Annotated in this window: 56 protein-coding genes (2 of these 56 cut by a window edge); 24 read left to right on the top strand and 32 right to left on the bottom strand. The window is 69.6% G+C overall.

Annotated features, from left to right (window positions below; translation table 11 throughout):
• Positions 1–1,025: the 5' portion of a cytochrome P450 gene (locus tag A2790_RS14670; protein WP_293393091.1), read on the bottom strand. Its footprint begins 223 nt before the window's first position; 1,025 of the gene's 1,248 nt are visible here — the first part of the coding sequence; its start codon is at positions 1,023–1,025; its stop codon lies off the left edge, out of view.
• 117 nt (positions 1,026–1,142) lie between these two features.
• Between A2790_RS14670 and A2790_RS14665 the strand changes: the two genes are divergently transcribed.
• The 4 genes from A2790_RS14665 to A2790_RS14650 all read left to right on the top strand — a co-directional run bounded on the left by A2790_RS14665 (position 1,143) and on the right by A2790_RS14650 (position 4,963).
• A complete protein-coding gene (locus A2790_RS14665) occupies positions 1,143–1,601 on the top strand; it encodes a hypothetical protein (protein WP_293393089.1) in 459 nt (152 codons plus the stop codon).
• A gap of 40 nt (positions 1,602–1,641) precedes the next feature.
• The gene (locus A2790_RS14660; protein WP_293393088.1) at positions 1,642–2,247 is read left to right on the top strand and encodes a CoA pyrophosphatase; all 606 of its coding nucleotides are present in this window, start codon (positions 1,642–1,644) and stop codon (positions 2,245–2,247) included.
• 87 nt (positions 2,248–2,334) lie between these two features.
• Positions 2,335–3,603, top strand: coding sequence for an MFS transporter (locus A2790_RS14655; RefSeq protein ID WP_293393086.1), 1,269 nt, complete (start codon positions 2,335–2,337; stop codon positions 3,601–3,603).
• A 49-nt stretch (positions 3,604–3,652) separates the two neighbouring features.
• On the top strand, positions 3,653–4,963 hold the full coding sequence (locus A2790_RS14650; RefSeq protein ID WP_293393084.1) for an aspartate aminotransferase family protein: 1,311 nt from the start codon (positions 3,653–3,655) through the stop codon (positions 4,961–4,963).
• Here the strand turns inward: A2790_RS14650 and A2790_RS14645 are convergent.
• Together A2790_RS14645 and A2790_RS14640 are read right to left on the bottom strand one after the other, a co-directional pair.
• Entirely contained in the window at positions 4,944–5,723 is a 780-nt protein-coding gene (locus A2790_RS14645; protein WP_293393082.1) for an aminotransferase class IV, read from the bottom strand. The two genes, A2790_RS14650 and A2790_RS14645, sit on opposite strands and share 20 nt — an antisense overlap.
• Positions 5,720–7,078 carry an anthranilate synthase component I family protein gene (locus A2790_RS14640; RefSeq protein WP_363081002.1) on the bottom strand — a complete coding sequence of 453 codons (1,359 nt, stop codon included), beginning with the start codon at positions 7,076–7,078 and terminating at the stop codon, positions 5,720–5,722. Before A2790_RS14640 ends, A2790_RS14645 begins: the two co-directional genes overlap by 4 nt.
• Positions 7,079–7,162: 84 nt before the next feature.
• Between A2790_RS14640 and A2790_RS14635 the strand changes: the two genes are divergently transcribed.
• On the top strand, positions 7,163–8,020 hold the full coding sequence (locus A2790_RS14635; protein WP_293393080.1) for an enoyl-CoA hydratase-related protein: 858 nt from the start codon (positions 7,163–7,165) through the stop codon (positions 8,018–8,020).
• On the opposite strand, the gene A2790_RS14630 is transcribed toward A2790_RS14635, so the two are convergent.
• From A2790_RS14630 to dgcA, 3 genes are all read right to left on the bottom strand, one after another.
• Entirely contained in the window at positions 8,017–10,344 is a 2,328-nt protein-coding gene (locus A2790_RS14630; RefSeq protein WP_293393078.1) for a TonB-dependent receptor, read from the bottom strand. The genes A2790_RS14635 and A2790_RS14630 overlap by 4 nt on opposite strands.
• A 27-nt stretch (positions 10,345–10,371) precedes the next feature.
• A complete protein-coding gene (locus tag A2790_RS14625) occupies positions 10,372–12,189 on the bottom strand; it encodes a tetratricopeptide repeat-containing sulfotransferase family protein (protein WP_293393076.1) in 1,818 nt (605 codons plus the stop codon).
• A 74-nt stretch (positions 12,190–12,263) separates the two neighbouring features.
• Entirely contained in the window at positions 12,264–13,244 is a 981-nt protein-coding gene (gene dgcA, locus A2790_RS14620; RefSeq protein WP_293393074.1) for an N-acetyl-D-Glu racemase DgcA, read from the bottom strand.
• 92 nt (positions 13,245–13,336) lie between these two features.
• Here dgcA and A2790_RS14615 point away from each other — a divergent pair, with 92 nt between their 5' ends.
• The gene (locus A2790_RS14615) at positions 13,337–14,131 is read left to right on the top strand and encodes a YciC family protein (RefSeq protein ID WP_293393072.1); all 795 of its coding nucleotides are present in this window, start codon (positions 13,337–13,339) and stop codon (positions 14,129–14,131) included.
• Here A2790_RS14615 and A2790_RS14610 read toward each other — a convergent pair.
• Genes A2790_RS14610 through A2790_RS14585 form a run of 6 tightly spaced genes read right to left on the bottom strand, consistent with a single transcriptional unit; the run spans position 14,128 to position 20,141 of the window.
• A complete protein-coding gene (locus A2790_RS14610; RefSeq protein ID WP_293393070.1) occupies positions 14,128–15,030 on the bottom strand; it encodes an RDD family protein in 903 nt (300 codons plus the stop codon). The two genes, A2790_RS14615 and A2790_RS14610, sit on opposite strands and share 4 nt — an antisense overlap.
• Positions 15,027–16,025 carry a stage II sporulation protein M gene (locus A2790_RS14605; protein ID WP_293393068.1) on the bottom strand — a complete coding sequence of 333 codons (999 nt, stop codon included), beginning with the start codon at positions 16,023–16,025 and terminating at the stop codon, positions 15,027–15,029. Before A2790_RS14605 ends, A2790_RS14610 begins: the two co-directional genes overlap by 4 nt.
• Positions 16,025–17,338 carry a DUF58 domain-containing protein gene (locus A2790_RS14600; protein ID WP_293393066.1) on the bottom strand — a complete coding sequence of 438 codons (1,314 nt, stop codon included), beginning with the start codon at positions 17,336–17,338 and terminating at the stop codon, positions 16,025–16,027. Before A2790_RS14600 ends, A2790_RS14605 begins: the two co-directional genes overlap by 1 nt.
• 7 nt (positions 17,339–17,345) lie before the next feature.
• Positions 17,346–18,302 (bottom strand): MoxR family ATPase, encoded by a 957-nt coding sequence (locus A2790_RS14595; protein WP_293393065.1) that lies wholly within the window; start codon positions 18,300–18,302, stop codon positions 17,346–17,348.
• A complete protein-coding gene (locus tag A2790_RS14590) occupies positions 18,289–19,509 on the bottom strand; it encodes a hypothetical protein (RefSeq protein WP_293393064.1) in 1,221 nt (406 codons plus the stop codon). Before A2790_RS14590 ends, A2790_RS14595 begins: the two co-directional genes overlap by 14 nt.
• The gene (locus A2790_RS14585; protein ID WP_293393062.1) at positions 19,506–20,141 is read right to left on the bottom strand and encodes a hypothetical protein; all 636 of its coding nucleotides are present in this window, start codon (positions 20,139–20,141) and stop codon (positions 19,506–19,508) included. Before A2790_RS14585 ends, A2790_RS14590 begins: the two co-directional genes overlap by 4 nt.
• A 91-nt stretch (positions 20,142–20,232) precedes the next feature.
• On the opposite strand from A2790_RS14585, the gene A2790_RS14580 reads away from it, so the two are divergent.
• Positions 20,233–21,246, top strand: a complete 1,014-nt coding sequence (locus A2790_RS14580; RefSeq protein ID WP_293393060.1) for an adenosine deaminase — start codon at positions 20,233–20,235, stop codon at positions 21,244–21,246.
• A gap of 110 nt (positions 21,247–21,356) precedes the next feature.
• Here the strand turns inward: A2790_RS14580 and A2790_RS14575 are convergent, their stop codons facing one another.
• A complete protein-coding gene (locus A2790_RS14575; RefSeq protein ID WP_293393058.1) occupies positions 21,357–22,013 on the bottom strand; it encodes a hypothetical protein in 657 nt (218 codons plus the stop codon).
• A 335-nt stretch (positions 22,014–22,348) separates the two neighbouring features.
• Here A2790_RS14575 and A2790_RS14570 point away from each other — a divergent pair, with 335 nt between their 5' ends.
• Complete coding sequence (locus tag A2790_RS14570; protein ID WP_293393056.1) at positions 22,349–23,941, top strand: ATP-binding protein; 1,593 nt, start codon at positions 22,349–22,351, stop codon at positions 23,939–23,941.
• Positions 23,942–24,179: 238 nt separating this feature from the next.
• Here the strand turns inward: A2790_RS14570 and gmk are convergent, their stop codons facing one another.
• From gmk to fabD, 7 genes are all read right to left on the bottom strand, one after another.
• Positions 24,180–24,890, bottom strand: a complete 711-nt coding sequence (gene gmk / locus A2790_RS14565; protein ID WP_293393054.1) for a guanylate kinase — start codon at positions 24,888–24,890, stop codon at positions 24,180–24,182.
• Positions 24,891–25,028: 138 nt separating this feature from the next.
• On the bottom strand, positions 25,029–25,910 hold the full coding sequence (locus A2790_RS14560) for a YicC/YloC family endoribonuclease (RefSeq protein ID WP_293393052.1): 882 nt from the start codon (positions 25,908–25,910) through the stop codon (positions 25,029–25,031).
• A 154-nt stretch (positions 25,911–26,064) separates the two neighbouring features.
• Positions 26,065–27,072 carry an endolytic transglycosylase MltG gene (mltG, locus tag A2790_RS14555; protein ID WP_293393050.1) on the bottom strand — a complete coding sequence of 336 codons (1,008 nt, stop codon included), beginning with the start codon at positions 27,070–27,072 and terminating at the stop codon, positions 26,065–26,067.
• Positions 27,069–28,352, bottom strand: coding sequence for a beta-ketoacyl-ACP synthase II (gene fabF, locus A2790_RS14550; RefSeq protein WP_293393048.1), 1,284 nt, complete (start codon positions 28,350–28,352; stop codon positions 27,069–27,071). Before fabF ends, mltG begins: the two co-directional genes overlap by 4 nt.
• Before the next feature lie 91 nt (positions 28,353–28,443).
• A complete protein-coding gene (locus tag A2790_RS14545) occupies positions 28,444–28,683 on the bottom strand; it encodes an acyl carrier protein (protein ID WP_068877152.1) in 240 nt (79 codons plus the stop codon).
• A 120-nt stretch (positions 28,684–28,803) separates the two neighbouring features.
• Positions 28,804–29,544: a 3-oxoacyl-[acyl-carrier-protein] reductase gene (gene fabG / locus A2790_RS14540; RefSeq protein WP_293393046.1), complete on the bottom strand. Its 741-nt coding sequence runs from the start codon at positions 29,542–29,544 to the stop codon at positions 28,804–28,806.
• Between the two features lie 9 nt (positions 29,545–29,553).
• Positions 29,554–30,498, bottom strand: a complete 945-nt coding sequence (gene fabD / locus A2790_RS14535; protein WP_293393044.1) for an ACP S-malonyltransferase — start codon at positions 30,496–30,498, stop codon at positions 29,554–29,556.
• Positions 30,499–30,585: 87 nt separating this feature from the next.
• Between fabD and A2790_RS14530 the strand changes: the two genes are divergently transcribed.
• Complete coding sequence (locus A2790_RS14530; protein WP_293393042.1) at positions 30,586–31,665, top strand: zinc-binding dehydrogenase; 1,080 nt, start codon at positions 30,586–30,588, stop codon at positions 31,663–31,665.
• Here A2790_RS14530 and A2790_RS14525 read toward each other — a convergent pair.
• The gene (locus tag A2790_RS14525) at positions 31,662–32,936 is read right to left on the bottom strand and encodes a hypothetical protein (protein WP_293393040.1); all 1,275 of its coding nucleotides are present in this window, start codon (positions 32,934–32,936) and stop codon (positions 31,662–31,664) included. The genes A2790_RS14530 and A2790_RS14525 overlap by 4 nt on opposite strands.
• A 206-nt stretch (positions 32,937–33,142) precedes the next feature.
• On the opposite strand from A2790_RS14525, the gene A2790_RS14520 reads away from it, so the two are divergent.
• The 6 genes from A2790_RS14520 (at position 33,143) to A2790_RS14495 (ending at position 39,453) form a co-directional block, all read left to right on the top strand.
• Positions 33,143–33,679: a peroxiredoxin gene (locus A2790_RS14520; protein ID WP_293393039.1), complete on the top strand. Its 537-nt coding sequence runs from the start codon at positions 33,143–33,145 to the stop codon at positions 33,677–33,679.
• A 204-nt stretch (positions 33,680–33,883) separates the two neighbouring features.
• Entirely contained in the window at positions 33,884–34,246 is a 363-nt protein-coding gene (gene rpsF / locus A2790_RS14515) for a 30S ribosomal protein S6 (protein WP_068878991.1), read from the top strand.
• A gap of 18 nt (positions 34,247–34,264) precedes the next feature.
• Positions 34,265–34,546, top strand: coding sequence for a 30S ribosomal protein S18 (gene rpsR / locus A2790_RS14510; RefSeq protein ID WP_068878992.1), 282 nt, complete (start codon positions 34,265–34,267; stop codon positions 34,544–34,546).
• A 13-nt stretch (positions 34,547–34,559) separates the two neighbouring features.
• Complete coding sequence (gene rplI, locus A2790_RS14505; RefSeq protein ID WP_293393036.1) at positions 34,560–35,144, top strand: 50S ribosomal protein L9; 585 nt, start codon at positions 34,560–34,562, stop codon at positions 35,142–35,144.
• A 168-nt stretch (positions 35,145–35,312) separates the two neighbouring features.
• On the top strand, positions 35,313–37,790 hold the full coding sequence (locus A2790_RS14500; protein WP_293393034.1) for a TonB-dependent receptor: 2,478 nt from the start codon (positions 35,313–35,315) through the stop codon (positions 37,788–37,790).
• A 172-nt stretch (positions 37,791–37,962) separates the two neighbouring features.
• Positions 37,963–39,453 (top strand): replicative DNA helicase, encoded by a 1,491-nt coding sequence (locus A2790_RS14495; RefSeq protein ID WP_293393032.1) that lies wholly within the window; start codon positions 37,963–37,965, stop codon positions 39,451–39,453.
• A 12-nt stretch (positions 39,454–39,465) separates the two neighbouring features.
• On the opposite strand, the gene A2790_RS14490 is transcribed toward A2790_RS14495, so the two are convergent.
• The gene (locus tag A2790_RS14490; RefSeq protein ID WP_293393030.1) at positions 39,466–40,089 is read right to left on the bottom strand and encodes a Yip1 family protein; all 624 of its coding nucleotides are present in this window, start codon (positions 40,087–40,089) and stop codon (positions 39,466–39,468) included.
• A gap of 31 nt (positions 40,090–40,120) precedes the next feature.
• The gene (locus A2790_RS14485) at positions 40,121–41,305 is read right to left on the bottom strand and encodes a Yip1 family protein (protein WP_293393028.1); all 1,185 of its coding nucleotides are present in this window, start codon (positions 41,303–41,305) and stop codon (positions 40,121–40,123) included.
• A 139-nt stretch (positions 41,306–41,444) separates the two neighbouring features.
• On the opposite strand from A2790_RS14485, the gene radA reads away from it, so the two are divergent.
• From radA to A2790_RS14460, 5 genes are read left to right on the top strand one after another with little or no spacing between them, the layout of a single operon-like run.
• A complete protein-coding gene (radA, locus tag A2790_RS14480) occupies positions 41,445–42,818 on the top strand; it encodes a DNA repair protein RadA (RefSeq protein WP_293393026.1) in 1,374 nt (457 codons plus the stop codon).
• Entirely contained in the window at positions 42,815–43,420 is a 606-nt protein-coding gene (locus A2790_RS14475) for a CvpA family protein (protein WP_293393024.1), read from the top strand. Before radA ends, A2790_RS14475 begins: the two co-directional genes overlap by 4 nt.
• Positions 43,417–44,904, top strand: coding sequence for an amidophosphoribosyltransferase (gene purF / locus A2790_RS14470; protein ID WP_293393022.1), 1,488 nt, complete (start codon positions 43,417–43,419; stop codon positions 44,902–44,904). Before A2790_RS14475 ends, purF begins: the two co-directional genes overlap by 4 nt.
• Positions 44,901–45,887: a bile acid:sodium symporter family protein gene (locus A2790_RS14465; RefSeq protein ID WP_293393020.1), complete on the top strand. Its 987-nt coding sequence runs from the start codon at positions 44,901–44,903 to the stop codon at positions 45,885–45,887. Before purF ends, A2790_RS14465 begins: the two co-directional genes overlap by 4 nt.
• An 11-nt stretch (positions 45,888–45,898) precedes the next feature.
• On the top strand, positions 45,899–46,645 hold the full coding sequence (locus A2790_RS14460) for an SDR family NAD(P)-dependent oxidoreductase (RefSeq protein ID WP_293393018.1): 747 nt from the start codon (positions 45,899–45,901) through the stop codon (positions 46,643–46,645).
• Here A2790_RS14460 and der read toward each other — a convergent pair.
• The 3 genes from der to A2790_RS14445 are packed head-to-tail and all read right to left on the bottom strand — an operon-like array spanning position 46,593 to position 50,360.
• Positions 46,593–48,176 carry a ribosome biogenesis GTPase Der gene (gene der, locus A2790_RS14455; RefSeq protein ID WP_293393015.1) on the bottom strand — a complete coding sequence of 528 codons (1,584 nt, stop codon included), beginning with the start codon at positions 48,174–48,176 and terminating at the stop codon, positions 46,593–46,595. The genes A2790_RS14460 and der overlap by 53 nt on opposite strands.
• Positions 48,177–48,198: 22 nt before the next feature.
• Positions 48,199–49,587, bottom strand: coding sequence for a PQQ-binding-like beta-propeller repeat protein (locus A2790_RS14450; RefSeq protein WP_293393012.1), 1,389 nt, complete (start codon positions 49,585–49,587; stop codon positions 48,199–48,201).
• Positions 49,584–50,360 (bottom strand): tetratricopeptide repeat protein, encoded by a 777-nt coding sequence (locus A2790_RS14445; protein ID WP_293393009.1) that lies wholly within the window; start codon positions 50,358–50,360, stop codon positions 49,584–49,586. Before A2790_RS14445 ends, A2790_RS14450 begins: the two co-directional genes overlap by 4 nt.
• A gap of 209 nt (positions 50,361–50,569) precedes the next feature.
• On the opposite strand from A2790_RS14445, the gene A2790_RS14440 reads away from it, so the two are divergent.
• Positions 50,570–51,166 carry a hypothetical protein gene (locus A2790_RS14440; RefSeq protein ID WP_293393006.1) on the top strand — a complete coding sequence of 199 codons (597 nt, stop codon included), beginning with the start codon at positions 50,570–50,572 and terminating at the stop codon, positions 51,164–51,166.
• Between the two features lie 21 nt (positions 51,167–51,187).
• Here A2790_RS14440 and panB read toward each other — a convergent pair whose 3' ends face one another.
• From panB to A2790_RS14415, 5 genes are all read right to left on the bottom strand, one after another.
• Entirely contained in the window at positions 51,188–52,015 is an 828-nt protein-coding gene (gene panB / locus A2790_RS14435) for a 3-methyl-2-oxobutanoate hydroxymethyltransferase (RefSeq protein WP_293393003.1), read from the bottom strand.
• A 5-nt stretch (positions 52,016–52,020) separates the two neighbouring features.
• Positions 52,021–52,395 (bottom strand): hypothetical protein, encoded by a 375-nt coding sequence (locus tag A2790_RS14430; RefSeq protein WP_293393000.1) that lies wholly within the window; start codon positions 52,393–52,395, stop codon positions 52,021–52,023.
• A complete protein-coding gene (locus tag A2790_RS14425; protein WP_293392998.1) occupies positions 52,388–52,975 on the bottom strand; it encodes a sigma-70 family RNA polymerase sigma factor in 588 nt (195 codons plus the stop codon). Before A2790_RS14425 ends, A2790_RS14430 begins: the two co-directional genes overlap by 8 nt.
• Before the next feature lie 25 nt (positions 52,976–53,000).
• Entirely contained in the window at positions 53,001–53,381 is a 381-nt protein-coding gene (locus A2790_RS14420; RefSeq protein WP_293392995.1) for a DUF6249 domain-containing protein, read from the bottom strand.
• A 172-nt stretch (positions 53,382–53,553) separates the two neighbouring features.
• Complete coding sequence (locus A2790_RS14415; protein WP_293393295.1) at positions 53,554–53,901, bottom strand: ArsC family reductase; 348 nt, start codon at positions 53,899–53,901, stop codon at positions 53,554–53,556.
• Positions 53,902–53,914: 13 nt separating this feature from the next.
• Between A2790_RS14415 and A2790_RS14410 the strand changes: the two genes are divergently transcribed.
• On the top strand, positions 53,915–54,169 hold the full coding sequence (locus A2790_RS14410; protein ID WP_293392993.1) for a DUF2164 domain-containing protein: 255 nt from the start codon (positions 53,915–53,917) through the stop codon (positions 54,167–54,169).
• Here A2790_RS14410 and A2790_RS14405 read toward each other — a convergent pair.
• On the bottom strand, positions 54,159–54,704 hold the full coding sequence (locus A2790_RS14405) for a 2'-5' RNA ligase family protein (protein ID WP_293392990.1): 546 nt from the start codon (positions 54,702–54,704) through the stop codon (positions 54,159–54,161). The two genes, A2790_RS14410 and A2790_RS14405, sit on opposite strands and share 11 nt — an antisense overlap.
• 95 nt (positions 54,705–54,799) lie before the next feature.
• On the opposite strand from A2790_RS14405, the gene A2790_RS14400 reads away from it, so the two are divergent.
• Both A2790_RS14400 and msrA read left to right on the top strand, forming a co-directional pair.
• Complete coding sequence (locus A2790_RS14400; protein WP_293392987.1) at positions 54,800–55,180, top strand: DUF3597 family protein; 381 nt, start codon at positions 54,800–54,802, stop codon at positions 55,178–55,180.
• Between the two features lie 50 nt (positions 55,181–55,230).
• Positions 55,231–55,331: the 5' portion of a peptide-methionine (S)-S-oxide reductase MsrA gene (msrA, locus tag A2790_RS14395; protein ID WP_293392984.1), read on the top strand. The gene runs 412 nt beyond the window's last position; 101 of the gene's 513 nt are visible here — the first part of the coding sequence; it begins with the start codon at positions 55,231–55,233; the stop codon falls past the right edge of the window.

Below are 55,331 nucleotides of genomic sequence, written 5' to 3'. Positions count from 1 at the left end.
GGATTCTCGATGGCCGTCTCGTCGCGATTGCCGCTGACGTACCACATGATCACCTTGTCGCCCTTGCGGATCGGCTGCCCGGCGATCTCGGTGTCCTGCAGCGCCGTGCGGCGCATGTGCGCGAGCGGGGTCTGGTAGCGGATGATCTCGGGCACCATGCTGGCGATCAGCTCGGGATTGGCGCGCAGCTTGTCGTATTCTTCGGGGAACTGGTTCAGGGCAAAGAGACCGCCGCTGATCGAGTTCCGGGTGGTGTCGTTGCCGCCGACGATCAGCAGGATGATGTTCCCCAGGTACTCGTCCGGGGTCATGTTCCGCGTCGCCTCGCCGTGGGCCATCATCGACACCAGGTCGCCCCTGGGCGGCGCGTTCACCCGCTCGTTCCAGAGGCGGGTGAAGTAGGCCAGGCAGTCCATCAGCTCGGCCTGGCGCTGGTCCTCGGTCTCGACGATCCCGCCCGGCACGGGCAAGGCCGTGGCCACGTCGGACCAGCGCGTCAGCTTGCGCCGCTCCTCGAATGGGAAGTCGAACAGCGTCGCCAACATCTGAGTGGTCAGCTCGATCGAGACGCGGTCAACCCAGTCGAATGTCTCGCCCACCGGCAATTCGTCCAGGATCTTCGCCGCCCGCTCGCGAATGATCGGCTCCATCAGCGCCAGGTTCTGCGGCGCCACGATGGGGCTCACGGTCTTGCGCTGCACGTCGTGGCGCGGCGGATCCATGGCGATGAAGCTGGGCCGGCGCAGGTCGGGCCGGGCATCGCGGATGGTGATGCCCCCCAGCGCCGCCTCCGACGAGAAGACCGCGTGGTTGGTGTCCACGGCCATGATGTCCTGGTAGCGCGTCACCGACCAGTAGGGCCCGAACTCGCTGTCCTTGCACCAGTGCACCGGCTGTTCCCGCCGCAGCCGCTCGAAGTAGGGCCAGAAGGCGTCGTGCAGGAAGAGGTCCGGATCGCCCGGATTGAGATCCTCGAGCGGCGTGGAATACGCCAGGTCACGCAGGTTGGCCGCGCCGTCCGCCATGATGGTTCCTCCTCCGGGGCCTCGCGTCTTTGCGCAGATCCTCCGTCCGGCCGAAGCATGACTCCAATCGCGCCCGAACGCCAAACGTCATAGGCTCGGCCATCGGAAGGGCCCACGATGCTGAAAGTCCTGCTGGCCGGCCTGGCGCTCCTGGCGACCGCCGCCGCCCCGGCTCGCGCGGTCCAAGTCTGCGCCTGGATCGACGAGACCGTCGGCGAGGACGACTATCACGAGCTGGCCCTCTGGCTGGAAGCCGACGGCGACGCCGATTTCTTCTACCGGATCAAGGGCGAGGGCCTGAGCGGCGAGGGCATGAAGGCCCACTCGCCCAGCAGCGGCACCTACGTCCTGCATGCCCGGGAGCCGGGAAGGCCGTGGAACTTCGGCGCGACCCTTACGCCGCCGGGCGCCATCGACGTGGTGATCGCACTGCGCGCCATGCCCAAGGACATCTTCTCGGACGAGGAGACCCCGCTGCTCGCCGCCTTCACGTTCAAGCGCAATGTCCCCGCGGGCGAGACCGCGCCGCCGAAGGATCTGTCGGCCCGGCAGTGCGCGACGTTGAAAGCCCCGTAGGACTGGCCCTGACGCTAGGGCGCCGCGCTACAGTCACCGCATGCACGCGCTGCGCACCCGGATCGAGGGCCACCTGGCGGGGTTCGAGCGGATCGCCATCGAAGCCGAGGGCCGCCGTCGCGCGGCCGTGGCGATCGTGTTGTCTCCGACGCCGGCCGGACCAGCCTTTCTGCTGACCCGACGCGCGCTCCACATGCGCCGCGGGGCCGGCAACTATGCCCTGCCAGGCGGCAACGTCGACCCGGGCGAGGACGCCGTCGACACGGCCCGGCGCGAGACGGACGAGGAGCTCGGCGTCAAACTGTCCCGCGAGGCGGCCCTGGGCCTGCTGGACGACTTCGTCACCTTGGGCGGCCACGTGGTGACGCCTGTCGTCTTCTGGACGCCTGAGCCCGTCAGCATCGTCCCCAATCCTGAGGAGGTGCACGCCGCCTGGCATATCCCCCTCGCCGACCTGGACCATCCCCGGGCGCCGCGCCGGGTGCGCAATCCCGCGGGCGGGCCGGCGATCCTGCGCATGTTCGCCCAGGGCTCTTGGGTGAACCCGCCGACCGCGGCCTGGCTCTACCAGTTCCGCGAGGTCTGCCTCCACGGTCGTCCCTGCCGCACCGACGGCATCGGCCAGCCCAGCTGGACGGCCAGATAGCTCGGCCGGCGCTGGTCATCGCCTGCACCATCCCGCCCCGGAACCTCCATTGGCGTTAGGCCCGATTCGGGCGCGACACTCCCCGACATGGCCCACCCCTACGTCGAGCTGCTGCGGGACCGGCGGATCCGCGTCCTGTGGGTCGGCCTGGCGTTGTCGGCCATCGGCGGGCAGCTCTACGGGGTCGGCGCCCTCTGGCTCGCGGCGGAGATGGCGGGGCCGAACGCCTCGCTGATGGTGACGGCGCAGTCGGCGGCCATCCTGGCGGTCAGCATCCTGGGCGGACCGGTGGTGGAGGCATTGCCCCGGCGCGGGTTCCTGGTCGGCGTCGACCTGCTTTCGGCCGCCGCTTGCCTGGTCGTCGTGGCCGCCGCAGCGACGTCAGGCCTGGGCTTTCCCCTGCTGGTCGCCGTGAGCGTGGTGCTGGGGGCGATGGGGGCGACCCACCGACCCGTCTTCCTGTCGAGCCTGCCCGCGCTCGCCCCGGCCAGCAGCCTGCGCGCCGCAAACGGCCTGTTCGACGGTACGGTCCGCGCCGCGCAGGCCAGCGGGCCGTTCCTGGCGGCGGCGATCTTGGCCGTGCTGCCGGCCATCCACCTGCTGACCGTCAACGCGGCGAGCTTCCTGGCCTCGGCGGGCGCCGTCGCTGCCGTGGGGCGGGGGCTGGATCGGCCGCGCGCCGTGGCGGCCGACGCCGCGCCGGCCAGCTTCTTCCGGCGCCTGGCGCGGGGCGTACACGCGGCGAACGCCTGTCCCGGCGTCTGGAGCGCGCTCGTCACGACGGCGGTGCGGGGCGGATCGTACGCGCTCGGCTTTACGGTCGCGGTGCCGCTGATCTTCTCTGGCCGCGATGGCGCCAGCGGGCTGGCGGGCGTGGCCGTCGTGTTCGGCGCGGCCGCAGCCTCCGAGCTTCTGGCCGGCCCGTTCGTGGTCCTGACCCAGCCCCAGCGGCCGCTCAGGCGCCAGTTCGAGGGCTATGTGGCGATCGGGCTGACCCAGGCCTTGGTCGGAGCAGCGGCCATGCTTTCGGGGCCGGCTCGCCTTCCCGCCATGGCGACGGCCGCGCTGGCGATGGGCGTCGGCCACTCCATCGCCGGCCTGCAGATGCTGAACTTCTTCAGCAGCCGCCTCGACGCCGACGACTACGCGGCCGTGCTGAGGCTGCGGCTGGTGCTGGTGATCTCGGCGATGATGGCGTCCACGGCGGCGGGGCCCTTCGTGCTGGCGGCGCTGGGTCCAGCGGTGACGGCCGTGGTCTGTGGGCTGATCGCCGCCGCCACGGCCCTGACCGGTCTGTTTGGGCGGCCCGCCCGGACGCTGGGTCCGGACTTCCGCCCGCTGGGCGCGGGGGACTAGCAGGCGGGCTGCGAAGCTGGCTTCATGCCAGCCCGACCCGGAGCCGCCCATGGCCTACGACCGCGACAATCGCCCGGACCTTTCGGCCTACTGGATGCCGTTCACCGCGAACCGCCAGTTCAAGGCCGCCCCGCGCCTACTCGTCTCCGCGAACGGGATGCACTACCGCGCCGACGACGGCCGCGAAGTCCTGGATGGCACGTCGGGCCTGTGGTGCGTGAACGCCGGTCACGCCCGGCCCGAGATCGCGGCGGCCGTCAACCAGCAGCTGATGACCCTGGACTACGCTCCGTCGTTCCAGATGGGCCACCCCATCGCCTTCGACTTCGCCACCGCCCTGACCAAGGTGGCGCCCGAGGGCCTGGACCGGGTGTTCTTCACCAACTCCGGGTCGGAGTCGGTCGACACCGCACTGAAGATCGCCATCGCCTATCACCGGGCCCGCGGCCAGGGGCAGAGGACAAAGATCGTTGGCCGCGAGAAGGGCTATCACGGGGTCGGCTTCGGCGGCATTTCCGCCGGGGGGCTCGTCAACAACCGCCGCCTCTACCCGCTACTCCCGTCCGACCATCTGCGGCACACCCTCGATGTGGGCCGCAACGCCTTCTCGCGCGGCGCGCCGCCCCACGGCGCCGAACTGGCCGACGACCTCGAGGGGCTGATCGCCTTGCATGGCGCCGAGACCCTGGCCGCCGTCATCGTCGAGCCGGTGGCCGGGTCGGCCGGCGTGATACCGCCGCCGGTGGGTTACCTGGAGCGGCTGCGGGCCATCTGCGACGCCCACGGCATCCTGCTGATCTTCGACGAGGTGATCACCGGCTTCGGTCGCCTGGGCCAGCCGTTCGCCGCCCAGTACTTTGGCGTGACGCCCGATCTGATGACCACGGCCAAGGGCATCACCAATGGCGTCCTGCCGATGGGCGCGGTCTTCGCGCGGCGCGAGGTGCACGATGCGGTGGTGGAGGGGTCCGAGACGGCCATGGAGTTCTTCCATGGCTACACCTACTCCGGACACCCGGTGGCCTGCGCCGCGGGCCTGGCCACGCTCGAAATCTACCGCCACGAAGGCTTGTTCACGCGGGCCGGCGCGCTGGCCGAGGCCTGGGCCGATGCGCTGCATGGCCTGAAAGATCTGCCGCTGGTGACCGACATCCGCAACCTGGGCCTCATGGCAGGCATCGACCTGGCGCCGAAGGGGGGCGAGCGCGGCTATGCAGCGATGGTGGCGGCGTTCGAGGCGGGCATCCTGATCCGCTGCACCGGCGACACCCTGGCCATGTCGCCGCCGCTGATCGTCAGCGAGGCGCAGATCGATCAGCTAGTCTCGACGCTGCGCGCGGTCATCTCGACGCTCGACTGACCGCCTTGGCGATGGCCGCGATCAGCGGCGAGTTCGGTAGGTCGCGCCCGTCCAGGCTGGCCACGGGCCGGACGCCCATCAGGCTGTTGGTGAGGAACATCGGAGTCCACCCGATGCGGCCGGGGTTGGCGTAGACCTCCTGCAGCGGGACGCCCAGGCCATGGCAGGCGGCGATGACCTGGCGCCGCATGATCCCATCCAGGACGCCGCAGGCGAGGTCCGGCGTGAACACCTCGTCGTGCCGCACCCAGAACACGTTGGCCGCCGCCGCGCAGGCCACTTCGCCCGCGGTGTTCAGCATCAGCGCCTCGTCGGCGCCGGCCTCGCGCGCCTCGGCACGGGCGATGACGTTGTCGAGGTACGAGAGCGTCTTCAGCCGCGAGGCCGGCGAGCGGTCATTGCGCCGCACCTGGGCGGTGATCAGCCGGGCGGGGCCGGGCGCGGCGCCCAGCGCCGCGGCCCTGGCGGTCAGGCGCGGGCTGGGCTCTGCCGGCGGATCCAGGCCGCGGTCGCCGGAGCCGGCGCTCCAGTTCAGACGCACGGCCGCGCGGATCGGGCTGCCCGCGGCGTCCAAGGCGACCAGGGCAGCCTTGCGAAGCTGTTCACGGTCCGGCGTCGGCAGGCGTAGCGCCCGACAGCCGCGCTCCAGACGCTCCACGTGATCGTCCCAGTGCGCCAGCGTCTCGTCCGCCCACAGCACCGTCTCGAACAGGCCGTGGCCGAGGGTGAAACCGCGGTCGTCGATCGGGATCTCGGTCATGGCGCGTCCATCAGGGCCTTGAGGATGGCGCCGATCTTGGCCGTCGTCTCAGCCACTTCGGCCGCCGGATCGCTGTCGGCGACGATGCCGCCCCCCGCGCGCGCTTCGAAGGCCCAGCCCGCCGCATTTTCGACCAGCGCGAGCGTGCGGATGAGCACGCTGGCGTCCAGGGCGCCGTCGACGCCGGCCCAGAACAGGCTGCCGCAATAGGGGCCGCGCGGCGCCTCGTAGTCCGCGATGACGCGCATGGCCTGCAGCTTCGGCGCCCCGGTGACCGACCCTGGCGGGAAGGCGGCCAGGAAGGCGTCCCAGGCGTCGCGGCCGGGCTGCAGCCGGCTGCGCACGCGGGAGACCAGGTGATGGACGTTGGCGTAGCTCTCCAGGCCGAACAGTTCCGGGACCTGCACCGACCCGGGCACCGACACGCGCGCCAGGTCGTTGCGCATCAGGTCGACGATCATCAGGTTCTCGGCCCGGTCCTTTTCGCTGGCCTGCAGTTCGGCGGCGAGCGCCGCGTCGGTCGCCGCATCGGCGCCGCGCGGGCGGGTGCCCTTGATCGGGTGCGTCTCGGCCCAGAGGCCGTCGGGGCCGGGGCGGACAGACAGAAACCGCTCCGGCGAGTTCGACACCAGGGCGCGGCCCGGCAGGTTCAGGAACGCGGCATAGCCGGCCACGCTCTGGCGGGCGAGGCGGGCGAAGACGTCGAAGGGTCTGACGTCCGGGCCGAGACGGCCGCGCCACGGCCGGGCGAGGTTGGCCTGGAAGATCTCCCCGGCGGCGATCCGCGCCACTGTCTCAGCCACCGCCGCGGCATGGCGCTCGTCGGGGACGGACAGCGCGACGTCTTCGGCGAGGATGCCAGCGCGGGGCTTGGCGCCCGCCTGATCCAGCCAGCCCAGCGCACCATCGGCTGCGGCGCCGGCGGCGGCGCGGTCACGCCCCCGCCCAACAGCCAGGGCTTGGCGCCGGCCCGCATGGAACGCCAGGAGCGCGGGGTAGCGCAGCAGGGTCAGATCCGGCCAGGCGCCTCGGACCTGGGGCGCCGTCGGCTCGAGCTGGGCCGAGAGTTCGTAGCCCGCAAGCCCCACCACGCCGCCCTGGAACGGTGGCCCGTCCGGAGACATCTCGCCCCGGCCCAGCAGGGCCCACAGGTCGCGGCCGACGTCCGCCATCGCATCGGGACGGCGCAGGACGTAGGACCATCCCCCGTCCCCCGAGAGCAGCACGCAGGCGTGCGTCTCCTCCGCAAAGGCGGAGGCCACGACCACCGGATCGGCCCAGGCGATGGCGCGCAAGGCGACGCAGGCGAGATCGCTTCCAGGCATGGAGACAGGGTCGGCGGCGGGGCTCCTCACGGCCGCGCCTATAGCCCATCCGCGGCCTGTTGACCTGCCCCCTCGTCAAGCGCGCCGAATGCCGAAAACGGCAAGGGAGGCCGCATGTCCTACGAGACGATCCTGTACGAGGTCGACGGGCCGATCCTGACGGTCACGCTGAACCGGCCCGACAAGCTGAACGCCTACACCGCCGTCATGGGCGCCGAACTGGCCGACGCCTTCCAGCGGGCGGACCAGGACGACGAGGTGCGGGTGGTGATCGTCACCGGGGCCGGTCGCGGCTTTTGCGCCGGAGCCGACATCTCCGGCGGCGCGGGCGCCTTCGACGCCAAGGCCGAGGGCTCGGTCGCCTTCCAGGCCCCGGGCCAGCCCCGGCAGGCGGGCGGCGGGTTCGTCGAGGCGATCTTCAACTGCCGCAAGCCGTCGATCGCCGCGATCAATGGCGCGGCGGTGGGGGTGGGGGCGACCCTGACCCTGCCGATGGACATCCGCATCGCCTCGTCGGCCGCGAAGATCGGCTTCATCTTCGCACGGCGGGGGCTGGTGCCCGAGGCCGGCAGCGCCTGGTTCCTGCCCCGGCTGGTAGGCCTCCCGCAAGCCCTGCGCTGGTGCCTGACCGGCACGCTCATCACCGCGGAGGAGGCGAAGGCCGGCGGGTTGCTGGCCGAAGTCGTGGGGCCCGAGGCCGTGCTGGCGCGGGCGCGCGAGATCGCCCTGGAGATCGCGGAGAACACCGCGCCGGTCTCCATCGCCCTGGCCCGCCAGATGCTGTGGCGGTTCGCGGGCGCGCCCGATCCGTTCGACCTGCTGAAGGTGGACGGGCCGCTGTCCATGCAGCTGGGCGCCGGTCCGGACGTGCGCGAAGGCGTCGGCGCGTTCCTGGAGAAGCGCCCGCCCCGATTCCCGGGGCGGGTCTCCTCGGACATGCCGCCGGCCTATCCCTGGTGGGACGAGACCTAGAAGGACTGGCCGAACTTCACCCCGATGGTCCGGGGCCGGATCGGGATCGTATAGACCCGCGTGCAGACGGCGGTGGCGCACTGCACGAACCGGTCGTTCTGCCCGTCGTCGTCGAACAGGTTCTTGGCGAACGCCTCGATCCGCCAGCTATCCTTGTTCACGCCGAACGAGAAGTCGAAGGTGGTCGAGCTGGGCAGCTTGCCGGTGACCGCCCGATCCACGATGCGCAAGTCCGGGTATGCGGAGCCCGTGTAGACCACCGAACTCTGGAGGTGGGCCTCCATATCGCCGATCATCCACTCGTAGCGCGCCGTCAGGTTACCTTTGAACTTGGCGGTAACCGGAAGCGACGTGCCCTTGAGCGCCTCCGGCGGCGCGGAGGGATCGGGAATATAGTCCTGACTTAGTTCGGCGTCCGTGTAGGCCGCGGCCCCCTGCAGCGTTAACCCGTCGGCCACCAGCCAGTTAATGTCGGACTCCACACCCTTCATCTTGGCCTTACCGCCGTTGCGGATCTCGGTGAGGCCGTTGGCGCCCAGGAACGAGAATTGATAGTCGTTCCACTTCTCGTAGAAAATCGCGCCGTTCCACCGGAGGCGATTACCCATCCAGCTCGTCTTCCATCCGATCTCATGGTTTTTCAGGAAGTCCGCGTCATAGGGCGGCTGGCCACCGCGCCGATTCACGCCGCCTGGCCGGAACCCGGTGGACAAGGTGGCGTAGACCATCTTGTCGTCATCGAACTTGTAAGTGGCGTTGATCCGGTAGGTGTGCCCGTCACCCTCGGTCGTGGTGTCGATATTTGTACACGGCCCGCCTTCCACGACCGCGGTCGGAGCGAAACAGGCGCCGACACCCGTGCGGGATGAATAGCCGAGACCGAAGCCGAAGAAGCCTTCGAGCGAGTTCTTGTACTTGAAGAAGCGGATGCCGCCGGTGATCGACAGCTGATCCGTCAGGTCGAAAGTGCCGTCGGCAAAGGCGGCGTAGTCGCGGTCGGTCCGGAGCTGCTTGGTCAACCACAAGGTGTCGGGCCAGCCGGGCACCTCGGTGGCGGTGGCCAGGTTGTCGATCCGGTAGCGCTGCTCGATGTTGTGGGTCTGCTTCTGGTAGAACAGGCCGGCCACCACCTTGAACCGGTTCTCGGTCGGGCTGGCGACCCGGAGCTCGTGGCTGGTCTTCTTGAAGTAGTCGCGCCCCTGAATGTACTGCGACGTGTTGATGAAGTTGCCGGCGTCGTCGGTGGTGTAGGCGCCATAGCCGAACAGCGTGTCATAGAAGTAGCTGTAGTCGGAATAATCAGAGTCGGTGTCGACCCAGCGGCGCATGTGCGCGCCGGCGTACAGCACGTCGAGGTTGGCGACCTGGCCCTCGATGGTCATGGCCGCCTGGACCCACTTGTCGTCCACGCCTTCGGGGTAATACCGCTGGACCTTGAGGTCCCCCAGCCTGGGGTCGGCCGCGAAGCCGCCATCCGCCTGGGTCCGCTGCCCCATCAGGGTGGGCGTGACGGACCAGTTCTCGGTCAGGTCGATCTTCAGCGCGGCGCGGGCGCCCACGATGTCGACCTCGTTGTAGTCGTTCTCCACCTCGCCAGCGTTGTTCACCGGGATGCTGCCGGTCGGGTAGACGAACGAGCCGGGGATGTTGTCGATGTAGCCGGCGTCATGTTCGGCCCAGGCCACCAGGCGCACCGCCGCCTTCTCATGCAGCGGGATGTTGACGAAGCCCTCGGCGCTGTAGCCGACGTCGCCGTGCGCGACCGAATTCGCCTCGAGGTCGTAGCCGGCCTTGAAGCCCGATGCGTCGGGCTTGTTGGTGATGATCCGGATCGTGCCGGCCTGGGAGCTGGCGCCGTAGAGCGTGCCCTGCGGCCCGGCCAGAACCTCCACGCGGGCGATGTCGTAGATGTGGACGTCCAGCGGCCCGGTGATGGTCGTCACCGGCTGCTCGTCGAGATAGACGCCGACGCTGGGCAGCGGGCCCGAGTGGTTGTTGTTCTCGCCGGAAGCGACGCCGCGCATGTAGAAGTTCGAGAAGCCCGGCGCGCCCGTGGGCGCCGTGACGCTCGGCATGAACTTCACATAGTCGACGGTGTCGTTGACCTGCAGCGACTCCAGCCGCTCGCTGCCCAACGCCTGGATGCTGATCGGCACGTCCTGCAGGTTCTCGGACCGCTTCTGGGCGGTGACCACGATCTCCTCCAGCTCCGCGCTCGACGTCTGGGCCAGGGCCGATCCGGCCGCGCCGGTCAACATGGTCGTGGCGAGAAGCCCCGCCGACCAGCGCGTCGCGCGCCTGAAATTCCGCTGATCGTTCATCATGTCGTCCCCCTCAGGATCTGAAGCGCCTCAACTTCCGGGCGCTTGCGGGTATGCGTCGAGCACGGGTCCCAGCGCGGCCTTGAGCGGGCCGAGCCAGGGGTCGTAGTTCCGCCAGTGGTCGGCGGCGTCGGTGAAGATCGGTCGGCGCACCTGCTCCGAGCTGGCCGTCCGAACCGCCCGGTCGTTCTCGTAGAACCGCAGGCAGGCCTCCTCGAAGGGAAGACCGCAGTGGGCGAGCAGGGCGCGCGTTTCCGCCTCGGGATCGGACACCATGCGCTCATAGATCACGCGATGGACCCGTCCGGGCAGGATTGCGTCGAAGTGGGCGAGATAGTCGACATACGCGCGGTAGTACCGGCCGATGTCGGAGAGATCGTAGGTGAAGCCCTGCCCGCGGGCGAAGTGCTGCTTGAAGCCCGAGAAGCCGCAGCCCAGCGGATGGCGGCGTGCGTCGATGATCTTGGCGTTCGGCAAGGCCAGGTGGATCAGGCCCAGATGCGCCCAATTGTTGGGCATCTTGTCGATGAAGAAGGGCCGGCCCAGCTTCCGGTGCACCTCGGCGCGGGCCATGTACTCCTCGCCGAGCGCCGTCAGCTCGCGCGGACCCATCTCGGCCAGCGCCTCGGGATAGCGGCTCTCGGACGCCTTCATCGCCCTGCCGCCGATGCGTCGCGCCAGGGCGATGATGTCGGGCAGTTCCTGGGTGCCCTCGACCTGGCTGTGGCTGGCGAGGATCTGTTCCACCAGCGTTGAGCCCGCCCGCGGCAGGCCGACGATGAAGATCGGGTCCGGCGCGGACGAGCCCTGCCCCGCGCGGGCGGCGAAGAACGCCGTCGTGAAGAGCGCCTTGGCCCGCCGCACCTGATCGTCCGTTTCGTCCGCCTCGTAGTCGAGAGCCTGCCGCCGCAGAGCGTTGCCGCGCTGGTAGTGGCCGAACGAGGCCTCGTAGTCCCCGGCGTCCTCGCGCGCCTTGCCGAGGGCGAACTCCAGGTGGAAGCGGTCCTCGTCGGAGAGGTCGGCCCGCTTCAGCTGCCCCTCCATGGCGGCCACGTCCGCCGCATCGAAGGTGACCGTCTTGAGGTTGGCCAGGCTCCACCACGCCTCGCCGAACTGGGGCGCCAGCGCCACGCAGCGGCGGTAGGCCTCGATGCACTCCGCCTGCCGCCCCACCGTCTTCAGCGAATGGCCATAGCTCATCCAGACCTTGGGCTGGCGCGGCTGGTCCTTGAGCACCGCGCCGTAGAGAGCGATGGCCTGCTCGTACTCACCGATCCGGGCGAGCGCAGCGGCCTTCAGGTTGCGGTAGCCGGGATTGGCCGGGTCGTCCGCCAGCAGCCGGTTCACCTGGGAAATGGCGGCCTGGGACTTGTTCTGCCGGTAGAGGACGGTCGCGTAGTTGTGCCGGGCCGCCGTGAAGCCGGGCGCCAGTTCGACGCAGCGCGCCAGCAGGTTCTCGGCGTCGTCGTAGCGGCCCAGGCGCATGCCGGTTTCGGCCAGCATACGGATCGCCGCCACGTCGGTGGGCCGCGCCATGAGGATCGCGCGCAAGGCCTGCTCCGCGGCGGCCAGGCGGTTCTCCATCAGGGCGGTAGCTGCCCGGACTAGGGCGGGATCCTTCACCGAGCCCTTCACCGAGCGCAGATAGGCCGCCTCGGCCGCCTCGATGTCGCCCTGGCGGCGTAGGGCGGCGCCGAGCAACCGCAGCGCCTGCGGTTGGTCGGGAACGGCCTTGAGGATCTCGCGGGCCTGGGCCTCGGCGGCCGAGGCGTCGACGGGCAGCAGGCGCGCCGCATGTTCCAGCGCGACCTCGAGGGTTCCGACCGTCTCCGCCGCCGCGCCGGGCACAGGGCCTCCGCCGAATATTGCAGTTGGATGAAATCGATGATGCGCGAACGCTGTCAACCGAACGTCGAGCGCGGCTATCCCCAGAAGCCAGGCTGTGGCGGATAGAGCACGCCCGCCTCGATCCGACAGCCGCCGGGGCGGTCCTCGACCAGCCACCAGGGCCCGTCCAGGTCCACCGCCTCGGCGACCGCGCCAATCCACATGGCCGGGGCTATGGCGAGGGAACTGGACACCATGCAGCCGGCCAGCACGCCCAGGCCCAGGTCCCGCGCCTGGGCGGCCATCGCCAACGCCTCCGTCAAGCCGCCGGCCTTGTCGAGCTTCACATTGACCATCTGATATCGGTCCGCCGCCCGGGCCACGTCGGCCGCCGTGTGGACCGACTCATCGGCGCAGATCGGCGCCGGATACTCCAGGCCCGCCAGCCCAGCGTCATCGCCGGCGGGCAGCGGCTGCTCCACCATCATGACCGACAGCCGCGAGATCGGCTCGGCCATGGCCTTGAGGATCGGCAGGGTCCAGCCCTCGTTCGGATCGACGATCAGGCGGGCGCGGGGCGCGGCTTGGGCCACCGCCATCAGCCGCGCGGCCGGATCCTCGGGGCCAAGCTTGACCTTCAGCAGCGGCGCATCGGCCGCCGCCAGCGCCGCAGCGTGCATCGCCTCCGGCGTGTCCAGGCTGACCGTCACCGCGGTGGGCATCGCGCCCGGCGGGGTCCTTCCCAGCCGCGCGGCGACGGAACGGCCGCGGCGCGCCTCCAGGTCCCAGGAGGCGCAGTCCAGAGCGCTGCGCGCCGCCCCGGCCGGCATGGCGCGCACCGCGGCCACGAGGTCGGCGCCCGACGCCAGTCGCCGCCCCGCCTCGGCCAACTGCGCCGTCACCGACGCCGTCGTCTCGCCGTATCGTCCATAGGGCACGCACTCGCCGCGGCCATGCGAGGAACCATCGTCCAGCTCGGCCACCACGACCTCGGCATGGGTCTTCACGCCGCGCGAGATGCGAAAGGGGGCCTTCAGGGCGAGGCGCTCGACGCGGGTGTGCAGGGCAAGGCTCACGCCGAGGGTTGTCCCGCATCCCGGCCGGCGCGTCGACAGCTGTCGCAACCCGTGGTTAGCATCGCGACGGGAGCCTTCAGGGGGATGCTGGAATGACGGATATCGCCGCCACCGAGTCGAGCAAGCTCGACATCGCACGGGTGATCAGCGGCACGTTCGCCGTCCTGGGTCGCAACATCGTGCCGTTCGGCCTGCTGGCGCTGGTGCTGTCGGGCATCCCGACGGCCGTGATCGCCTATTTCCAGGCGACCAACATCGACCCGGACGCCGCCTTCTCCCTCCGTCCCGGCTATTTCCAGGCCGTGGGATTCAGCGGTCTGGCGGCGCTGATCACCAGCGCGATCCTGCAGGGCGCCCTTGTCTACGGCACGGTGCAGGACATGAACGGTCAGCGGCCCGGGATCGCCGATTGCCTCGCCACCGGGCTGCGGGCCTTCCTGCCGCTGATTGGGCTCACCATCCTGCTCGCGATTGCGATCGTGTTCGGGATGATCCTCCTGATCGTGCCTGGGATCATGATGGCGTGCGCCTGGTGCGTGGCCGTGCCCTCGCTCGTCGCCGACCGCACCGGCGTCTTCGGCGCCTTCAGCCGGAGCGCCGAGCTGACGCGGGGCAACCGCTGGCGCATCTTCGCCCTCTTCGTGGTGGTCTGGGTGATCGCCCTGGTGATCGGCGCCGTGGTCGGGGCGATCGCGGTGGCGCTTAGCTTCGGCGGCGGGCTGGATCCCCTGGCCCTGGCCCGCAGTCCCGCCCAGGTGGTGGGCAACGTGGTGAGCAACACGCTGAGCGCCCTGATCGGCTCGACCGGCGTGGCGGTGCTCTATGTCGAGCTGCGGCGTCTGCGCGAGGGCGCCGGTCCGCAATGGCTGGCCGAGATCTTCAGCTAGCTGCGGTCGAACTTGTCCTTGCGGCGGTGGCCGAAGAGCAGACGGCTCTCCAGCCGCCCGCGCAGGGCCGCATAGTAGGCGTTGAGGAACGTCCGGTCGGCCACGTCGGACGGGCCTTCCCAGCCGATCTTGGCGCGGATCCGGGCCGCCACCTCGGCCATCGACTTGCGGTCGCCGGCGCGGATCACGTCCTCCAGCACGTGCAGCTCCTTGATCCCGTAGGCGTCGAGCTGGGCGTGGGTGAAGGCGAAGCCCCGCGCCGCCGTGCGCTCGGTGTCGGCTAGGTCCGGCTGCAGCACCTTCTTCGGCGCCTTCACCACCATCGTGCCGGCGACGAGGTCGCCCATGCGGCGACGGTCGCGGTTGAACAGCGGGAAGACCACGAACACCAGGCTCCAAAGCGCGCCGAGGCTGACCAGGGCGCCATCGACCCCCTCCCCGCGGGCGGCGAAGAAGGTCAGGGGCAGGAAGACCTCGACCTCACGCATGGCGTTGCGGGCGAACACCATGTCAGCGGTCAGGCGCCCGCCATCGGCGGCGGCCACGCGCAGACCCATGGCCCGCTTGCCGGGCGTGGCGGCGCGAGGTCCCACCTCGAAGATCAGGAAGTAGAAGTTGCGGCCGACGAAGACGCCCAGCAGCCAGACCACGCCCAGGAACTCCGCCGACCAAGTGGCGCGCGTGGCCCAGAAGACGCCCAGCGCCGCAAGGCTGAAGAGCGCCAGGCCGCCGAACAGGATCGCGAAGTCGATGAGCAGGGCCGAGAAGCGTTCGGCATAGGCTCCGACCTTGAGCTTCAGGTCGACACCCTCCGGCGTCACGAGTTCGCGCCAGCCGTCGTAGGGGACGCGCGGCGCGCGGGGCCGGCGGAAGCGGCCGAGGACACCCTGCTGGCTCATGGCGCCGCTGTCCGCCGCGGCCAGTAGAAGTAGGCGAGCCAGGCCGCAAGCGTCGTCCCGGCGATGGCGTATCGCGCAAGGTCGACCTGGATCAGCTGGCGGCCGAAGCCCTCCAGCAGGCCCGCGACGAACAGCATCACCACGACGCCGGCCATAGCCGTCGCCGCGCGTCGGCCCGCCTCGGCGGCTGCGTCGACCCGGCTGCGCTCGCCCGGGAAGCAGACCGCCCAGCCGATCGAGAAGCCCGCCGCGCCGGCCAGGACGATGGCGTAGAGCTCGGTCGCCCCGTGGATCATCAGCCAGCCGCCGGCCTCGAAGCCCAGGTTCCGTGACACGAACAGCGCCAGGAAGGCGCCGAACATCCCGCCGTTCAAGACCAGGAGCGCCGCCGTGGGCAGGCACAGCAGGAAGCCCAGCGCAAAGGCGAACAGGGCGATCTGCGCATTGTGGGTGAAGAGGAAGGTGGCAAAGAACGACAGCCCCTCGCCCGCCGTGCCCTGGTGGTAGAGCGTTTCGCGCAGGGAGGCCGTGGTGGCGGTCGGGTCGCGCCCCGACGCCAGGCCCGGCTCGACGAAGCTGTGGAACCAGTCGGCGTCGCGCTGGACCAGGACGAAGGCCACGAGCGCGGCGGCGGCCGACAGGACGAACGAGACCAGGGTCTCGCGCCAGAGCGCCCGTACTGCCGCCGGCCAGTCGTGGATGAAGAAGCGCGCGATCCGCTCCGGAAGGCGGGTGCGGGCGCCGTAGACGATGAAGTAGGCTCGGGTGCAGAGGCTTTCGAGATAGGCGACCAGGCTCTGATCCAGTGAGATGGAGCGGGCTACCGACAGCGACGAGAGCGCCTGGCGGTAGAGCAGCGGCATCTCCAGCAGCTCCTCGCGCTTCAGCTTCGCCGCGCCGCCGGCCTCGGCCTTCGCCAGCAGGGTCTCGAGGCGGCGCCAGTCGGCCTCGCGCTCGGCCCGGAACCTCCAGCTCTTGAGGTGCAGCTCGGCCATCAGACGAGCCCCCGCCGCTTCACGTCGAGGTAGCTGTTGATCAGGTTGGTCGCCAGGCCGTCCGCTGGCGCATCGACGATCTGCGCGCCCAGCCGCCGGAGACGCGCGGCCACCCCCTCGCGCTGCCTCAGCATCCGCTCGGCGATCACGGCGCGGGAGACGTCGTCGGGCGTCTGCGGCTCGCGGCCCACCAGGCTCTCCAGCTCCTCGTCGCGGAACACCACGAACAGAACGAGGTGCGTGCGCATCAGCCGCGCCACGTTCTCGACCATCAGTTCGGCGGATGTGGCGTCGGCGAAATCGGTGAAGACCACCACCACAGCGCGCCGGTCCAGCCGGGCGGCGAGCGCGGTCAGGCCGAGGGTGAAGTTGGTCTCCTCGGTGGAATAGTCGATCGAGGCGCACAGCTTCTGCAGCAGCGGGAAGGCGGCCGGGCCCGAGGCCAGCCCGCTGGCCAGCCGCGGCTTGGAGTCGAAGGCGAAGACGCCCACGCGATCGCCCATCCGCAGCGAGACGAAGGCCAGCAGCAGGGCGGCGTTGATGGCGCGGTCGATCCGCGGCAGGCCGGCGGCCGGCGCGCTCATCAGGCGGCCGGTGTCCAGCGCCAAGAGGATGTGGTGGTTGCGCTCGGTGCGGTACTCGCGGCCGATCAGCTTGGCGTGGCGGGCCGATTGCTTCCAGTCGATGTCGCCCAGGTCCATGCCGGTCTGGAATTCCTTCAGGGCGTGGAAGTCCGAACCTTCGCCCGCGTCGGTCAGCGGCTTGGCGCCCAGGGGCGCGTCGCGGGCGAAGAGGCGCAGGGCCTGCTCCTTCACGCCCGCCACGTCCGGCGTGACGGCCAGCGGCGGGCCGGGCGGCTCGTGGCGCTGCAGCCAGACCAGACCCAGCGGCCCGCGCCAGCGCGCCCACAGCCCCTCGACCCGGCCCTCGCCGCGCCGCGTGGGCGACAGCCGCACCTCCGCCTCCGCCCGGCCGTCCTGCAGCGTCACCGACTGTCGGTCGGGCTCCGCGACCAGGCGCCCGTTGACGCCGACCGCCAGTTCCAGCCGCTGGGGCGGGCGGCCTTCGAAGGCGGCGGTCAGGCGGGCGATCTCAGGACGGCCGACGCCCATGAAGCGCGGCGCGGCCAGCTCCAGAGTGAGCCTGCGCGGCGGCGCCGCCAGCATGACGTCGGCCAGCATCAGGCCGGCGGCCAGCACGATCCAGGCCGCCGCCGCGGTCCACAGCCCCGGCGCGAGTATGGCCACGGCCAGGGCCGGCGCGGCGCCCACGGCCATCAGTCCGATCGCGCGGCGGGTGGGATAGAGGCGCAACGGGCGGCTACCTCGGCGCCGCGGCGAGGTCGACGAGGGCCTGGAGGATTTGGTCGGGCCGGCGGCCGTCGATCTCGGCGGCGGGCGACAGGATCACCCGGTGGCGCAGCGCCGGCAGCGCCAGAGCCTTCACGTCGTCGGGGATGACGTAGTCGCGTCCGTCCAGCGCCGCGCGGGATCGCGCCGACAGGGCCAACTGGGCCGCGGCGCGGGGCGAGGCGCCGCTGGAGAGGTCGGGCGTCTCGCGGGTGGAGCGGACGAGGTCCAGCACATAGCCCACGATCTCATCGGTCAGCCGCACGCCAGCCACCGCCTTGTGCGCCTCGCCCAGCTGCTTGGCCGTGACCACGCGGGCGACGCCGCGGGCCGCGGGATCGGAGTGGCCGCTCTGCATGCCGTATTCGGCCACGATCCGGCGCTCCTCCTCGCGACTGGGGTAGCCGAGGGTCTGCTTGAACAGGAAGCGGTCGAGCTGAGCCTCGGGCAGCGGGTAAGTGCCCTGCTGCTCCAGCGGGTTCTGGGTGGCCACCACCATGAAGCTGGCGCTGAGCTCGCGCGCCTTGCCGTCGATCGTCACCCGGCGTTCCTGCATGGCCTCCAGCAGGGCGGCCTGGGTCTTGGGCGGCGTGCGGTTGATCTCGTCGGCCAGCAGCAGCTCGCAGAACAGCGGGCCTTCGGTCAGCGAGAAGGTCGAGGTCTGGAAGTTGAAGACGTTGGAGCCGATGATGTCGGCGGGCATCAGGTCGGGCGTGAACTGGATGCGGCCGAAGTCCAGCCCGAGCGTGCGGGCGAAGCACTGCGCCAGATAGGTCTTGGCGACGCCCGGCGGCCCTTCCAGCAGCACATGGCCGCGGGCGAACAGCGCCGTCAGCAGCAGGTCGATGGTGTCCTGCTGGCCCACGATGGCCTTGCCGATCTCGGCGCGGACCTTTTCGGCCAGCCCTCTCACCTCAGCGACGTTCACGCGTCATCTCTCCTCGCCAGTCGTACAGCTTTCGGGCGACGGCCAGCAGGTCGTCGCGGGTCTTGATGGTCTCGGCCTCGGCGGCCAGGTCGGCGGGGGCGGCGACGCCGCGCCGGCGCGCCAGGTCGTCCAGCCAGTGCTCCTGGCCCGCATGGCCGCCGGCGGCGCGGGCCACCAGGTTGCGGGTCAGGTCGGCGTAGGCGGGCGCCAGCTCGTGCTCCTTGCGGGCCATCCGCACCAGGTCGGCCGAATTGTCCACCAGCGCCCGGGCGCCGAGAGCGAACGCCCGGCCCTTGGCGCGAGGCTGGCCGAAGCGGGCCAGGGCGTGGAGGCCCATGAGCACGCCTGCCGCCACCGCGATCAGGGTGGCCGCCAGCAGCGGCGGTTCCAGCATCAGCCGGCCGAGGCCGCGGCCGCGCTCCAGGCCGTTCAGCGTCACGTCGAAGAGGATCGGCCGCTCGCCGCCGCGGGCGACCTCCAGGATCGTCGCGCCGGCCCGTGCGGTGTCGAGGCTGGCGAGGCCCTGGTTGTTGAGCAGATCGGGATCGGCCAGCACCCAGATGCTCGGGATCTTCCGCGACTGGACCAGGACGGCCTGGCCACGCTCGTCCACCAGCAGCGGCGCCCAGCCCTCGCCCGACAGCGTGCGCAGGCTGTCGATCTGGCCCGTCCGCAGCGTCATTCCGGCGAAGGCGCTGCCGGGGGCGCCCTGGAGCGTAGGCCGGGCCTGACCCTTCAGAGCGGCAAGCCTGGTCTGCGGCGCATAGGACTTCAGCATGTCCTGGAAGGCCGCCTCGCCGGGCGCGACGCCGACCTTGCGGACGAAGGTCTTGCGGAGCGGATCGGGCATGGCCGCCCACTTCGGCAGGACGATCAGCGTCAGGACGCCCTTGGGGTAGCTCTGCAGCTCCTCCGGGCTCAGGCCGCGGTCGGGGGTCAGGACCACCACCGACGCCGACGGACGCGTGGGCCGGGTGCGGCTGACCAGGACCGAGGCGCCCAGGCCCTTCATCAGGATGGGCGCGCCGGCATAGCCGATGGCCGACCTGGACAGCGCGTGGGCCCGGCCGTCCTGGCCCGAGCGAAGATCCGGCGCGTAGGCCGAGAGCACCGCCATGGCCGCCGCGGCGACGACGCCGGCCAGCACCAGGCCCACGATGGCGCCGGCGGCGAAGGTGGGCGGCCGGGCGGCCGCGGCCTCGCTCACCGCCAGCCCTCGGCGAAGGCGAAGGCCTCGTAGTCGGCGCGGGCCGAGCCGAACTCGGCGGCGCCGGCCGGGCGGCCGCCGAAGAAGGTCAGCTCGACGGCGCGGGCCAGGTTGGCGAAGGCGGCGCGCGGCCGCTCGGGCAGGGCCTCCAGGCCGGCGATGTCGCGGCTGGTCAGGGCCGGCTTCACCGCGCCGGGGCGGCGGGCGCGCAGGTCGTCGATGGAGCGGAACAGGAGGAGGTGGATCGCCTCCTCGAACCGGCCGGCGGCGGCGAGGCCGTCGGCGTCGTCCAGGAGGGCGCGGGCCTTCTCCGGCTCGGGCCGCCAGTCGGCGGAAGGCGCCTCGGCCCGCCTGCGGCGGAACCACCGCTCGGGGACCAGCTCGCGGGCGATGAAGTAGAGGATCAGGGCGCCGCCCAGGATCACGCCGCCCCAGAAGATGTAGGGCAGCACCGGCAGGATGACCTTCAGCACCGCCAAGAGCGGCTCCAGCCAGGGGGGCGGTTCGGGCGGCGCGGGCGGGCCGGCGAAGTCGAACTGGATGCCCGGGGTCTTGCGCAACGCCTCGTGGGCCGCCGCGAGCTTGCGCTCCGCCGCACCGTCCGCCGCCGCCAACGCCCCCGAACCCTGCACGCACACTCCCGAGTTGCGGCGGCGAGCCTAGACGACCGACCGCGCGCCGCAAGCCTTGACCCGGCCAGGGTTTCGCGGTGACGACTTTCCCATGACCGACGCCGATTTCATCCGCGGCCTGCCCAAGGCCGAACTGCACCTGCACATCGAGGGCAGCCTGGAGCCCGAGCTGATGTTCGAGCTGGGCCGCCGCAACGGGATCGCCCTGCCGTTCAAGTCGGTGGAGGAGGTGCGCGCCGCCTACGCCTTCTCCAACCTCCAGGACTTCCTGGACATCTACTACCAGGGCGCCGGGGTGCTGCTCACGAAGGCCGACTTCCACGACCTGGCCATGGCCTACTTCCGCCGGGTGGCAGCCGACGGCTGCCGGCACGTGGAGCTGTTCTTCGACCCTCAGACCCACACCGACCGGGGCGTGCCGTTCGCCACGGTGATCGAGGGCCTGACCGCCGGGATGGCCGAGGCGGAACGGGACCTCGGCGTCACCTCCAGCCTGATCCTCTGCTTCCTGCGGCATCTCAGCGAGGAGGCGGCCTTCGAGACCCTGAAGGCGGCCGAGCCCTGGCTGGACAAGATCGCGGGCGTCGGCCTCGACAGCTCGGAGGTGGGCCACCCGCCGTCGAAGTTCGCCCGGGTGTTCGCCGCGGCGAAGGCCAAGGGGCTGAAAGTGGTCGCCCATGCCGGCGAGGAGGGGCCGCCCGACTATGTGTGGGAGGCGCTGGACGTGCTGCACGTCGACCGGATCGACCACGGCAACCGGGCGCTGGAGGACGAGGCCCTGGTGAAGCGGCTGGTCGCCGAGCAGATGGCGCTGACCGTCTGCCCGCTGTCGAACCTGAAGCTCTGCGTGGTGGACGACCTGAAGGCCCACCCCTTGAAGCGGATGCTGGGGCTGGGGCTGAAGGCGACCCTGAACTCGGACGATCCGGCCTATTTCGGCGGCTATCTCGGCGAGAACTGGACCCAGACGGCTGAGGCGCTGGGGCTGACGCGCGAGGAGCTGGTGACCCTGGCGAAGAACAGCTTCACCGGCTCGTTCCTGCCGGCGGCGGCGGTGAAGCAGCGGCTGGCCGAGATCGACGCCTATGTGGCGGGGGCGGCGTAGGGGCTGGCCGCAGAAAACGCGGAAGACGCAGAAGGGCGCCGAGGGTTCGGCGTCCGAGCCCCCTTCCGCGACCTTCCGCGTCGTTCAGAGTCTGCGTTGGGTCGCGGGCCTCAGCCCGAGCCCTGCCAGGGCGGCCGGGCATAGCCTTTCAGGTCCTTGAGCCAGCGCCGGACCATGTCGATGTCGGGGTCGGGCAGCTCGCGCCAGCGGGCCGCATTGTCGGGATCGAGATTCATCTCCGCGCAGAGCTCGGCGACGTAGTCGTCCAGCGGGCGGGTGGCGAAGTCCTCGTTGCAGCGCTCGTCGAGCAGCCAGTCCTCGAGCTGGCGATAGCACTGGCCGGCGAACTCGCGCTCGAGCTCCAGCTCGCTGCGGTCGAAGCCCTCGGACCAGATCACCCGGCGCACGGCGACGCGCAGCTCCTGCGCGCGGGCGTCGGCGGCCTCGATATCGACGGGGAACCGGCGGCGCGGGGGTTCCGGCTCCGGGCGGGCGCGGCTCAGGATCGCGTCCTGCCGGGCCTCCCGCGCCGCCTCGCGCGCCTCCTGGGCGGCCAGGCGGTCGAAGCGCTCATGCAGGGCCAGGGACTGGCGCAGCGAGCGGGCCATGCGCTGGTAGGTGCGCCCCTTCTCCGCCTCCTCAGGCGTGTCGATGGCGCGCAGATAGCTGGCGTGCGCGGCCTCGCAGGCGGCGAGATCCAGCTCGGCCACCTTGGCCAGCATCTGCTGGCGCCGCTCGGCGATGTCGGGGTTGAACGACATGAACATAACAGGAACACATGCGGCGCCCGGATGTCAAAGTTGTGGGTTTTTTGTGGGAAGCGGGCGAGTGAACTCGGTCTTCACCTCCCCCGCGAAGCGGCGGGAGGGGGACCGCCCGCCGAGGCCGGCGCCAGCCGTCCGAAGAGCGGGGGGTGGAGGGGGCGAGCCGATGGCAAGGCGTTGCAGCCGCGGGAATAGGTATCGTCTTTGCGAGATCAAGATCGGTCCCAGGACGCCGGTCACATCGGCTTTCAAGCGGCCTTGCTCCCCTAAGGTAGATGCGCGACGTTGAATGTAGTTTTAGTTGAATTTTCACGCTACGGGCGCGCGCTGGGGGGTGAATGGCGTCAGTCGACAGAAAGATAGAGATCGCCCCGATTGACGGGACACCCGTAAAGCGGATGTTCTGGTCCATCATCAGCGACTACGGGCTGCTCACGGGAGTCTGTGAGCTGGTCGACAACGCAATCGATCTCTGGAACCGCGGCAAGCGGAGACGCCCACTTTCCATCGTTGTGGACCTCAATGTCCAACAGCAGACCATCTCGGTTCGCGACAACGCGGGCGGTCTGCCGCGTGACGGCCTGCACCTGCTAGTGACGCCCGGCGGCAGTGCCAACGACCCGGACGCGGAGGTGATCGGCATTTTCGGAGTCGGCAGCAAACGCGCCGGAGTTGCGCTAGGCGAGAACGTCGAGATCAAGACCCGCCATAGCAGAGGGGACAGCTTCGAGATCGACATCACCAAGGCCTGGCTCGAAGACGACGTCTGGGAAATGCCGGCCTATCAAATCCCAGACTTTGAACCGAACACCACACAAGTGGTCATCTCCCACCTTCGCAAGCCGATCGGCCCGGCTGGCGTGGAAGCGGTCCGACAACATCTCGCCGAAACCTATAGCGGCTTCCTCGGCCCCGAATGCACGATTGACGTCAATGGCGAGCCCTTGACGCCCGTTGGGTTCGACAACTGGGCTTACCCGCCAGGCTTCGAGCCGGTGCGCGTCGCGTTGATCTGTGACCTCGGCCAATCGAAGCCGATTCAGGCGAAGATCACCGCCGGCCTGATCCGCGATCGCGAGGCGGCGGAGGGAAACTATGGCGTCTACTTCTACCTAAACGGGCGGCTCGTTGCGAAGGAGCTGAAGACCCGCGATGTTGGTTATTTCGTTTCCACCGAGGCCGGCGTGCCGCACCCCGACGCCTCGCTCTGCCGTGTCATCGTCGAGCTGAATGGCCCGGCCCGGCTAATGCCGTGGAACAGCAGCAAAAGCCAAGTAGACTTCGGACACGAGGCTTACCTATGCATCAGACCGAGCCTGATTCAGCTCGCCAGCCGGTTCAGTAAGATTTCGCGCCACCTGAAGAACGACCGCGAGGATGGGGTCTTCAAGTACGACGCAGGCATCATCCAAGACGTCGACCCTGAAGAGGTAACAAGCGCCGGACGGATTATCCTTCCGCCCCTTCCCAAGCTGAACAAGTCCCAGCTTGAGAAGCTGAAGGCGCGGAACAAGGCTGTGCTGCAGGGGAAGCCTTGGACACTAGGAATGGTCGAGGTGTTCGGTGCCGTGGATGCGATCGGCCGACAGAAGCTGGAGACGGGTAACAGAATCGCCTTGATCCTCCTGGACAGCACGTTCGAGATTGCCCTGAAGGAGTACATCGTCCACGAGGACACGCTCTTCCCGCCTAAAGTGTACAATGAGGCGAAGCTTAGCCAAATTTTTGCGCGCCGATACCTCGTCCTAAACGAAATCAAGGCGAAGGTAGCGATCCCCGAAGACGTCCTTCGGCTCTGCCAGCACTATTACGGCATCCGCAATAAGCTCGTTCACGAGCGGGCGACTGTCGACGTCACCGCCAGCGACGTGGCCAACTATCGTCAGGTCGTCGGCCGCTTACTAAAGACGCTGTTCGGCCTACAAATCTGAGCGACCGCAACGCCGGATTGATGCGCCGCAGCGCTCAAGGCGCTGACAGTTCATCGCGAGGTGACGAACCGACGTTCAAGTGTTGGAGCGGCGCTACCTGTGCAACAGGTGTCTCGTCTCGATCGACACCCTCAGCGTCGCGAGCGCACCTTCAAAAACGTCTACATTGAATCGTGTCTTCGCCTTGGCCGCGTTCGCAATTCGCGGTTTCCGCATTGCCTTCGCCGCCCCCACCCCCCTACTTCTGCACCGGCCGCATCAACGGCGACTTCGGCGGCGGCGCCGCATCAACCGCCCCCTCCGCCAGCAGATCCTCCACAAACCCGGGCAGCCACGGGTTGCGCCCCGGCTTCATCCGCTCCGCCCGGTAGATGTGCCCCAAATCCGCATACGCCCGGTCGAAGTTCTTGTTCACGATGACGTAGTCGTAGTTCGTCCAGTGCAGGATCTCCTCGCGGCCCAGCTCCAGGCGCGCGCGGATCGTCTCCTCGGTGTCCTGGGCCCGGGCGCGCAGGCGCCGTTCCAGGTCGTCCCAGGCGGGGGGCAGGATGAACAGGCGCACGCTGTCGTCCGGCGCCTTCTCGGCGATCTGGGCCGCGCCCTGCCAGTCGATGTCGAACAGCACGTCGTGGCCGCCCTCCAGGGCCTCCATCACCGGCGCCTTGGGCGTGCCGTAGTAGTTGCCGTTGACGGTCGCCCACTCCAGGAAGGCGCCCTCGGCGATCATCGCCTCGAACTCCTCGCGGGTCTTGAAATAGTACTCCCGCCCCTCCTCCTCGCCCGGCCGCGCAGGCCGGGTGGTGGCCGAGATCGACAGAGTCAGGTCCGAGTGGTCGGCCACCAGCCGCCGGGTCAGCGAGGTCTTCCCCGCCCCCGCCGGGCTCGACACCAGGAGCAGCAGCCCCCGCCGCACCGTCTCCCAAGGCTTGTGATGATCGTCCGGCGTCACGCGAACCCCTCCCAGCGCGAAGCGCGATCAGACTCAATCGCGGAAAACGCAGAAAACGCAGAAGACCTCATCGGCGCGGCGCCTTCTGCGTCGTCTGCGCTTTCTGCGGTTAAACAGACCGCCTGCGGCGCGATGCGGCTATTCCACATTCTGCACCTGTTCGCGGAACTGCTCGATGGTCGCCTTCAGGTCCAGGCCCACCGCCGTCAGGGCGCCGGCCTGCGACTTCGAGCACAGGGTGTTGGCCTCGCGCATGAACTCCTGGGTCAGGAAGTCCAGCCGCCGCCCCACCGCCCCGTCCGAGGCCAGGAGGCCCCGGGCCGCCTCCACATGGGTGCGCAGGCGGTCCAGCTCCTCCTGCACATCGGCCTTCACCGCCATGGCGGCCGCCTCCTGCACGATCCGCTCCTCGGTGGCCGCCTCGCCGGCCAGTTCCTTCAGCCGCGCCTCGAAGCGGGCCTTGATCGCCGCCGGCTGGCCGGCCGCCAGGTCCCGCGCCTGGCCGGCCAGGTCGCCGATCCGGTCCACCTGGGCGTGCAGCACGCCGAGCAGGGCCGTCCCCTCCTCCCGGCGCGCGGCGGCCAGGCCGTCCAGGGCCACGGCGATGCTGGCGGCCATGGCGGCTTCCACCTCGGCCTGGACCTCGGGGTCCAGCCCCGCATCGTCGGCCTCGATCACGCCCCGCAGCGAGAGCAGCCCGTCCAGGCTGGGCGGCATGATTCGGCCGTCCTGCATGAACGGCGCGCCCAGGGCCAGGTAGCGCTCCAGCTGCTCCACGTTCACCCGCACCGACGCTGCGCCTTCGCTGCGCTTGGCGGTGACGCCCACGGTCAGGTTGCCGCGCTGGAAGCGGGCCTGGGCGCCCTCGCGCGCGGCCCGGTCCAGGGTCTCGAACCCCGGCGGCCCGCGGAACCGCACCTCCAGGTTCCGGCCATTGACGCTCCGCGCCTCCACCGCCCAGGTCCACCCGGCGTGCGCCCCCTCGGCCCGCCCAAACCCCGTCATCCCCGAGATCGGCATCAGCGTCGTCCCCGCGCCGCAGGCGCTGTCAAATCAAACCACGGACCATCACGGACCATCACGGACCAAGGTTCAAACGCCGCGTCCGTCCGTGATGGTCGGTGATGGTCCGTGGTTGAATCATATTGGCGCTGACGCGCCTGGGCGGCAGCCATCAACGCCCGCCCGTCGCCGCGCGGTCGCGCTCGATCTGGCGCCAGCGCTGGACGTTCTTCTCGTGCTGTTCGTAGGTGGTGGCGAAGGCGTGGCCGCCCGTCCCGTCCGCCACGAAGTAGAACTCGTCCGTCTTCGGCGGGTTGAGCACCGCCGCCAGGGACTCGCGGCCCGGGTTGGCGATCGGCCCCGGCGGCAGGCCGGCGACCTTGTACGAATTCCAGGGGCTGTCGGCGGCCAGTTCCGAGGCGCGGATGCCCCGGCCCAGCGGCCGGCCCTTGGTCAGGCCGTAGATGATCGTCGGGTCGCTCTGCAGCAGCATGCCGGCCCGCAGCCGGTTGATGAAGATCGCCGCCACCCGCGGCCGCTCCGCCGCGACGCCCGTCTCCTTCTCGACGATGGAGGCCAGGATCACCGCCTCCTGCGGCGAGGCCAGCGGCAGGCCCGGCTGGCGGGCGGCCCACAGCTTGGCCAGCACCTCGTCGTGCGCCTCGCGCATCCGCTGGATCACCGCCTCGCGGCTCTCGCCGCGCTGGATGTCGTAGGTGTCGGGCAGGACCGAGCCCTCGGGCGGCTCGGCGGCGGTTCCCGTCAGCACGGGCGAGGCGTTCACCGCGTCCAGCACCATGCCGCTGGTCCAGCCCTCGGGGATGGTGATCGACCGGCGCACCACCTTGCCGGACCGGATATCCCCCAGCACCTGGGCCATCGAGGCGCCGGTGCGGAATTCGTACTCGCCGGCCTTCAGATCGCCCGCGGCGCCGGTCATCCGGGCGGCCAGGGCGAACAGGCTCGCCGAGGAGATCACCCCGGCCGCCTGCAGCGTCTGGCCGATCCGCGCGACGCCCGAGCCGCGCTCCAGCACCACCACGGTGGCCGCGCCCTCCCGGGCCTTGGGGCCGGGCCCGGCGTAGGTCCAGACCCCTGCCAGGGCGATCAGCAGACTGAGGCCCAGGGCGATCAGCGCGCCCCCGCCCGCGGCCCGCTTGCTGATCCGGCGTCGGCTCACGCGTATTTCTTGAAGATCACCGAGGCGTTGGTCCCGCCGAAGCCGAAGCTGTTCGACAGCACCACATTGATCTCCATCGGCTTGGCCTTGTTGGCCACCAGGTCGATGGGCGTCTCGACGGAGGGGTTGTCCAGGTTGATGGTCGGCGGGGCCACCTGGTCGCGGATCGCCAGGCAGCTGAACGCCGCCTCGATGGCGCCGGCCGCGCCCAGCAGGTGGCCGGTGGCCGACTTGGTGGAGCTCATGGTGGCCTTGGCCGCCGCATTGCCCAGGAGGCGCTCGACCGCGCCCAGCTCGATCTCGTCGCCGAGCGGCGTCGAGGTGCCGTGGGCGTTGATGTAGTCGATGTCGGAGGGGTCGATGCCGGCGTCCTTGATGGCCGCCTTCATGGCCCGGAAGCCGCCGTCGCCGTCCTCGGCCGGGGCCGTGATGTGGTAGGCGTCGCCCGCCAGGCCGTAGCCGATGACCTCGGCGTAGATCTTGGCCCCGCGCGCCTTGGCGTGCTCCAGCTCCTCCAGCACCAGGATGCCGGCGCCCTCGCCCATGACGAAGCCGTCGCGGTCCTTGTCGTAGGGGCGGCTGGCCTTCTCGGGGGCGTCGTTGAAGTTGGTGGACATGGCGCGGCAGGCGATGAAGCCGGCGATGCCCACCGGCACCACGCTGGCCTCCGCGCCGCCCGCGAGCATCACGTCGGCGTCGCCGTACTTGATCAGCCGGGCCGCATCGCCGATGGCGTGGGCGCCCGTGGCGCAGGCCGTGACCACGGCGTGGTTGGGGCCCTTGAAGCCGTAGCGGATCGAGACCTGGCCCGAGACCAGGTTGATCAGGGCCGAGGGGATGAAGAACGGGCTGACCCGGCGGGGGCCCTTCTCGTGCAGCTCGATGGCCGTCTCGGCGATGGTGCCGAGGCCGCCGATGCCGGAGCCGATCATCACCCCGGTCCGCTCGCGGTCCTCGTCGGTCTGGGGCTCCCAGCCGGAATCCTTCACCGCCTCGTCGGCGGCGGCGATGCCGTAGAGGATGAAGTCGTCGACGCGGCGGCGGTCCTTCGGGGACAGGGTCTGGTCGGGGTCGAACGAGCCCGGAACGTCCGGCCCGCCCCCGCCGCGGCCGTCCACGCGGGGGACCTCGCACGCCACTTTACAGGCGTAATCGGACACGTCGAAGGCCGTGATGTTCCCGGCCCCGGACTTGCCCTCCAGGATCTTCTTCCAGCTGAGTTCGGTCCCCTGCCCCAGCGGGGTGAGGAGCCCGATGCCGGTGACGACGACTCGACGCATGGCCATGACCTCAGAAACGGAACCGCCGCGCCATCGGGTCTTCCCCAGCGACGCGGCGGCTCTTTGATTCCAGGAACTTAGTCCGGACGGCTTAGCCGCCCAGCCGCTCTTGAATGAACTTCACGGCGTCGCCGACGGTCTGGATATGCTCCGCCGCGTCGTCCGGAATCTCGATGTCGAACTCCTCCTCGAAGGCCATCACCAGCTCGACGTTGTCGAGGCTGTCGGCGCCGAGGTCGTCGATGAAGGAAGCCTTCTCGGTGACCTTCTCGGGGTCGGCATCAAGGTGTTCGATCACAATCTTACGGACGCGTTCAAGAACGTCGGACATTTGGTAGGTCCCTCAGGGCTTAGTCAGTGCTTGCATCGACGACGGGGACCGTGAAGTCAACTGTCGCCTTGGTGATCGAATTCGGGCGCCGGGTAGCATGTTCCGGACGCCCCGCGATAGTCAGATCATGGCCATGCCGCCGTTGACGTGCAGGGTCTGGCCGGTCACGTACCCGGCTTCGTCGGACGCCAGATAGGCGCAAGCGGCCGCCACGTCACCCCCCGTGCCCAGCCGGGCTGCCGGGATGGTGGCGAGGATGCCGGCCCGCTGCTGCTCGTTGAGCGAGTCGGTCATCGGGCTCGCAATGAAGCCGGGCGCCACGCAGTTAACGGTGATCCCGCGGGTCGCCACCTCCTGGGCCAACGCCTTGGAGAACCCGATCATGCCGGCCTTCGACGCCGCGTAGTTCGCCTGCCCCGGATTGCCGGTGACGCCGACGACGGAGGTGATGCCGATGATGCGGCCGAAGCGGCGCTTCATCATCCCGCGCATGGCCGCGCGGCTGAGGCGAAAGTAGCTCTCCAGGTTGACCCTGAGCACCGTCTCCCAGTCCTCGTCCTTCATCCGCATCAGGAGGCCGTCCTTGGTGATGCCCGCGTTGGCGACCAGGATGTCGAGCGGACGGCCCGCGGCCGCCTCGGCCGCCTCGATCAAGCCGTCGACCGCAGCCGAATCGGCCAGGTTGGCCGCGGCGACGGACGCGCGCTCGCCGAGCCGGGCTGCGAGGTCCTGCAAGACAGGCTCCCGGGTGCCCGAAAGGACCACGTGAGCGCCCTGGGCGTGGAGGGTCGTGGCGATCTCGATGCCGATGCCGCCGGTAGCGCCGGTGACGAGAGCGGTCTTGCCGGTGAGTTCGAACATGGGCGTCTCTCAGAGCGACTTGGCGAAGGCTTCGAGGTCGGCGGGGCTGTTCAGGGGAACAGCCTCCGCGTCGGGAGCGATCCGCTTGGCCATGCCGGACAGGACCTTGCCGGCGCCGGCCTCCGCAAAGCGGGTCACGCCGCCGGTCTCCGCCATCCAGAGCATACTTTCGCGCCAGCGGACGCGACCGGTGACCTGCTCCACCAGCATCCGGCGGATCGCCTCCGGGTCGTTGGTCGGCGTTGCGATGACGTTGGCCACCAGCGGCGCACGCGGGGCGATGATCGTGGCGCTGGCCAGCGCCTCGGCCATCTCATCGGCGGCCGGCTGCATCAGCGGGCAATGGAAGGGCGCCGAGACGTTCAGCGGGATCGCGCGCGCGCCGAGTTCCTTGGCCTTCTCGATGGCCTTGTCGACGGCCGCCTTGGCGCCCGAGATGACGACGTTGCCGTTGTTGTTGTCGTTGGCTACGACACAGACGCCCACTTCAGCGCCGGCTTTTGCGGCCTCTTCGGCCAGGGCGAGGTCGGTCTTCGGTCCGATCAGGGACGCCATGGCGCCCTGTCCCACCGGGACTGCGCGTTGCATGGCCTGGCCGCGGAGCTTCAGGAGACGGGCCGTATCCGAGAGGCTGATGGCGCCGGCGGCGGCCAAGGCGGAGTATTCCCCCAGGCTGTGGCCCGCCACGAAGGCCGCCTTTTCGACGCCCACGCCAAATTCCTTCTCCAGGGTCCGCATCACCGCCATGCTGACCGCCATCAAGGCAGGCTGGGCGTTCTCGGTGAGCGTCAGCTGATCCTCGGGACCGTCCTTCATCAGCGCGAACAGCTTCTGCTTCAGCGCCTCATCGACCTCTTGGAAGACCTCGCGCGCCGACGCGAAGGCCTCGGCCAGGTCCTGGCCCATGCCGACGGCCTGGCTGCCCTGTCCGGGAAAGAGAAAGGCGAGGGTCATGGCGACGCCGCTCCTGGTGATTCCGAGGCGCGAGGGTTAGGGGATACAACTGCCAAGAACAAGAATGACGAGTTGGGGGAGTAACGCATGAAGGCCGTGATCCGACGCGACAGGCGCCTCGTCTGCGACGAGATCGCCGACCTGAAGCCCGCCGAGGGCCAGGTGCTGGTGAAGACCCTGGCGTGCGGGATCTGCGGCTCCGACCTGCACGCCCTGCACCACATGGAGCACATGATTGACCTGTCGCGTCGGGCCGGGGCGCCCGACAACGGCTTCGACCCGGCCGCCGACACCGTGTTCGGCCACGAGTTCTGCGCCGAGATCCTGGATCACGGCCCAGGCTCGCCGAAGGCGCTCAAGGCCGGAACGCGGGTGGTCGGCGTGCCGGTGACCATGCACGGCGGCGGGATCGAGGCCCTGGGCTTCTCCAACCGGCTGCCGGGTGGCTTCGCCCAACAGATGCTGCTGACCGAGGCCATGATCCTGGAGGTCCCGAACGGTCTGCCAACGGACAAGGCGGCCCTGACCGAGCCCTTTGCGGTCGGCGCCCATGCCGTGGCCAAGGCCAAGCTGGAGCCCAAGTCGGTTTCGCTCGTGGTCGGTTGCGGCCCGGTCGGCCTGGCCGTTATCGCGGCGCTCAAGGCCCAAGGACACGGCCCGGTCATCGCCGCCGATTTCTCGCCGCGCCGTCGCGCTGCGGCCGAGAAGCTGGGGGCCGACATCGTGGTCGATCCTGCGGTCGAGAACCCCCACGAGCGCTGGGAGACGCTGGGCGTCCCGCGCAGCCGGGCGGCTCAGACCATGATGCGGATGATGGGCAATACAATCGCCCAGCCGGTGGTTTTCGAATGCGTAGGCTCGCCGGGGGTCCTGCAGGCCCTGATCGAGGCCGCGCCCGCCGGCGCCCAGATTGTCGTCGCCGGCGTCTGCATGGAAACCGACAAGATCGAGCCGTCGATCGCCATCACCAAGGAGATCGAGCTCACCTTCGTGTTCGGCTACACGCCCGAGGAGTTCGCTCTCACCCTGCGCCAACTGGCCGAAGGCGTGATCGACGTCTCGGGGCTCGTGACCGGCGCTGTGGCGCTCGATGGCGTCGCGGAGGCGTTCACGGCGCTCGGCGACCCCGAGGCGCACGTCAAGCTCCTCGTCCGTCCGAACGGCTAAAGCCCCGGCGCCCGACCCGGGTGGTCTCGCATGTAGGCCTGGGCGGCGGCGGTCAGCGCCGGCGACGCGACGCCGTCGATCGGACCGATGTAGTATCCCTGCTGGGCGAGATAGGTCTGGGTGTCGACCAGGGAGACCTGCTCTGTCGATGCGACCTGGGACATCGTCTCCGGTCGAGCCGTGCGCACCTCCAGATCAGCGAGCCTTGCGGCGGCTGCGGCGTCCCCGGCCTTGGCGGCGGCGGCATACCAGCGGCGCGCTTCTGCAGCGTCTCGCTCCAGCCCGCGGCCAGCCTCGTACATCAGGCCCAGATTGTACTGCGCGTCCACAACGCCGCGTTCGGCCGCACGACGGAACCAGACACTGGCTTCCCGCATGCCTTGCGGTCCGCCATCACCTTCCATCAGGAACACAGCGGCGTTGTACATGGCCGTAGGGTCGCCGCTCCGGGCGGCCCGCAACGTCCATCGGCGCGCGGCGCGGAGGTCGCGCGACACGCCGGCCCCGCCCGCTTCGTACAGCCCGGCGAGCTTCACCTGGGCCTTGGCGTCGCCCACCTGGGCCAGCGTGATAAGGCGTGGAACTGCCGCCGGGTCCCCGCGCTCCAGCGCAGCTGAGACCTCGGCGTAGTTCTCCCGGGTCCCGAACGTCGCGGCGCTCGCGAGGGGCCGCTTCACCTCGGGCGCGGTGGGTTGGGCGGCCGGAACGGTGGCCATTGCCGCCTCTGGCTCCGCGATCCTCCCTACGGCATCAGGCGGGGTGTCAGCGATGGTTACCGCCGGCACGGCCCGTTCGATAGCCGGCGGGCGTGTGAGCGCCACCGCACCGAGGCCCGCGCCGCATAGAGCCGCACACAGCGCCACCGCGCTCAGGATGAGACGAACCGCCCCGGCGCCGAACAGCGGGCGCTTCGTCGCGCGGACGGTCTCAAGCTCGGCGAGGGTCTGGTTCAGGTGGACCGTCAGCTGCGCCTCGCGCGCCGCCGCAGCGGCAGCCTCGCTCCGCAGACGGGCGTTCAGCGCGTCGAGCGCCGCCTCAAGGTTCGCGACCCGAACGCTGAGGGCGTCCTCGTCGGCGGCCATGCGCCGCGCCAACAGTTCCATCTGCTGGACCAGCGCCACCGCCGTCTCGCGGCGCATGGGTTCCGGCGACGCCAAGCGGCGGGTAAACTCCGCCAGCACCTCGTCGAAGCGGACCCGGGCTGGGCGCGCGTCCTCGCGACCGGCCAATCCCAAGCCAGAACCCGTTGACCAGCCGCTGCCGTCCGCCATCTCGCCTCCGGAACGCGGTCCTGGGGCCGCGCCCGTCACAGCTACACGCGCGGGGACTGCCATACGGTAAACAAGCCGGTAATCATGTCGCGCCGCTCGACGCCTCGGGCCGCGTTTCGGGCGGGAGATATTCCGATGGCTTGCAAGCGCTAGAACGCAGGTATTCAACTGGCCCGCCATTCCGCGCCCTAAGGGAAACGACCCACATGCGCCTCCTCATCGCCGTCGCCGCACTCGCCGCGCTGGGCGCCACGCCCGCCCTCGCCGCCCTGAAGAAGGGCGACAAGGCCCCTGACTTCACCGCCGAAGGCTACCAGGCCGGCAAGCCGCTCCACTTCTCGATGGCCGAAGCCCGCAAGAAGGGGCCGGTCGTACTGTATTTCTTCCCGGCGGCCGACACCCAGGGGTGCAACATCGAGGCGAAGATGTTCGCCGACGCATCGGACCAGTTCAAAGCGGCCGGGGCGACGCTCATCGGCGTCACTGCTGGCAATCTCAACAAGCTCGCCAGCTTCTCAGCCGACACCGAAAAGTGCTCGGGCAAGTTCCCCGTGGCCGCCGATCCGGGCGCCAAGATCGCCAAGCAGTACGACAGCGTCCTGGCCATGAAGCCGAACTGGTCGGACCGGACGTCGTATGTCATCGCCAAGGACGGCACCGTGGTCCACGCCTACACCAAGATGGACCCCACCGAGCACGTCTCCCAGACGCTCGGCGCGGTGAAGGCCCTGAAAGCAAAATAACGCCGTCCTGCGCGTGAGGCGCCAACTCGAAAACCCTTGCCCGCGCTCGGGTTTTCCACTAATTGCGCGCCTCTTCACGGAAGGCGGTCTCTTCGCGGAACGCAAATGGGTCGGGAAACTCCCGGCCGCCGCGCCAGGGATCCATCGTGACCAGCGGACTTCCGCCGCCGGCCGCGCCGCCCTCCACAACGGAAGAAGGAAAGCATGGCGCTCTACGAGCACGTCGTCATCTCGCGGCAGGATATCTCGCCGCAACAGGCCGAAGCCCTCAACGATCAGCTGAAAACCCTCATCGAGGAAGGCGGCGGCAACGTCGCGAAGATCGAGTACTGGGGCCTTCGCAACCTCACCTACCGGATCAAGAAGAACCGCAAGGGTCACTATTCCCTGCTGGCGATCGACGCCCCGGCCGACATCGTCAAGGAAATGGAACGCCAGCTGTCGATCAACGAAGACGTGCTGCGCTACATGACCGTGCGCGTCGACGAGCTCGACCTGGAGCTCTCGCCGATCCTCGCCCGCCGCGATCGCGACCGCGAACGCCGCGACGACGTTCCTCAGTTCTAAGAAAGGGAGGCTGTCACTATGAGCGACGAAACCTCCGCCGCCCCGGCTCCGGCCGCCGGCGCCTCCGCGGGTGGCGCGCGCCGCCCGTTCTTCCGCCGCCGCAAGGTCTGCCCGTTCTCCGGCGCCAACGCCCCGAAGATCGACTACAAGGACGTGAAGCTGCTCCAGCGCTACGTGTCCGAGCGCGGCAAGATCGTGCCGAGCCGCATCACCGCGGTCTCCGCCAAGAAGCAGCGTGAGCTGGCCAAGGCCATCAAGCGCGCCCGCTTCCTGGCGCTGCTCCCCTACGTCGTGAAGTAAGGGAGAGGCACCGATGAAAGTCATTCTGCTCGAACGGCTGGAAGGCTGGGGCTCGCTCGGCGACGTTGTCAACGTCAAGGACGGCTACGCCCGCAACTTCCTGCTGCCCCGCCAGAAGGCGCTCCGCGCCAACGCGGCGAACCTCAAGGTTTTCGAAGCCCAGCGCGCGGAGATCGAAGCCCGCAACGCCAAGGCCAAGGAAGCCGCCGGCAAGGCCGGTGAGAAGCTGGACGGCACGTCCTACATCATGATCCGCCAGGCGGGCGAGAGCGGCCAGCTCTACGGCTCGGTGGCCGGTCGCGACGTGGCCGATGCGGTGAACGCCGAAGGCGGCAAGATCGAGCGTTCGATGGTCGTGCTGGACAAGCCGATCAAGACGCTCGGCATGCACGAGGTGAAGGTGCGCCTGCATTCGGAAGTGACGGTCACCGTCACCCTGAACATCGCGCGCAGCCAGGACGAGGCCGAACGTCAGGCCCGTGGCGAGAACGTGATCAACGCCCAGTTCGAAGAAGAGCGCGAAGCTGCCGAACAGGCCGCCGCGGACCTCCTCGAAGGCGGCGCGGGTTCGCAAGAGTTCGCCGGCGCCGAAGCCTAGGCGTCGACAGCCCGACAACACTGGATGCGGCGCGGGGGGCGACTCCCGCGCCGTTTCTTTGACAGTGTTGCCGAATTGTCATTTCCGCCAAAAGCGACGCTTCCTAGCTTGCTTCCCATTGGACCGGCGCGGGATCCCCGCCCGGCCGCCTTCCGAGGGGGAAGCACAATGCGCTACCGCTACATCCTGTTCGCCGCCGCATCGGCCGCGAGCCTTCTGGCCACGGCTGCCGCCGCCCAGACCGCGCCGGACTCGGAAGTAACCGAGGTCATCGTCACCGGAACCCGGGTCGCCAACCGCTCCGCCCTGCAGACCGCCGCGCCCGTCGACGTGATCAGCGGCGCGGAACTGACCAAGGCCGGCGTCACCGAGGTGAACCAGGCGCTGTCGATCGCCCTGCCCTCCTTCAACTTCCCGCGCCCGGGCCTGGCGGACGGCACCGACACCATCCGGCCCGCCACGCTTCGCGGCCTCGCCCCCGACCAGACCCTGGTGCTGGTCAATTCGAAGCGCCGACACTCGGCCTCGCTGGTGAACCTGAACGGCACCATCGGCCGCGGCTCGTCGGCCGTGGACATGAACACCATTCCGGCCGCCATGGTGCAGTCGATCGAAGTTCTCCGCGACGGGGCTTCGGCGCAGTACGGCTCCGACGCCATCGCCGGCGTGATCAATGTGCGCCTGCGCGACGCCCGCGAGGGCGGCAACATCACCGCCAGCTACGGCGAGCGGATCACGCGCGTGGAGACCCTGGTGCAGGACCCGCCCGCCGGCGCGAACTGGACCGTCGCCGACAAGGCCAAGTACGACCGCAACGACGGCGAGACGATCAACCTCTCCGGCTGGGTGGGCCTGCCGCTGGGGGCCGACGGCCACCTGACCCTGTCCGCCGAATACCTCGACCAGAAGAAGACCATCCGCACCGCGCCCGACTGGCGCCAGCAGTACCCACTGGTGAACGGCGCTTTCGACCCGCGCGAGGCCAGCTTCGACCGCTACAATGCCTGGTTCGGCGAACCGGACATGGAGCAGTACACGCTCTTCGCGAACGCCGGCTACGACCTGTCCGACACCACCAGCCTCTACGGCTGGGCCAGCTACCAGAACCGGGACGCGATTTCCGCCGGCTTCTTCCGCCGCGCGCTGGACGATCGGAACGTCATCCAGATCTATCCCGACGGCTTCCTGCCGCTGATCAACCCCGAGGTCGAAGACCTGTCGGTCGCGGGGGGCATCACCTGGAAGCTCGGCGACTGGGACATGGATACCTCCCTGGTCTACGGCTCCAACCGGATGGAGTTCACCATCCGAGACACGCTGAACCGGTCGCTGGGCCCGGCCAGCAAGACCGTCTTCGACGCCGGCGGCTTCGAGTACGACCAGCTGGTCTTCAATGTCTCCGGCGTGCGGACCTACGACGTCGGGCTGGCCTCTCCGCTCAACGTGGCCGCGGGGGCCGAGGTGCGGCGCGAGGGATATGAGATCTTCGCCGGCGAGCCGGACTCGTACCGCAACGGCGGCGTCCTGCTGCCCAACGGCACGCCCACCGCCTCAGGCGCCCAGGTGTTCCCCGGCTTCCGCCCGTCCAACGAGGTGGACAAGGACCGCACGTCGATCGGCGCCTATATCGACCTGGAAGCCAACCTGACCGACCAGCTGCTGGCCTCGGCAGCCCTGCGCTTCGAGCACTATTCCGACTTCGGCGAGACGGTCACCGGCAAGATCGCGCTGCGCTACGACTTCAACGACGCGTTCGCGATCCGCGGTTCGATCCAGAACGGCTTCCGCGCGCCGTCGCTGCAACAGCAATACTTCGCCACCACCTCGACGAACTTCATCAACGGGGTGCCGTTCGACATCACCACCTTCCCCGCCACGGATCCGGTGGCCGCCGCCCTCGGCGCGCAGCCGCTCGATGCGGAAGAGTCCATCAACTACGCCCTCGGCGTGGTCTTCCGATCCGGCGCCTTCAGCCTCACCATCGACGGCTATCGCATCGAGGTCGACGACCGCATCGTGCTGTCCGAGAACCTGACCCAGGCCAATGTGCGGGCCTTTCTCGCCGCCCAGGGTTTCGTCGGCATCGGCGGCGGCCGCTTCTTCATCAACGGCGTCGACACGGAGACCACCGGCGTCGACATCATCGCGAACTACAGACTGACCACCGAGGAGATGGGCCAGTTCGCGTTCACGATGGGGGCCAACTTCAATGAGACGAACGTCACCAAGGTCCCGGCCACGGCCCAGCTCTCGGCCCTCAATCCCGCGCCGGTCCTCTTCGACCGGATCAACGTGCTGACCTTCGAGGAGGGCACACCCGGCTCGAAGTTCACCGGCGCCGTCGATTGGACCATGGGCCCCTTCGGCGCCACCGTGCGGGCCACCCGCTACGGCAAGGTGCTGAGCCCCGGCACGACGCAGGCGCTCGACATCGAACTGGAGTCCGCGGTGCTGGTCGATCTCGAGGCGCGGTGGAATGTGGTGGAGAACGTGCGGCTGACGCTGGGGGCGGACAACGTCTTCGACGAATACCCGACGAAGCTGCCGCCCAGCCTCAACAGCACGGCGAACACGCCCTTCTCGAACTACTCTCCGTTCGGCCGCTCCGGCCGTTACGTCTACGGGCGTGTGTCCGTCAGCTGGTAGCCTGACGTCCGATTCTGACGCAGCGGCGCGGGAGAGTCTCCCGCGCCGTTTTCGTGTCCGGCGAGGCGGCAAGGCGGAGCTTTTCCACAGGCGGGAAATCGTGTGTGGACAGGTCCACAAATGTGTCACGCGCCGCGGTGCTCCCTGCGGCCGCGACGGCTATCCCTAGACCATGGCTCTCGTTCCCGCCCTCGATCTCCGACCTGTCTCGAACGATGTCGCGATCACCCGCGCGCCCTCCAACATCGAGGCCGAGCAGGCGCTGCTCGGCGCGCTGCTCTACGACAACGCCGCGTTCGAACGGCTGGGCGACAACCTGCAGCCGCACCACTTCTACGAGCCGTTTCACCAGCGCCTGTTCCAGGCGATCTCGGTCAACATCCGCAAGGGCCAGCTCGCCGAGCCGATCCTGCTGGCCGAGCAGTTCAGCCGCGACCCGGCCTTCGAGGAACTGGGCGGGGTCCGCTACCTGGCCGACCTGGTTGATCGCGCCCCACCAGCAGCCAACGCGCCGGACTACGCCAGCGCCGTCTACGACCTCGCCCTGCGCCGCGACCTGATCCGCATCGGCGGCGACATCGCCACCACCGCCCAGCAGGGCGACGACGAGATGGACGCCCGCGAGCAGATCGAGGCGGCCGAGCAGCAGCTCTACCAGCTCGCCGAGACCGGCGGCGTCTCGTCCGGCTTCGTGAACTTCGCCGATGCGCTCCGCGGCGCCGTGGCGATGGCGGCGGAGGCCCACAGCCGCGACGGGGGTCTGGCGGGCCTCTCCACCGGCCTGATCGACCTCGACCAGAAGATCGGCGGCATGCACCCCTCCGACCTGATGATCCTGGCCGCCCGCCCCTCGATGGGAAAGACGTCGCTCGCCTGCAACATCGCCTTCGACGTCGCCCGCAACTACGCCTGGGAGCCGCAGCCCGACGGCTCCAAGAAGACCGTGCGCGGCGGGGTCGTTGCGTTCTTCTCGCTCGAAATGTCGGCCGAACAGCTGGCCATGCGCCTCCTTGCCGAAGCCTCCGGCGTCTCGGGCGACCGGCTGCGTAAGGGCGAGATCGACGCCATGGAGTTCGGCCGCATCCGCGACGCCGCGCTCGAGATCCAGGAGGCGCCGCTCTACATCGACGCCACCGGCGGCATCACCCTGGCCAAGCTCGTCGCCCGGGCGCGCCGTCTGAAACGGATGGTGGGCCTGGACCTGGTGATCGTCGACTATCTCCAGCTCATCACCACCGGCGCCGGCGGGCCTGACAACCGGGTGCAGGAAGTCTCGATGATCACCCAGGGCCTCAAGGCCCTGGCGAAGGAGCTGTCCGTCCCGGTGCTGGCGCTCTCCCAGCTCAGCCGTCAGGTGGAGAACCGCGAGGACAAGAAGCCCCAGCTCTCGGACCTGCGCGAGTCCGGGTCCATCGAGCAGGACGCCGACATGGTGATGTTCGTGTACCGCGAGAGCTACTACCTCTCGCGCCTGGAGCCGCGGGAGGGAACCCCCGAGCACTTCACCTGGCAGGAGCAGCTGGACCAGGTGAAGGGGCTGGCCGAAGTGATCATCGGCAAGCAGCGTCACGGCCCCATCGGCACGGTGAAGCTCAGCTTCAACGAGGACCTGACGAAGTTCGGTAACCTGGCCCGCGACAGCAGCCGCTACGACCCGCACTAGGAGCGGCGCGCGCTATCTCGGTGCGTAGGACGCCGACAGCGGCCCGCCAAGCTCGGCGGCCTTTGCGGTGATCATGCCGCGTCCCACGGCCAGCACGGCGATGGCGATCAGGATCGCGGCATAGGCGGTGAGCCGCCGATCCTCGGGCACGCCCATCATCTTGGGGAGCCCTTGGTAGAGGGCGTAGAGGCTGTAGAGGCCGGCCAGGATGCCCACCGGGATCCCGACGCTGGGATAGATCTCCGACAGCCCGCCGACCCACATGGCGGTCGCGGCGTAGATGACGAGGTTGAACGCCGCATCGCGCCCGCGGACGCCCCCGAACGCCGGCGCGGTCAGATCGATGAAGACAGCCAGCGCCCAGACGGCGGCGAGCGTCAGGGCGTAGTTGGCAAGCGCCCCGAGGATCAGGCCGACGACGCTCATGTGCACGCCGACATTGGCGATGTTGAAGCCGAACGTGAGGACGCCGACCACGCTGCAGACGGCCGGGATCGCGGCCAGGGGAACGGCGTATCGCAGGAACACCGCACGGGCGTCTGCGGGCCGTTCGGCGATGCGGTCCCAGGCGCCGCTGGGATGAAGCAACAGGCTTACGGCGCGCGACAGGCCGCCTGCCCCTTGCCCCGCATCCATCCCCGATCCTCCCAGCGCCGTTCGGCCGGGGCTAGCCCGCCTTGGCGAGTCCTTCCAGCCGGCGCGCGTCGACTGAGCCCACGGCCGCCTTCAAGTCCTCCATGGTGACGCCCTCGCCCTCGGCCTGCACCATGAACCGCTCGCCCACGAGCACGCTGTACTCGCCGCTCTTCGCCTGGCGATCATAGCTCTCCTGGGTCATCCGTCCGCCGACCATGCCCACCTTCTCGTAGCCGGTCGCGGTCTCCTTCGAGGACTTGACGTTGAACGCCGTCGCCATCCCGGCGAGCGCGCCGACCGCGCCCATGTCGGTCACTTCCAGCCTGAGGCTGGCGTCGCCCTTGGTGTACCGGCCCTCGGCCTGCGAGCCCTCGTAGCCGCCGGCCCCGCTGGAAGACGCACTGACCTCGTCGCGCGTGAAGCCGGCGACGCTCGCGGGCAGATAGGCCTTCAGCGCCTCAGGGTCGGTCGCGGTCGCCGTTCCGGCTTCGACTTGCTTGGCGGCGGCCTCCATGCGCTTGGACGCAGCCTCCAGCTTCGCGAGGTCCATCTCGCCACCGCCCGGGACCTTGACGGTGCCGGAGACCGAGCCGAGGGCGGCGGGGTTCATCGCCCCGCTCATCGCCATGACACTGCCGCTCACGAGCCCGATCACTATCGAGATCACGACCGCCACCACGATGACGACCACCGTGTAGGGGAGCGCCTTGTCCTCCGGCGTCTTCATCAGCTTCGGGAGGCCCTTGTAGAGCAGGAACAGGCTGTACAGGCCGCCGAGGACCGCGATGATCGCCAGCGCGGGCACGAGCCCGAAGACGCCCGCCACCCAGGACGCGGTGGGGGCGTAGGCCGCGACCTTGAAGGCCTGCATCCGGTCCTTCACGCCGCCGAAGTTCGGCGCCAGAGCCTCGATGACGAGGGCCAGCACATAGACCATGGCCAGGCTGAGCCCGTATTGAACAACCGCCTGGACGACGAGCCAAACGGGCGACGGCCGAATGGTGATGCCGAACCCGCCGATGCCGAACACGAGCATGCCAATCAGGCTGCACACCACCGGAATGGCCGCCAGCAGCATCACATAGCCCGTGTAGAGCTCACCGATCGTCGGCCGTTCCTGGTCGATCACGTCCCAGGTCTCGGTCGGCTTCAGGAGGATCCCCTTCACCCGGGCGACGAGGCCCGCGCCTGCGGATCCCGGTTCAACGACGCTCATCTTCCGTCCCTCCAAGCCCTTGCCCCGGCGAGCGCCGAGGCCATGTAACCCTATCCCAGCGTCCTGTGACGGCAACCCACCGCACAGACCGGCCCGCGCGGGTCGGCTAGACTTCCAGCCATTCGAATCAGGAGCCCCCATGGCCCGCGACGGCGCCGTCTATGCCTGTACGTCCTGCGGCGCCACTCAGACGCGCTGGGCGGGCCAGTGCCCGGCCTGCGGCGCGTGGAACACTCTCGTCGAAGAGCTGGTCAGCCGCCCGCCGGGCGCGTTGAAGCCGACCAAGGCGACCCGGAGCCGTCATCTCGCCTTCGAAGGCCTGGACGAAACGACGCCGGCCCCGCCGCGCATCGTCACGGGCGTCGGCGAATGGGACCGGGTCTGCGGCGGTGGCGTTGTGCCGGGATCGGCCATCCTCGTGGGCGGCGACCCAGGGGTCGGGAAGTCCACCCTGCTGCTCCAGGTGGCGGCGGAAGCAGCGCGGCGCGGCCAGCGCTGCGCCTACATCTCCGGCGAAGAGGCGATCGAACAGGTCAGGGGCCGCGCCCAGCGCATGGGTCTTGCCGACGCCCCGGTGAAGTTGGCCGCCGAGACCTCGCTGCGCGCGATCCTGGACGGACTGAAGGCCGAGCCCTTCGACCTCGTCGTCATCGACTCGATCCAGACCATGTGGAGCGACAACCACGAGGCCGCCCCCGGGTCGGTGACCCAGGTGCGCGCCGCGGCGGGCGAACTGGTGCGGCTGGCCAAAAAGCGGGGCCTTTCCGTCATTCTGGTCGGCCATGTGACCAAGGAGGGCGCAATCGCCGGGCCGCGGGTCGTCGAGCACATGGTGGACGCCGTCTTCGCCTTCGAGGGCGAGCGGGGCTATCCATTCCGTATCCTGCGTGGGGCGAAAAACCGCTTCGGCGCCACCGACGAGATCGGCGTGTTCGAGATGGGCGACGCCGGCCTCAGCGAGGTGAAGAACCCTTCGGCGCTGTTCCTCAACACCTCGGGCGAGCGCGCGGCCGGCGCGGCGGTGTTCGCCGGCATCGAGGGCTCGCGCCCGGTGCTGGTGGAGATTCAGGCCCTCGTGGCGCCCTCCGCCTATGGGACCCCGCGCCGGGCGGTCGTCGGGTGGGATTCGGGGCGCCTGGCCATGATCCTGGCGGTGCTGGAGGCGCGGTGCGGCCTTGGGTTCGGCGACAAGGACGTCTATCTGAACGTAGCCGGGGGGCTTCGCATTTCGGAGCCTGCCGCTGACCTCGCCGCCGCCGCCGCCCTCGCCTCCTCCGCCTTCGATGTCGCCCTGCCGCAGGACTGCGTGGTGTTCGGCGAGATCAGCCTGTCGGGCGAGGTGCGCCCCGTGAGCCGCATGGACGGGCGCCTGAAGGAGGCCGCCAAGCTGGGCTTCCGCCGCGCGCTGGGCCCTGCCGATCTCGAGAACCCCGCGCTCCCCTACACCGGCGCCAGCCGGCTGGGCGATGCGATCCAGCGCATCCACGACGCCAACTGGGATGAGCGCCGGTGACGCAGTTCGATTTCCTGGTCCTGGGCCTGCTGGCCATCTCGGCCGCCGTCGGCTTCGTCCGCGGCGCCGTGCGCGAGGTCTTCGCCCTGGCCGCCCTGGTCGTCGCCGCCGCCCTGGCGATTTTCGGCCTGCCGGCGTTCGGCCCCATCTTCCGCGGGGCCGTCAAGCCGGAGTGGCTCGGGACCATCGCCGCGCTCGTGGTGGTGTTCGCCGTTGCGTTCATCGCCCTGCGTCTGATCGGCGCAGGTATCGCGCGGCACGTGCAGAGCACCCAGATGCTGGGCTTCCTCGACCGCTCGCTGGGCCTGCTGATCGGCCTGGGCCGCGGCCTGATCGTTCTGGGCGCCCTCTACCTGATGTTCAACGCGGCCACGCCTGAAGACCTCCGCCCCAAGTGGATCACCGGCGCCAGGACCTGGCCCGTGGCCGGCAACATGGGCAGGTTGTTGGAAAGCCTTGCGCCACAAGGCCTGGATGTGGCCGGACGGCTGAAACCGGCTTTCGACCGCGCCGTCGGCGATGGGTCAGGTGACAGAAGCGCGACAGAGGGGTACGAGGCCCGCGAACCCACAGGCACCGACCGTTCGGAGCGATCCCGATGAGCCATGCGCACGAGCGTTGGTCCCCCCCGGCGCGCGACCCCGACGACGATTCACCGCGGCTGGAATGCGGCGTCTTCGGCGTCTTCGACGTGCCTGAGGCCTCGGGGATCACCGCTCTAGGGCTGCATGCCCTACAGCACCGCGGCCAGGAGGCATGCGGCATCGCCTCGTTCGACGGCCAGCGCTACCACACCGAACGGCACATGGGGTACGTGGGCGACGCCTTCGGCGGCGGCGACCTGAACAAGCGGCTGCCGGGCCACGTGGCTATCGGGCACACGCGCTACTCCACGGCCGGCGGCAGCTTCATCCGCAACGTCCAGCCGATGTTCGCCGATCTGGAAGCGGGCGGCATCGCCCTCGCTCACAATGGCAATCTCACCAACTTCCTGACCCTGCGCGAGCAGCTCGTGCAGGAGGGCGCTATCTTCCAGTCCACCTCGGACTCCGAGGCGATCCTGCATCTCATCGCCCGCTCCCGCCGGCCCAAGTTCATCGAGCGCTTCACCGAGGCCCTGCAGCAGATCGAGGGCGGCTACGCTCTGGTCGCCATGACCAACAAGAAGATGATCGGCGTGCGCGATCCGCTGGGCATCCGCCCGCTGGTTCTGGGGGACCTGAACGGCAAGTCGGTGCTGGCCTCCGAGACGTGCGCCCTGGACATGATCGGCGCGACCTTCGTCCGCGACATCGAGCACGGCGAGATGGTGGTGATCGACGAGAAGGGCCTGCGCAGCTTCCGCCCGTTCCCGGCCCAGCAGGCTCGGCCCTGCATCTTCGAGTACGTCTATTTCGCCCGCCCGGACTCGGTCGTGAACGGCCGCTCGGTCTATGAGGTGCGCAAGCGGATGGGCCGGCGCCTCGCCCAGGAGACGCCCGCCGACGTGGACGTCGTCGTCCCCGTGCCGGACTCCGGCGTCCCCGCGGCGCTCGGCTTCGCCCAGGAGGCGGGCCTGCCCTTCGAGATGGGCATCATCCGCAACCACTACGTCGGGCGCACCTTCATCCAGCCCACCCAGGGCGAGCGCGAGTTGGGCGTGCGGATGAAGCTCGCGCCGAACCGCGCCGTCCTGGCCGGCAAGAAGGTGCTGCTCGTCGACGACTCCATCGTGCGCGGCACCAATTCGATCCGCGTCGTAAAGATGGTGCGCGAGGCCGGGGCCGCGGAGGTCCACCTGCGCTCGGCCTCGCCGCCGATCATGTGGCCCGACTACTACGGGATCGACATGCCCGACCGTGAGAAGCTGCTGGCGGCCAACCACTCGGTGGAGGAGATCGCCCGAATCCTGAACGTCGACTCCATGGGGTACCTGTCGGTCGACGGCCTCTACTGGGCGATGGACGAGGTGCGCGACCCGGCCCAGCCGCAGTTCACCGACCACTACTTCACCGGCGAGTACCCCACCCGCCTGCTCGATCGCGAGATCGCGCTGGGCCGCAACGAGGTGGTGGAGCGGCAGCTCTCGTTCCTGGTCGACGCGTGAGCCAGGGCTGGCGAGCCCGCTTCAAGCCCGACTGGTACCTCGTCCTCATCCTGCTGATGGCCGCCGCGGCGGCGGTCGTGCCGGCGCGCGGCGAGGCGGCCGTCTGGCTGGGCTGGCTCACCAAGGCGGCCATCGCCATGGTCTTCTTCCTGCACGGCGCACGGCTATCGCGCGAAGCGGTGATCGGGGGGCTGACGCACTGGCGCCTGCACCTCCTGGTCCTGGCCTCCACCTTCGCCCTGTTCCCGCTGCTCACCCTGGGCGTCACCGCCCTGCCCGCCTGGATCACGCCGCCGGAGCTGGCCACCGGGTTGATCTTCCTGGGCTGCCTGCCCTCGACCATCCAGAGCTCCATTGCCTTCGTGAGCGTGGCGCGGGGCAATGTGCCGGCCGCCGTGGCCGCCGCCTCAGCCTCGAACCTGCTGGGTGTGTTCCTGACGCCGCTGCTCGTCGGCGTCTTGCTGCAGGCCCAGGGCGGCGTCAGCGCCTCATCCTTCTGGGCCATCGTCTCCCAGCTGCTGGTCCCCTTCGTCGCCGGCCAGGCCCTGCGGCCTTGGGTCGGCGACTGGGTGCGCGCCCGGAACGCCGTGCTGGCGAAGCTTGATCGCGGGTCGATCCTGCTGGTGGTCTATACCGCGTTCTCCGGGGCGGTCGTGGCCGGGGTCTGGAGTCAGCTCTCGCTGCTGGACCTGATGCGGCTCCTGGCGCTTTGCCTCGTGCTGCTGGCCGTGGTGCTGGCGCTGACGGCGCTGGCGGCCCGCGCCTGGGGCTTCTCAAAAGCCGACGAGATCGCCATCGTGTTCTGCGGATCGAAGAAGTCCCTCGCCAGCGGCGCGCCCATGGCGGCGGCGATCTTCCCGCCGGCGGTGGCGGGTCTCGCCCTGATCCCGCTGATGATCTTCCACCAGGTGCAGCTGATGGCCTGCGCAGCGATCGCCCAGCGCTATGCCCAGCGGCCTGACATGGACGGCCAAAGCGGCTAGAGAGCCGGCCAATGTCTGACCTGCCCCTGAACAACCGCATCGCCCTCGTCACCGGCGCTAGCCGCGGGATCGGCAAGGCCGCCGCCTTGGCCCTCGCCCAGGCCGGCGCGCACGTCGTGGCCGTGGCCCGCACCCAGGGCGCCCTCGAAGCCCTCGACGACGAGATCCGTGCGCTCACCGGTCAATCCGCGACCCTGGTCCCGATGGATATCGGCGAGCCCGACGGCCTCGACCAGCTGGGCCTCGCCATCCACGAGCGGTTCGGCCGGCTCGACATCCTGGTCCACGCCGCCGCCCTGCTGGGATCGCTGACGCCCGTGGCCCACATCGAGCCGAAGCACTGGGACCGGGTCGTCTCGGTCAATCTGACCGGAACCTACCGCCTGGTCCGCAGCGTGGAGCCTCTGCTGCGGGCCTCGGAGCACCCGCGGGCGATCTTCCTGACCACCGGCCGCGTCGAGCGGCCGAAGGCCTTCTGGGGCGTCTACGGGGCCACCAAGGCGGGGATGGAGCACATCGTCCGCACCTGGGCCGACGAACTCGAGCAGACGAGCATTCGCGCCGTACTGCTGGACCCCGGCGCCATGCGCACGCGAATGCGGGCCGAGGCCATGCCGGGCGAGAACCCAGCCCACCTGCCCGATCCGTCGGAAATCGGCCCGCTGATCGTGGAGCTGGCGCAGGCCGACCTGGGCCTGCCCACCGCTAACGTGGTCTTTTCGGACTGGAAGACGGCCGGGAAGCTCGCTTCGGCTTGACCCCGGGGCGAACCAGCTTGGCGGCGCGTCCGCGCGGGTTGCCGGCCTTGACCTTCTTGGGCTTGGCGGCGGCCTTCGGACGGCCCTCAGCGCCTTCCCGGGCCTTGTCGGCGGCCGCCTTGCGGGCCTTGGCGACCATACCTGTCTTGGCCGACGACGGCGCCGTCCTGGAGGGCCCCGGTCCGCTCTTCTCCTCGCCCTCGGCATAGGGGTTCTTGTTCGACCGCACCGACAGACGGATCGGAACGCCCGGCAGGTCGAAGCTCTCGCGGATCGAATTGACCAGGTAGCGCTTGTAGTGGTCCGGCAGCTGGTCGGCGCGACTGGCGAACAGCACGAACGTCGGCGGGCGCGCCTTGGTCTGGGCCATGTACTTCGGCTTCACGCGACGCCCGCCGACGGCGGGCGGCGGATGGCGCTCGACGGCCATCTTCAGCCAGTCGTTCAGGTCGCGCGTCTTCACCTTCGTCGACCAGTCGCCGTGAGCCTTCAGCACGGCCGGCATCAGCCGGTCCAAGCCGCGGCCGGTCTCCGCCGACAGGGCCACCATCGGCGCGCCCCGCACCTGAGGCAGGAGGCGCGTGACCTCCTCCTGCAGCTCGGCCAGCTTGGCCTGCCCGTCCTCGATCAGGTCCCACTTGGCGAGGCAGAAGACCAGCGCCCGTCCCTCGCGCTCGACCAGGTCGGCGATCTGGAGATCCTGGATCTCCAGCGGATGGGTGGCGTCCATCACCAGGATCACCACCTCGGCATAGGTGATGGCGCGGATCGAATCGTGGGTGGAAAGCTTCTCCAGCTTCTCCTGGACCTTGGCCTTGCGACGCAGGCCGGCGGTGTCCACGAGCCGGATCGCCCGCCCCTCCCAGTCCCAGTCCACCGGGATCGCATCGCGGGTGATGCCGGCTTCCGGCCCCGTCAGCAGGCGATCCTCGCCGATCACGGCGTTTACCAGGGTCGACTTGCCCGCGTTCGGGCGGCCCACGATGGCGATATTGATCGGCTTGGTGGCGTCGTCGGCCTCCTCGCCGTCCTCCTCGTCGGGCGCGAGGGCGACCATGGCGGCGTAGAGGTCGGCCATGCCCTCCCCGTGCTCGGCCGAAATCGGGATCGGCTCGCCAAGGCCCAGGCCGAAAGCCTCCAGCACCCCGCTCTCGGAGGCCTTGCTCTCGGACTTGTTGGCGGCCAGGACGACCGGCTTGCCCTTGCGGCGCAGGACGTCGGCGAAGATCTCGTCGGCCGGCGTCACGCCCTCGCGGGCGTCGATGACGAACAGGGCCACGTCCGCCTCGTCCACCGCCAGCTCGGTCTGCGCCCGCATCCGAGCCTCGAGGCTCTCGTCGGTGACGTCCTCGAAGCCGGCCGTGTCGATCAGGTCGAGCTCAAGGTCGCCCAGCCGGCCGACGCCGAACCGGCGGTCGCGCGTGACCCCCGGCTGGTCGTCGACGATGGCGAGCTTCTTGCCCGCCAGCCGGTTGAACAGGGTGGATTTGCCGACGTTCGGTCGCCCGACGATCGCGAGTTTCAGCGCCATGCCGGAGACCTTACCTGTCTGATCAACGAATCGCGATCAGGTCGGCTTCCTGCGTGACCACATAGACCGTGTCGCCCATGGCGATCGGCTCGAGCGTGGCGGAACCCTTGATGTCGACGCGCTTGGCGATTTCGCCGGTCTTGGCGTTCAGAGCCACCAGTTGGCCGGTCTGCCCGACCACCAGCAGCTTGTCGCCGGCCAGCAGCGGGCCCGACCAGACCGGATAGTTCTGGCGCTGCCCGCCGATCCCGAAGAATCCGCCCTTCTTCTTGGCCTTGAAGCCCTCGTTGAGGTTGCGGATCCAGTAGATCTGGCCGTTCTCGCGGCTGGCGCAGATCACGTCGCCGGTCTTGGAGACCACATAGACCACGTCGCCGGCGGGCCAGGGGGTCGACACGCCCACCACCGGCAGGCTCCAGCGGGCTTGGCCGGTCCGCAGGTCCGTGGCGGCGAAGACGCCGGAATGGCTGACCGCGAACACGTCGCCCTGGTAGATCACCGGGCGGCCCGGGATGTCGCGGATCTCGGACAGCGCGCTGGTGCGGCTGGCCCGCGAAAGGGCTTCGTTCCAGAGGTCGTTGCCGTTGGAGGCGCGCAGGGCCACCAGTTCGCCCGACCCGAAGGCGGCCACCACCGAGTCGCCTGAGATGGCGGGGCTGGAGGCCGAGAGGATGCGCGCCGATTCCGACAGCGCCTGGTAGGTCCAGGACGGCGCGCCGGTGGCGGCGTCGAACGTCAGCAGGGTGTTGTCCAGGGAGATCGCGAACACCCGGCCGCCCGAAACGGTCGGGGCGCCATGGATCGACTCCGGGGTCTTGGTCCGCCAGCCGACGGCCCCGGTGCGGGCGTCCATCTGCAGGACTTCGCGATAGCCCGACGAGACGTAGAGCTTGCCGTCGGCGTAGGCCATGCCGCCGCCGAACGCGAGCTTGTCGCGCTTGTTGTCGCCGGGATTGGTGCCCGTGCGCCAGATCTGGCTGCCCGAGGCCGCGTCCATGGCGACCACCCGGCCCTCGGCGTCCATGACGAACACCTTGCCGTCGGCGGCCACGGGGGGGGCGGTCACGTAGCGGCCGCGCTTCTCGCCCTGGCCGAAGCTCCGGCGCCAGGCGATGGAAAGATTGGCGCCGGCGGCGACATTGCCGACGGACTGCTCGGGCGTCCCGCCCGGCAGCGGCCAGGCGGCGAGCGTCTCTGCGGGCGGGAGGGAGAAGTCCACGCCCTTCAGCGCCTCGGCGGGCGCCAGGATCTGGTCGGGCGGGATGATCGAGATGCGCTGCCCCTCGCCGGCCAGCTCGGACGGCTTGTCGTCCTTCTTGTCGAAGGGATTGAGGCGGCTGACCGTCGAGCACCCGCTGGCGCCGAGCGCCGCGATCAGGACGGCGGCGAGGATCGTCGTACGGCGGCTCATTGGGCGGCGGGACCTTGCGGTTGCGTCGGGGCGGCGCCCGGGGGCGGGCCGATTACGGCGCCGGGGGCCACCGTCATGGGCGGCGGCAGGGCCTGGGCGGCCTTCACGACCGACGGCACGGCCTTGGCCGAGCCCGAATCGATCAGGCCGATGGCGGCCTGGGCCCGCGCCTGGGCGCCTTGCTGAGCGTCGAGGGACTGGGAGATCAGGACGAAGTCGCCGCGGGCGCCGGCCAGGTCGCCGGCGTTCAGCTTCGCAAAGGCCAGGGCCTCGCGGGCCTGGACCCGATACGGCCGGCCCTCTTCCATCAGCGGCTTCAAGCGCCCCTCCAGTTCCTTCAGAGACGCGGTGTCGAGGAGCTGGAAGGCGGATTTGAGGCGGGCGGCGTCGCCGACGATGGCGTCCGGCGCGACCTCGGCCGCCTCGTCGAACAGCTTCACGGCGTCGGCGGGCTTGCGCGCCTCGACGGCGTAGGCGCCCAGGTGCATCAGCGACAGCGCCTTGTAGGCCTTGGCGTCCGACTTGGAGACCTCGGTCCAGAGCTGCCGGGCCTTGTCGCGATCGCCGGCGACGAAGGCGTCCATGGCGGCGGAATAGGTCTCGGACGCCTTGGCGATCTGGTTGTTGCGATAGCTGTCGTAGCCCCAGTAGCCCAGGAAGGCGACGAGCACGACGGCGGCGATCCCCAGCATCCACGGCAGCGCCTTGCGGGCGAACTGCTTGTAGCGGTCGGAGCGGAGCTGCTCTTCGACCTCTTCGAATAGATCCGTCACTTCAGGGGGGCTCCGGCCGCGGTGTCGCTAAAACGAGGGGCGGAACCTATAGCGCGCGGCCCTGCGCCTCAAGTGAGGGATGACCGGCGCACGCGATGGATGCCGCAACGGCGGCAAGCCGGGTGGATCCCGCCACGATACGCCCATGCCGCAGCCACACTTCAGCCTGCAACCTGGAGCGGAGTCGAGAGGTCGGGGGAGAAGCGCGGATGTCGGGGAAAGGCTCGGGGTTTCGCCGTGCGGACGGGCGCCTGGCGGTCCTGCTGGCCTCGGCCCTGCTGCACGGCGCGCTCGCCATCCTCCTCCTGCGCCACCTCTCGCAACCGCCCGCGCCCGTCGAGGGACGGGCTCTTCAGGTTTCGCTCGTCCCGATGGAGCGGTTTCGAAGGGACCGAGCCGAGCCCGACCGACCGCTATCCGTGCGCCGCGACGGGCGGCCCTCTTCGCGCGCGCAGCCCGACCTGGCGCCCCTCTCCATCGCGCCGGGGCCGCCGGTCGCGGGTGTCCCGTCTGACGCGCCAGGCTCCGATGGGATGCGGACGCTCCGCGGCTTGGCCGGTTGCGCCCACCCGGCCCGGCTGACCGCCGAAGAGCGGGAGCGCTGCGAGACGCGCCGCTGGGCCGGGAGCGAACGCGGCGCCGGGCGGCTGAATCTCGACCCAGGCGGCCGCTATGTAGAAAATCCGGAGCCGTACCTGGTGCGCAAGCCGAAGAACGGCTGCCGCGTCCGCGCCACGGGCGACGTCGATCCCATGGGCGACAGCGGGAACACGCGCGCCGGCGTCGGCTGCGCGTGGTCGTTCTAGCGGCGTGCGGCGGCCAGGCGGTTATCCGGCCTTGGCGAAGTAGATCTCCGCGGGCCCCGGAAAGCGGCGCTGGCGGACATCGTCGGCATAGCCCGCGACAGCCTTGGTGATTTCGCCACGAAGGTCGCCATAGCGGCGGACGAACTTGGGCGTCCAGTCGAACAGGCCTAGCATATCGTCGGTCACCAGGATCTGTCCGTCGCACCCGGCCGAGGCGCCGATCCCGATCGTGGGCACGTCGATGGCGCCGGTGATCTCGCGGGCCAGACCTTCGGCCACCCCTTCGACCACCACGGCGAAGGCACCCGCCTCGGCGGCGGCGCGCGCATCCTCCAGGATGCGGGCGCGCTCGTGGTTCGTCTTGCCCTTGGCGCGGAAACCCCCGTCGACCATCACGGCCTGAGGGCGCAGGCCCACATGGCCCATGACGGGGATGCCGCGCTTGACCAGATAGTCGATGTTCTCGGCCACCGCGGGACCCGCCTCAACCTTCACGGCGTTGCAGCCGGTCTCCTTCATCACCCGCGCCGCATTGGCGTAGGCGACCTCGGGCGAGCCCTCGTACGAGCCGAACGGCAGGTCGACGACCACCATGGCCTTCCGCGAGCCGCGCATGACCGCCTGGCCGTGCAGGATCATCATGTCCAGGGTGACGCCCACGGTATTGGGCAGGCCGTGAACCACCATCCCGACGCTGTCGCCCACCAGGAGCAGGTCGCAGTGGTCGTCCAGGATCTCGGCCACCGGGGCGGTATAGGCGGTGAGGCAGACGATCGGGACCGCGCCCTTGCGAGCGGCGATATCCGGCGCGGTCAGGCGTCGGACGGTCTCCTGGCGTTGACTGGACACTTAGCTCAGAGCTCCTCGAACACCCGCGCGACGGCGAAACCCATGGTCAGAACCGCCACGCCGACGGCGATCCACAGTCCATAGCCGCCCGACAGGGCAGACACCATGTCGGAGGTCGGGGTGACGCGCGCAAGGCCCTGGCTGATGACGCGCGCCGACTGCTCCGCCGATTCCACCTGCTGGAAGACGTTCGACATCACGAGCTGGCTGCCGCCGATGACGCCGCCGGCCATACCGGAGGCGCCCAGCAGCCAGCGCCGCGCGGTCCAGCCGCGATTGAGCCTCTGTTCGATGCGCTGGGTAAACGCCTGGGCGTCGGGCAGTTCGGGCGCATCGGCGAACAGGCGCTCGAGGCGGCGTTCGAAGTCGAGCTCAGCCATTGCCCTGCCTCCCTTCCAGAACCGCGCGGTCGGCCGGCGCCAGTCGCGCTCTGAGCTTTTCCAAACCACGTTTGACATGGGACTTGACCGTTCCGAGCGGCAGATTCAAGGCGTCCGCCGCCTCGCCATGGGACAGGCCGGCGCCGTAGCACATGGACACGCACAGCCGCTCGGCCGGCGAGAGGCCCTTCAAGGCCTCGTCCAGGTCGATGCGGTGGTCGGCGTCCCCGGCCCCCGTATCGATCTCCTCGATCGAGCCATCCTCGGCCGCGAGGGCGCTCAGGCGCTTTTCCCGCTGCAGGCGGCGCAGGTAGAGCCTGGCCGCGATCTTCTTCACCCACCCCGCGAATGTCCCTTCGCCGCGGAACTCGGCGATCCGCTCGAACGCCGCGAGGAAGGCGTCCTGGGCCACGTCGTCGGACAGCGCCGCCTGGGCGCCCATCCGGCGCAGCAGATGGCGTACGCTGGAGCCGTGACGACGCACCAGCTCTCCGAAGGCGCGCCGCTCGCCCGCCGCGGCGTAGGAACAGAGTTCCACGTCGTGAAGGCTGGCGAAGCTCGATTGTCTGGCGCCCGGCATGGGCATGATCCCCCGTCGGCGCGCCTTAAGACTTGCTCTTGTTCAGCAAGCCGAGGGCGATGAAGGCTAGGCCGATGAAGGTCGGGAAGGTCGCCAGGCCCAGGCACGGGAACAGGGCGTCCGGCTCCTCGAAGCTGATCACCGCGCCCAGGGCCGCGAAACCGACACCGACGCCCAGCCAGATGATCCCGGTGCGCAGGTCACGCTGGGGCGACGGCGTCAGGCCGGGGCTGCGGACGTTGCTCGACATGGCGTCGATCACTTCCGGCGGCAGGGGCTGGCCCTTCTCGATGGCGATACGCAGGGTTTCCGCCACCTTCTGGCGCTCCTGGCTCTTGAAGTAGCGGGGCGCGATGACCAGCGCGGCGATCATCGCGAAGAACCCCAGGGGGATCAGGATTTCCATTCGTTGTTCTCCTCTCCAGGTCGGCGGGCGCAGCGGCCCGTCTCTGAAGGTGAGAGACCTGGGCGCGGGCCAGCAGATGCAAACGTGAGGATGAAACCTTATCCATGATTCCGGTGGGCGGACCGGACCCCTGCCCTTCATGGCCCCGCTTGATGGCGGCTTTTCGGCGGCGTCAGTCGCTGAGCTGGGCGTAGGTCTCGGGCCTGAAGCCCACGTACAGCTTGCCGCCGTGGGCCAGCACGGGCCGCTTGATCATCGAGGGCTGGGCCAGCATCAGCGCGATCGCCTTCGCTGCGTCGATGTCCTGGCGATCCGCCTCGGGCAGCTTCCTGAAGGTCGTGCCGGCGCGGTTGAGCAGCACCTCCCAGCCCAGCTGGCGCACCCATCCTTCCAGCGTCGCCCGGTCGATCCCGTCCTTCTTGTAGTCGTGGAAGTCGTAGGCGACGCCGGCCTGGTCGAGGAAGGTCCAGGCCTTCTTCATCGTGTCGCAGTTCTTGATGCCATAGAGCGTCGCGGCCATCGTGGTCTCCAGCATGTCCAAGATCGAGCTGCCCAAAGACACTCGCGACCAGATCGCCAAGGCGCTCAGCCGCTATCTGAAGGACGAACTCGACCTGGAGGTGGCGGGATTCGACGCGGTGTTCCTCACCGACTTCATCACCGAGCACCTCGGGCCGCACTTCTACAACCAGGGGCTGGCCGACGCCCAGGCCCTGCTGGGCAAGAAGCTGGACGAGATGGCCGACCTGATCTCCCAGCTCGAAAAGCCGGTGAAGCTCATCCGTTGAGCGGGATGCGCCCCACCACGTCGTAACGCCCTTCGCCGTGGACGGCGTGGATCAGGACGAAGTCGGTGACGGTCCAGGTCACGGGCTCGACGATGGTCTCGGGGACTTCGGCCCGGTCGTAGGCCAGCGTCATGTGCGGGACGATCTCCACCTCGCGGCGCGGAGCCATGTCGCGCCGGCGCAGCGCCCGCTGGATCGTCGAGTACAGCGCGTTCACGCCAATGACCCCCTCGTCGCCCGACAGCACGAGCGGCGGCGGGTCGCCCGACGGCCAGGTCACGAGCCGGTTGAACGCCACCGCGAACGGCCGCGCCTCCACGGCCGCGACAGCCTCCAGCGCCTTCTCGAAGACCGGCGTCGGCGGCCGCTTGAACTCGCCGATGGGGTTGAGCGAGACGTGCAGGCGCGCCGCGGGCACGGGCTTGGCGGACAGGCGGCGTCTCGCTCGCACGCTCTCCCACCGCGCGAGCGCCTCGGCGGCCGCCTCGGGCGGGGGCTGCAGGGCGAAATAGACGACGTGTTTGCCACGGACCATGGCCCCTGAATGCCGGGTCCGTTGATCCATGCCAAGGCGCAGGCGGTGGAACCGGGCGAAACGCGCGGGTGTTCCGCGACCAGCGAGAGAGCCCCATGAGCCTGATGCACCGGATCGTCGAGCGTATCTTCCACGGCGACAACGGGCTTGCCCCCCGCGACTGGGCCAAAGCCGCCGAGGGCGGGGGTCACCAGCCTCCGCCGCGCGAGCGCACCGCCATGGCGCCCCCGTCCGACGTGGCCTTGGTCCTCAGCGCCCGGGCCGAACGCGAGGGGCAGGGCGACGACTGGCGGCGGTCCCTGGACGGCCTGCTGGAGCTGCTGCACCTCGACAGTTCGCCGGAGGAGCGCGCGGAGTTGGCCGCCGACCTCAATCTGGAGCCCGATGCGGCGCGGGACGACGCCGTCCTCTATGAGGCCCTGATCCAGCGCCTCGCCGAGAATGGCGCTGCGGCGCCCGAAAGCTTCTACAAATAGACCCGGCCGATCCCTATCTTCCGGCCACACCCGCCGCAGAGGATTCCGCCATGACCGCCAAGACCGAAACCGCCATCCTGGCCGGGGGCTGCTTCTGGGGCGTGCAGGACCTGCTGCGGCGATATCCGGGCGTGATCGCCACCCGGGTCGG

It is taken from the genome of Phenylobacterium sp. RIFCSPHIGHO2_01_FULL_69_31 (assembly GCF_001824475.1).
Lineage (GTDB): Bacteria > Pseudomonadota > Alphaproteobacteria > Caulobacterales > Caulobacteraceae > Phenylobacterium.
The sequence above is the reverse complement of the archived record's forward strand: the minus strand, read 5'-3'. Positions and strand labels throughout refer to the sequence as shown.

Coding starts and splice junctions, on each gene's coding strand:
- A2790_RS14665 (WP_293393089.1), top strand. CDS start 1,143: ATGCTGAAAGTCCTGCTGGCCGGCCTGGCGCTCCTGGCGACCGCCGCC.
- A2790_RS14660 (WP_293393088.1), top strand. CDS start 1,642: ATGCACGCGCTGCGCACCCGGATCGAGGGCCACCTGGCGGGGTTCGAG.
- A2790_RS14655 (WP_293393086.1), top strand. CDS start 2,335: ATGGCCCACCCCTACGTCGAGCTGCTGCGGGACCGGCGGATCCGCGTC.
- A2790_RS14650 (WP_293393084.1), top strand. CDS start 3,653: ATGGCCTACGACCGCGACAATCGCCCGGACCTTTCGGCCTACTGGATG.
- A2790_RS14645 (WP_293393082.1), bottom strand. CDS start 5,723: ATGACCGAGATCCCGATCGACGACCGCGGTTTCACCCTCGGCCACGGC.
- A2790_RS14635 (WP_293393080.1), top strand. CDS start 7,163: ATGTCCTACGAGACGATCCTGTACGAGGTCGACGGGCCGATCCTGACG.
- A2790_RS14630 (WP_293393078.1), bottom strand. CDS start 10,344: ATGATGAACGATCAGCGGAATTTCAGGCGCGCGACGCGCTGGTCGGCG.
- A2790_RS14615 (WP_293393072.1), top strand. CDS start 13,337: ATGACGGATATCGCCGCCACCGAGTCGAGCAAGCTCGACATCGCACGG.
- A2790_RS14610 (WP_293393070.1), bottom strand. CDS start 15,030: ATGAGCCAGCAGGGTGTCCTCGGCCGCTTCCGCCGGCCCCGCGCGCCG.
- A2790_RS14605 (WP_293393068.1), bottom strand. CDS start 16,025: ATGGCCGAGCTGCACCTCAAGAGCTGGAGGTTCCGGGCCGAGCGCGAG.
- A2790_RS14580 (WP_293393060.1), top strand. CDS start 20,233: ATGACCGACGCCGATTTCATCCGCGGCCTGCCCAAGGCCGAACTGCAC.
- A2790_RS14575 (WP_293393058.1), bottom strand. CDS start 22,013: ATGTTCATGTCGTTCAACCCCGACATCGCCGAGCGGCGCCAGCAGATG.
- A2790_RS14570 (WP_293393056.1), top strand. CDS start 22,349: ATGGCGTCAGTCGACAGAAAGATAGAGATCGCCCCGATTGACGGGACA.
- A2790_RS14560 (WP_293393052.1), bottom strand. CDS start 25,910: ATGCCGATCTCGGGGATGACGGGGTTTGGGCGGGCCGAGGGGGCGCAC.
- fabF (WP_293393048.1), bottom strand. CDS start 28,352: ATGCGTCGAGTCGTCGTCACCGGCATCGGGCTCCTCACCCCGCTGGGG.
- A2790_RS14545 (WP_068877152.1), bottom strand. CDS start 28,683: ATGTCCGACGTTCTTGAACGCGTCCGTAAGATTGTGATCGAACACCTT.
- fabG (WP_293393046.1), bottom strand. CDS start 29,544: ATGTTCGAACTCACCGGCAAGACCGCTCTCGTCACCGGCGCTACCGGC.
- fabD (WP_293393044.1), bottom strand. CDS start 30,498: ATGACCCTCGCCTTTCTCTTTCCCGGACAGGGCAGCCAGGCCGTCGGC.
- A2790_RS14530 (WP_293393042.1), top strand. CDS start 30,586: ATGAAGGCCGTGATCCGACGCGACAGGCGCCTCGTCTGCGACGAGATC.
- A2790_RS14525 (WP_293393040.1), bottom strand. CDS start 32,936: ATGGCGGACGGCAGCGGCTGGTCAACGGGTTCTGGCTTGGGATTGGCC.
- A2790_RS14520 (WP_293393039.1), top strand. CDS start 33,143: ATGCGCCTCCTCATCGCCGTCGCCGCACTCGCCGCGCTGGGCGCCACG.
- rpsF (WP_068878991.1), top strand. CDS start 33,884: ATGGCGCTCTACGAGCACGTCGTCATCTCGCGGCAGGATATCTCGCCG.
- rpsR (WP_068878992.1), top strand. CDS start 34,265: ATGAGCGACGAAACCTCCGCCGCCCCGGCTCCGGCCGCCGGCGCCTCC.
- rplI (WP_293393036.1), top strand. CDS start 34,560: ATGAAAGTCATTCTGCTCGAACGGCTGGAAGGCTGGGGCTCGCTCGGC.
- A2790_RS14500 (WP_293393034.1), top strand. CDS start 35,313: ATGCGCTACCGCTACATCCTGTTCGCCGCCGCATCGGCCGCGAGCCTT.
- A2790_RS14495 (WP_293393032.1), top strand. CDS start 37,963: ATGGCTCTCGTTCCCGCCCTCGATCTCCGACCTGTCTCGAACGATGTC.
- A2790_RS14490 (WP_293393030.1), bottom strand. CDS start 40,089: ATGGATGCGGGGCAAGGGGCAGGCGGCCTGTCGCGCGCCGTAAGCCTG.
- A2790_RS14485 (WP_293393028.1), bottom strand. CDS start 41,305: ATGAGCGTCGTTGAACCGGGATCCGCAGGCGCGGGCCTCGTCGCCCGG.
- radA (WP_293393026.1), top strand. CDS start 41,445: ATGGCCCGCGACGGCGCCGTCTATGCCTGTACGTCCTGCGGCGCCACT.
- purF (WP_293393022.1), top strand. CDS start 43,417: ATGAGCCATGCGCACGAGCGTTGGTCCCCCCCGGCGCGCGACCCCGAC.
- A2790_RS14460 (WP_293393018.1), top strand. CDS start 45,899: ATGTCTGACCTGCCCCTGAACAACCGCATCGCCCTCGTCACCGGCGCT.
- der (WP_293393015.1), bottom strand. CDS start 48,176: ATGGCGCTGAAACTCGCGATCGTCGGGCGACCGAACGTCGGCAAATCC.
- A2790_RS14450 (WP_293393012.1), bottom strand. CDS start 49,587: ATGAGCCGCCGTACGACGATCCTCGCCGCCGTCCTGATCGCGGCGCTC.
- A2790_RS14440 (WP_293393006.1), top strand. CDS start 50,570: ATGTCGGGGAAAGGCTCGGGGTTTCGCCGTGCGGACGGGCGCCTGGCG.
- A2790_RS14430 (WP_293393000.1), bottom strand. CDS start 52,395: ATGGCTGAGCTCGACTTCGAACGCCGCCTCGAGCGCCTGTTCGCCGAT.
- A2790_RS14425 (WP_293392998.1), bottom strand. CDS start 52,975: ATGCCGGGCGCCAGACAATCGAGCTTCGCCAGCCTTCACGACGTGGAA.
- A2790_RS14420 (WP_293392995.1), bottom strand. CDS start 53,381: ATGGAAATCCTGATCCCCCTGGGGTTCTTCGCGATGATCGCCGCGCTG.
- A2790_RS14415 (WP_293393295.1), bottom strand. CDS start 53,901: ATGGCCGCGACGCTCTATGGCATCAAGAACTGCGACACGATGAAGAAG.
- A2790_RS14410 (WP_293392993.1), top strand. CDS start 53,915: ATGTCCAAGATCGAGCTGCCCAAAGACACTCGCGACCAGATCGCCAAG.
- A2790_RS14405 (WP_293392990.1), bottom strand. CDS start 54,704: ATGGTCCGTGGCAAACACGTCGTCTATTTCGCCCTGCAGCCCCCGCCC.
- A2790_RS14400 (WP_293392987.1), top strand. CDS start 54,800: ATGAGCCTGATGCACCGGATCGTCGAGCGTATCTTCCACGGCGACAAC.